Raw genomic sequence first — 55,910 nt, 5'->3', positions numbered from 1 at the left:
CGTCCTCCAGGCCCGCCTCCTCGACAAGGCGGCCGGCCTGCTGCACCCCGGCGGGCGCCTCGTCTACTGCACCTGCTCGCTGGAGCCCGAGGAGGGCGAGGCCCAGGCCGAGGCCTTCCTGGCCCGCCATCCGGACTTCCGGCGCGAGCCGGTCGCGCCCGGCGAGGTCGGCGGGGAGGCGGGCTTCGTCACGGCGCGCGGCGAGCTGCGCACCCTCCCCTGCCACTGGCCGGCCGGGGAGGACCGCGGCGGGCTCGACGGCTTCTTCGCCGTACGGTTGCGGCGCGGCCGGAATCCGGCCTAGGCCGGCGAAGCTGTTCACAAGGGCGGCCGCTCGGTTTGACGCCGCCGTCATCCTTCACCAATGGTTGATCGTGGGCCCGGATCGGGCCGGTCGCCCCGAGGCGACGCCAAGGAGGTTGCGTGCAGTGGGGGCCTGACCGCTGGCGGTTCTACCGGCTCGTCGGTCAGGAGGCCGGCCGCACCCTGCGGCGCGGCGCGGCGCGGCTCCGCTCGGGCCCCTCGGCCCTGTCGCGCCTGAAGCCGACCCGCCTCGTCATCGCCCCGCACGACCTGCGCACCAGCGACGCCACCCTGGCGGCCGACATCTATGCCGGCCTGTTCGTCTTCGCCGGACGGGCGCTGGCCACGGGCGGGCGCTCGCCCTTTGACTTCGCGCCGCCCTCGCCCGAATGGGGCGAGGCGCTCTACGGCTTCGGCTGGCTGCGCCACCTGCGCGCCGCCGACAGCGCGCTCGCCCGCTCCAACGCCCGCGCCTTCGTGCAGGACTTCATGGCCGGCCGGGGCGACCGGGAGATCGCCAACCGCCCGCACGTGACGGCGCGGCGGCTGATCTCGCTGCTCGCCCAGTCGCCCCTCGTGCTGGAGGGCGCGGACCACGCCTTCTACCACGCCTTCCTGAAATCGCTCGGGCGCTGCGTGCGCACCCTCGACCGGGCGCTCGGCCGGGGCATCCCCCCGCGCGAGCGTCTGAGCGCGGCGGTAGCGCTCACCTATGCGGGCCTGTGCTGCGACGGGCTGGAGCCCGTGCTGCGCCGGGGCGTGCGGCTGCTCACCCGGGAGCTCTCCCGCCAGATCCTGCCGGACGGCGGCCACCGCAGCCGCAACCCGGCCGTGGTCAAGGAGCTGCTCCTCGACCTGCTGCCCCTGCGCCAGAGCTTCCTGTCCCGCGACACCGCCCCGCCGGAGGCGCTGCTCAACGCGATCGACCGGATGCTGCCGCTGCTGCGGCTGCTGCGCCACGCCGACGCCTCGCTCGGCCACCACAACGGCATGGGGGCGACGGAGGCCGACCAGCTCGCGACGCTGCTGATCTACGACGGCGTGCTCGCCCAGCCGCTGATGCACGCGCCGCATACGGGCTACGCGCGGCTCGAAGGCGGCGCCACGCTGGTGGTCGCGGATGTCGGCCCGGCGCCGAGCCCCGCCTACTCGACCCTGGCGGGGGCGGGCTGCCTCTCGTTCGAACTCTCCAGCGGGGCGCAGCGCCTGGTGGTGAATTGCGGCATGCCGGCGAGCGGGGAGGAGATGCGGCAATTGTCGCGCACCAGCGCGGCTTATTCCACCGCCGTGCTCGCCGACGCCTCCTCCTGCCGCTTCCTCAACCCGCCCGGGCCCGGCATCGCGCATCCCCTGGCCGCGTGGCTCAAGGGGCGGATCGGCCCGGTCATCGTGCGCGGCCCGGCCGAGGTGCCGGTGGAGCGCGGGCAGGAGAGCGGCACCCAGGTGCTGGCCGCCCGCCACGACGGCTACGCGCCGACCCTCGGCCTCATCCACGAGCGCCGCTGGCGCCTCTCGGCGGACGGCGCCCTGCTCCAGGGCGACGACGCCTTCGTGGGCGCCGAGCGGCCCGGACGCGCCGGGACGCACGGGCGCGCCGAGCCGGACCCGGTCGAGGCGGCGATCCGCTTCCACCTTCACCCCTCCCTGCGGGTCGGCCGCGAGGGCCGGGCGGTGCGCCTCGCGGCCCCCGGCGAGGCGTGGCTGTTCGAGGCGGACGGCATCGACCCGGTGATCGAGGAGAGCGTGTTCTTCGCCGCCTCCAATGGGGCGCGGCGCACCGAGCAGATCGTGCTTCACCTCACGGTCCAGGACGGCACCCGCGTGGCGTGGCGCTTCCGGAAACTCTGAAGCCATCTCACGATTTTGCAGTGCAGCATCTGGCCCCGCAGGGTGGATTCTGCTACCGGGCGCCGCATCTCTTCCACCAGCCCTCCGCGACGCCCGGGGGCTGGCCCCGTTGCCAGGATCCGTAGCCCATGGCGAGCGACCTCATCCCCGTCACCCGCGCGCTGCTCTCGGTCTCCGACAAGAGCGGGCTGATCGACTTCGCCCGGGCGCTGGCGGAGCGGGGCGTCGCCCTGGTCTCGACGGGGGGCACGCACCGGGCGCTCAGCGAGGCGGGGCTCGCCGTCACGGAGGTCTCGGACCTCACCGGCTACCCGGAGATGATGGACGGGCGGGTCAAGACCCTGCATCCGGGCGTGCACGGGGGCCTGCTCGCCGTGCGCGACAACCCCGAGCATCAGGCGGCGATGCTCGCCCACGGCATCCAGCCGATCGATCTCCTGGTGGTGAACCTCTATCCGTTCGAGGCGACGCTCGCGGCCGGCCGCCCGCCCGCGGAGTGCATCGAGAACATCGACATCGGCGGCCCCGCGATGATCCGGGCCGCCGCCAAGAACCACGAGGACGTGGCGGTGGTGGTCGACGTGGCGGATTACGCCGCCGTGCTGGCCGACCTCGACGCCACGGGCGGCGCGGTCACCCGCGCGACCCGCCGCCGCCTCGCCCGCAAGGCCTTCGCGCGCACCGCCTCCTACGACGCGGCGATCGCCGCGTGGCTGGGCGAGACCGGCCCCGCCGAGGAGGCCGCGCCCGTGTTCCAGGCGCTCGGCGGCACCCTCGGCCAGGGCCTGCGCTACGGCGAGAACCCGCACCAGCAGGCCGCCTTCTACCGCACCGCCGGCGCGGCCCGGCCCGGCGTCGCCACCGCCCGGCAGCTCCAGGGCAAGGAACTCTCCTACAACAACCTCAACGACACGGATGCGGCCTTCGAGTGCGTGTCCGAGTTCGATCCCGGTCGCACCGCCGCGGTGGTCATCGTCAAGCACGCCAACCCGTGCGGCGTGGCCGAGGGCGCCTCGCTGCTCGCCGCCTACGAGCGGGCGCTGGCCTGCGACCCGGTCTCGGCCTTCGGCGGCATCGTGGCGCTCAACCGGCCCCTCGACGCGCAGGCCGCGCGGCGCATCGTCGAGATCTTCACCGAGGTCATCATCGCGCCCGCGGCGAGCGAGGAGGCGACCGCGATCGTGGCCGCCAAGAAGAACCTGCGCCTGCTCGTCACCGGCGGTCTCGCCGATCCGCGCCAGCCCGGCACGCTCTGGCGGAGCGTGGCGGGGGGCTTCCTGGTGCAGAGCCGGGACGCCGCGGTGGTGGACGACATGCCGCTGCGGGTCGTGACGCGGCGCGCGCCGAGCGAGCGGGAGATGACCGATCTGCGCTTCGCCTTCCGGGTCGCCAAGCACGTGAAGTCGAACGCCATCGTGTACGCGAAGGACGGCGCCACCGTCGGGATCGGGGCCGGGCAGATGTCGCGGGTCGATTCCTCCCGCATCGCCGCCTGGAAGGCCGCCGAGGCCGCCAAGGCGGCGGGCCTGCCCGAGAGCCTCGCCCGCGGCGCGGTGGTGGCCTCGGACGCCTTCTTCCCCTTCGCGGACGGCCTTCTCGCCGCCGCCGAGGCGGGGGCGACCGCGGTGATCCAGCCCGGCGGCTCGATGCGGGACGACGAGGTGATCCGCGCCGCCGACGAGGCCGGCCTCGCGATGGTGTTCACCGGACACCGCCACTTCCGGCACTGAGACCGGGCTCCGTGCCCGGCTCCGGCGGGGGCGGCGGGGCGGGACGCCCCGGCTCACCGCCGAGGGAGAGCGCATGACCGACCCCGCGCGGAACAAGGCGGCCGTGATCGCCTTCTACGAGCTGATGTTCAACGAGTGCCGGCCGCGCGAGGCGATCGAGCGCTACGCGGGCGACGACTACATCCAGCACAACCCGCACGTGGCGACCGGCAAGGACGGCTTCATCGCCTATTTCGAGCGCATGGCGCGGGAATGGCCGGGCAAGCGGGTCGAGATCAAGCGGGCGATCGCCGAAGGCGACTTGGTCGTGCTGCACTGCCTCCAGCACTGGCCCGGCGACCACGATTACGCGGCGATGGACATCTTCCGGCTCGATGCCGAGGGCCGGATCGTCGAACATTGGGACGTGCTGCAGGTCATGCCCGGGTCGTCGGCCAATCCGAACGGGATGTTCTGAGCATCGCCGGCCGCACCGGGTCCCGGCCGCAGGCGGCCTTCCCGGGCTTCGGACACGTCGTCATCCGAGCGTCTCGCCGCGGCGCGGCGATCCACGCCGGTCTCGACGGCGGGTCTCAGCGCCGCCAGTCCACCGGCGGGCGGGTGCGGCGCTCGACCAGGGGGCGGCCGACCTTGCGCTCGACGATCACCGTGCGGGGACCGCGCAGGCCGTTGCCGGAGCTGATGATGCGCTCGGGCGCGCGCTCCGAGCGCGGCCTGGCGGCCTGGAGCACGTGCGGGCGCACCTCGTCCGGCGGCAGGCCGATCAGCCCGGCGGCGATCTCCACCTGCTGCTCGAGGTCGTCGGCGAGATCCTGGGCCGCCGCCACGGCCTCGGCCACCGTCGGCGGCTCGCGGCGCACCCGAATGGGCGGCAGGGGGCGGTTCTTGTCGATCGGCTTCTTCACGGGACGGCTCATCATCATCACCGGAGAATAGCGCAAACGCGGCCCTTGTTGCAGTGCAGCACGGCGAATTTCAGCCATGCTCGGCAGCGCGGTCCGCCCTGGCGGCACGGCCGGTTCGGTCTACGCGCTGCTGCCACTTCGGAAATTCGCTTCGGTGAGCGTCCCGGCCGGCCGCGCGGTACTGACCCCGGGCATGTTGTCGCAGGTTTGCGCGACCTGCGCATCCCCGAGGGAGGCGCGCCGCCCTTGTCCGGCCCGGATCGCCAGGCAAGACTCCGGGCCGTGACGCTTCCCCCCGCCCTCCCCCGGGACCCGCGCCTGACGCCGGCCCGCCCCGATCTCGCCGACGAGCGCCTGCGCGGCCTCGTCGAGGCCGCCCGCTACGTCCCCGGCACGCCGCAGCGCGTGACGGCGATGCTCGCGCCCCTGCGCCGCGCCCCGCGCGCGGACGCCGCCCTCGACACCGAGGCCCTGTGCGGCGACCCCGTCACCGTCTACGAGGTCGCGGACGGCTGGGCCTTCGTGCAGCTCGGCCTGGACGGCTATGTCGGCTACCTGCCGGCGGCCGCGCTCGGCCCGCCCGATCCCGCCCCGACCCACCGGGTGACGGCGTTGCGCAGCTTCGTCTTCCCGGCCCCGGACCTGAAGCGCCCGCCGCTGGGGCATCTCAGCCTCGGCGCGCGGGTGAGCGTCGTCGCGACCGAGGCCGGCTACGCGCTGCTCGCGGGCGGTGGGGCCGTGTGGGCGGCGCATCTGTCCGCGCCCGATGCGCGCGCGGCGGATATCGCCGGCACGGCGGAGCGGCTCGTCGGCACGCCCTACCTGTGGGGCGGCCGGTCGAGCCTCGGCCTCGACTGCTCCGGCCTCGTCCAGCTCGTCCTCGGGGAAGCGGGCCTCGCGGCCCCGCGCGACGCCGACATGCAGGAGCGCGGCCTCGGCACACACCTCCCTGTCGATCCCGCCGGCCTGCGGCGGGGCGACCTCGTGTTCTGGCGCGGCCATGTCGGGCTGATGCTGGACGGCGAGCGCCTGATCCACGCCAACGGCCACCACATGGCGGTGGCGGTCGAGCCCCTCTCGGTCGCCACCGCCCGGATCGCCGCCGCCGGATCGGGGCCCGTGACCGCGCTGAAGCGCCTCGCCTGAGCGGACGGCGCGCCGAGCCGGCTCCAGGGGCCTGCGCCGCGGCCGGGGGCGCCCTGCTGCCGGTGCAAGGCTCGGCGCTTGATTCCGGGGCGGCGCGGCCGCACCCCTGCGGGCTCGTCCCGCCCCGATGCTCCCCGCACCGATGACATCCACAGCCGCGCCCTTCACCCGCGCCGGGATCCTCCGGGGCGTGCGCCTCAGCCTGCCGATCTGGCCGAGCATCGCGGTGTTCGGCGCCGCCTACGGGGCGGCGGCGGCGCAGCGCGGGCTCTCCCTGGCGGAGGCGACCGCGATGAGCGCCTTCGTGTATGCGGGGGCCTCGCAGATGGTGACGCTGGAGGTCTGGGGCCGCCCCTGGACGCTGAGCGCGCTTCTGGCGGCCATGACCGTCACGGCGCTCATCAACGCCCGCATGATCCTGATGGGCGCGACGATCCAGCCCTGGATGCGCGGCTCGCCGCCCTGGCGCACGGCGCTCAGCCTGTTCGTGCTGGTCGATGCGAGCTGGCTCATCGGCGTGCGCCACCGGGCGGAGGGCGGCAACGATCTCGGCGTGCTGGTCGGGGCCGGCGCCGGCCTGTGGCCGCTCTGGGTGCTGTCGACCGCCGGCGGGCACTTCGCCGGCGCGCTCGTGTCCGAGCCGCGCGTCTACGCTCTCGACATGATCATGCCGGTGTTCTTCGCCGCCATGCTGGCTCCGCTCTGGCGCGGCGTCCGCCCGGCCCTGCCGTGGCTGGTCTCGGGAGCGGTGGCGCTCGTGGTGCAGCACGTCGTGCCGGGCTACGGCTTCATCGCGGCGGGCGCCCTCGCGGGGCTGGTCACCGGCGCGCTGGTCGATGACGGGGCGGCGCGGTGAGCCCGGGGGCGAGCGCGGACTGGCTCGCCGGCCCGGCCGGCTCCGCCGTGGCGATCCTGGCGCTCGCCCTCGTCACCTATCTGTGCCGCGCCTCCGGCGTGGTGCTGATGAGCCGCGTGCGGCTCACCCCCCGGGTCGAGCGGGCGCTGCGGGCGCTGCCGGGCTCCATCGTCGTCGCCACCGCGCTGCCGACCGGGCTCTCGGCCGGCCTGCCCGGCCTTGCGGGCCTTGCGGCCGCCGCCGCCGTGATGGCGCTGACCCGCTTCGAACTCGCCGCCGTCGCGGCGGGGCTCGCCACCGTAGCGCTCGGCCGGGCTCTCGGCCTGTGAGGCCCCGCAAGGGGCTGGCCACCGTGGCGCTCGGCCGGGCCTCGGCCTGTGAGGCCCGCATCGGGGCTGGCCACCGTGGCGCCCGGCCGGGCCCCGGGCCCGCGCGTCGCGATCACCAGGGCAGCGTCTCGCCCCGGTAGTCGAGGTAGACGCAGCCCTTCTGCCCGAGCCGGCGCTCCAGCACCTCCGCCATGCCCGCGGCGCTCGTCGCCACGTCGATATCCGCCTCCGGCCCGCCCATGTCGGTGCGCACCCAGCCCGGATGCAGCAGCACGACGCCGAACGGGGCGTCGCGGTGGCGGACCTCGAAGCTGCGCGCGAGCGTGTTGAGGCCGGCCTTGCTCGCCCGGTAGCTCTCCCAGCCGCCGCTCTCGTTGGCGCCGACGCTGCCGAGGATCGAACTCATCAGCACCACGAGGCCGCCCGGCGCCACGCGCGGCACCAGCGCCTCGGCGGCGCGGATCGGGCTGATCGCGTTCGTCTCGAAGACCTTGAGGGCGCTGGCGCGGCTGCCCTGCGGCACCGGCACGTGCGCCTCCGTGGCGACGCCCGCGACGATGAACACCACGTCGAAGCGCCTGCCCGCGAGGGTCTCGGCGAGCCGGGCCACCGCCGCATCGTCGTCGATGTCGACCCGCTCGATCCGCGGCGCCGGCTCGAGGCCGTCGAGACCCGGGGCCGGCCCCCGCGCGGTCGCGGTCACGTCCCAGCCGCGGGCCATGAGGGCCTGCACCACACCGAGGCCGAGCCCCCGCGACGCGCCGACGATCAGCGCCGATCTGTTCTCATGTCCCATGACGGCGGTCCTCCGTGCCTTGCCGGCAGGGAGATAGGGCGGCCCCGAAGGCCGTCCGGCCGCCCCCGCCTAATCGGCGTCCCGGTCGCCCTCGCCCGCCTCCAGACCGGGACCGTCGAGGTCGTCGTCGGCCTCCTGCACGTCGAGGCCCGAGGCGCCCGCGAGGTTGCGGGCGGCGCGGCGCAGGAGCTTGCGCAGGCGGCGGCGCTCCTTGCCCTCGAACCCGTCGAGCATCTCGGCCTCGACCTCGTCCCAGATCCGGTCGATGGCCGCCGCCTTGGCCAGACCCGCCTCGGTGAGGCGCACCCGCACGATCCGCCCGTCGCCGGCCTCGGCCTGACGCTCGACGAAGCCGAGGGCGGCGAGCCGCGTCACGGTCTTGGAGGCGGTGGGCGGCCGCACCCGCAGCGTCGCGGCGAGATCGCCCATCGTCATGGTGCCGGCGGCGGCCAGCGCCTGCACCACCTGCTCCTGGCCGGCGAAGAGGCCGAGGGCGGCGAGCCGGTCGCCGATCCGGCCGCGATGCATGCGGGCGGCCTGCACCAGCGCCCAGCCGACGCTCTTGGCGCCGGGCGGGCGCAGGCGCTTGGCCGCCTTGCGGGGCCGCTCCTCGGCCTCCGGGGGCAGTGCCGGCTCGACCGCTGCCATCGCGAAACGTTCCTCTCTCCGGCCGCGCGACCCCGCGGCCCTCGGGGCACGACGTCATCCTACAGGCCCTCTGCCGTCGCGCCGTGACGGACACATGACAGCCTGCGCCCCATGCACAGGGCAACCGCGCCCTGCGGCGTAGGCGCAGGCCACCGATCCGGCGTAGATCTCGGACCTCTCCCACCGGAGCCAGACCCCGATGCCGGCCCGCCCCTGGCAGGATCTCACCAGCGCCGAGATGCGCGCCCGTCCGATGGAGCGCGCCGTCGCGGTGCTCCCGGTGGCGGCCGTGGAGCAGCACGGGCCGCACCTGCCACTCGGCACCGACGCGATCATCGCCGAGGGCTATCTCGCCCGCGCGGCGGCGCTGGTGCCCGACGACCTCGACGTGCTGCTCCTGCCCGTGCAGGCGGTGGGCAAGTCCGACGAGCACCTGAGCTTTCCCGGGACCCTGACGCTCACCGGGGAGACGGCCCTGCGGGCCTGGGTCGAGATCGGCACCGCCGTGCACCGGGCCGGCTGCCGCAAGCTCGTCCTCGTCACCTCCCACGGCGGCAACAGCGCCCTCATCGATCTCGTGGCGCTCGAGCTGCGCCGCGCCTGCGGCCTTCTGGCGGTCACCACCGCCTGGAGCCGGTTCGGCTACCCGCCCGGCCTCTTCCCGGAGGACGAGGTGCGCCACGGCATCCACGGCGGCGGGATCGAGACCGCCCTGATGCTGGCGCTCCGCCCCGACCTCGTGCGGCGCGAGGCGGTGCGGGACTTCGTGCCCCGCACCCGGGCGATGGCGCGGGACTTCACGCATCTCAGCGCGGGCCGTCCGGCCGCCTTCGCGTGGCTCGCCGAGGATCTCAACCCGGAGGGCGCCATCGGCAACGCGGCGCTCGCCACCGCGCAGGCCGGGTGGACCGCCCTCGACCACGGCGCGCGCGCCTTCGTGGCGCTCCTGCGCGACGTCGACCGCTTCAGCCTCTGAGCCCCCTGCGCCGACGGACCGGTTGGGCGGCAACGCAGCGGCAGGAGCCCCGCCAGACCGGCGCCTGCCGTTCCGCTGCGCGCCACCCTCGCGGGAGCCGGAGCGGCACACTATATCGACGCCATTCCCGCCGACCCGATCCGGCCATCCAGCCCCACGAATGAGTCGCCGCATGTCGGACAAGATCCCCGTCACCGTGCTCACCGGCTACCTCGGTGCCGGCAAGACCACCCTCCTCAACCGCATCCTCACCGAGCCGCACGGCAAGCGCTACGCCGTGATCGTCAACGAGTTCGGCGAGATCGGCATCGACAACGACCTCGTGGTCGGGGCCGACGAGGAAGTGTTCGAGATGAACAACGGCTGCATCTGCTGCACCGTGCGCGGCGACCTGATCCGCATCATGGACGGCCTGATGAAGCGGAAGGGCAAGTTCGACGCGATCATCGTCGAGACGACCGGCCTCGCCGACCCCGCCCCCGTGGCCCAGACCTTCTTCGTCGACCAGGACGTGGGCGAGGCCGCCCGCCTCGACGCGGTGGTGACGGTGGCGGATGCCAAGTGGCTGTCCGACCGTCTGAAGGACGCCCCCGAGGCCAAGAACCAGATCGCCTTCGCGGACGTGATCCTGCTCAACAAGGCCGACCTCGTGGACGAGGCGGGCCTCGCCGCGGTCGAGCGGCAGATCCGGGCGATCAATCCCTCGGCCGTCATCCACCGCACCGTGCAATGCGCCGTGCCCCTCGACGCGGTGCTCGACCGCAAGGCCTTCGACCTCGACCGGATCATGACCGTGGAGCCCGAATTCCTGGAGGAGGGCCACCACCATCACCATGCCGAGGAGATCCGGTCGATCTCGGCGCGGCTGCCGGGGGCGGTCGACCCGAACAAGTTCATGCCCTGGATCTCGGACCTCACCCAGGTGCAGGGCCCCGACATCCTGCGCTGCAAGGGCATCGTCAGCTTCCCCGACGAGCCGCGCCGCTTCGTCTTCCAGGGCGTGCACATGATCCTCGACGGCGACCTCCAGGACGAGTGGAAGCCGGGGGACCCGCGCGAGTCGCGCGTCGTCTTCATCGGCCGCAACCTCGATGCGGACACGATCCGCCGGGGCTTCGAGGCCACGCGGGCCTGACCGCCCGCCCCGTCAGCGCACCGTGACCTGATCCTTGATCCGCTCGAACACCGCCCGGCTCAGGACGCGCTTCGAGAGCAGATCCTGCGGCGCGGCGTAGGGGCGCCCGGCGATGATCGCCTTGCCGATCAGCCCGCCGCCGCGCAGGCCGTTCAGCTCGGCGAGCGACGCGGTGTTGAGGTCCACCGCCCCGGCGGGCGCCCGGGGCGCCTCGGCGGGCGGCTCCGGCGGCAGCGTGGCGGCCGGCGGCGAGAAGACCGGCGGCGGGAACACCGGCGGGGCGGGCGGCGGCGCCTCGGCGGCTGGAGGCGGCGGAGGGATGGCCGGGGGGCGTGAGGGTGCGGGGCCGGTCCCCGCATCGGCCGCGCGGGCGGGCTGTTCCGCGGTGGGCGGGGGAGGCTCGGGCGGACGCGGCGCGGGCGCCGCCGCCGGCGGCGCCGCGGAGGGGACCACCGGCGGCCGGGGACCCGGCATCAGCAGGTGCCACAGGCCGGCGAGGCCCGCGGCCAGGACCACGATGATGAGCGCGCGCGTGATGGCTGATCCGGTCAGCATGCGGGACGGGTTCCGGCCGTGAAGTGCGGCGAGCCTCAGGACGACCGTGTCATTTTAGTGACGAGCGGAGCATGACGTTCGGGCAGGCCGCGGCCGGGTTTCCGGCCGGCCTCAGGGACTTGGCCTCAGGGACTTGGCCTCAGGGACTTGGCCTCAGGGATTTGGCGGCGGCGCATCGAGGTGGCGGCCCTCGTGGCCGAGATGCAGGTAGCTGGGATTGAACAGCACCGCCCGCTGCAGCGCTTCGAGCCTGTGGATCGTCAGCTCCCGCCCGCCGAGCGAGATCAGCCCGGCGCTGCGCAGGTCCTGCAGGGTGCGGTTCACGTGCACCACCGAGAGGCCGATCGTGTCGGCGATCTCCGCCTGGGTGAGCGGCAGGTCGCAGACGCCGCCCCGTGTCAGGCCGAGGAGCCGCTGCCGCACGAACAGCTCGCACAGGAGATGCCCGAGCCGCTCGAAGGCGGTGCGCTGCCCGACATTGACGGTCCATTCCCGCTGGATCGACACGGACGTGAGCGCATCCCAGCACAAGGCCTGCGTCAGGCGCGGGTAGGTGGCGAAGAGGTGCCCCACGCTCTCCACGGCGATCTCCGCCAGGGTGACGGTGGTGATGGCCCCGACCGAGTGGTCCATCTCCCGCAGGACCGGCGCGCTGAAGTCGCAGACGTCGCCCGGCAGCAGGTAGGCGATGATCTGGCGCCGGCCATCCTCCAGGGTCTTGTAGCGGCAGGCCCAGCCCTCCAGCACCACGTTGATGACACTCGGCGCATCCCCCTCGCGGATGATGTCGTCGCGCGAGCGCACCCGCCGCGTCCGCACCTGCGTGAGCGCGTCGAGCGCGTCCTTCTCCTCGGCGGACAGGCGCGCGTAGTGCTCGAGCTTCATGATCAGAAACTGGGACAATGGGACGCCGATCTCACAACCAGGCGTAAGTGTGGACGCAAGCCTCACCCCTGCGACTTAACCCATGTTAATGATCGCTCCGCGCCGCGCCAGCAGTCCCGCGCTTTTCGCGGCGGGCGGACCTGGGCTGCATCGGACCCTTCCGCCGGTGTGGCCCCACCACCACAACGCATCCGGAACCGGAAGCTCGGCCGCACGCGGGGGATTGTGATCCGCGTCCGGATCGGCAGGGTTGCGCCGGGAGAGACGACGTGCAGCCCCGGAGGGAGCGATGACGTCCCAGACCCGACCCGGCCGATGGCTGCAAGCCGTCCCGGTCCAGCCCGCGCTTCGGTGTCCGGAAGCGTCTCCGTGCGGCGGCGAGCACCTCGTCGGCGCCCTCGCCCCCGGCCTGCAGGCGGTCTTCGATCCCTGCCTGTCGGAGGCCCTGCCGTCCGACCTCGCGGACAGCCTCGCCGATCTCCTGGCGCGGCTCGACCGGGAGGCTCAAGCCCCGACCTCCGCCTCAACCCGCGTGCGCTAGAGTTCCATGACCGAACCCGCCTCCGAACAGACCCGCGTGCTCACCTTCCCCCAGGTCGTCCCCGCCGCCCCCGCGGACGAGGGCACGGTCTCGATGATCGAGGTGCTGCAGGAGCAGCTCCGCCTCGCCCGCGAGGGCAAGCTGCGCTCGGTCGCGGTCGTGTCGGTCTCCGCGGATGGCGGCTCGATCGGGACGCAATGGTCCTGCACCCACGGCGACATTTCAAGCCTGATCGGCAAGCTCACGGTGCTCGCCCACGACATGATGGCGGCCCGCAAGTAGGCCGCCCGACCCGGCGTCCTTCCGGGACGCCGGGATCCGCTCCCGACAGCTTTCGCCGGCCCGGCCACCAGGGCGGCGCCGGGACGGGTGCAGCACAAGACCTCTCGGCAGGCTCGCCGGGCGGTCGCGCCCGGACGGTGTGACGAGGTGTCGGCGGTCAGCCCTTGCGCAGCCGCTTGGCGTTGGCCCGCACCTTCCGCCGGTAGCCCTTCACCACCTGCAGGGGCGTGCCGCCCGTGGCCGTGAGCTGCGCCGCGCGGGCCGCGGCCTCGACCTTCTCCGACACCATGCGGCGCGCCTCCTTCCGGGCGGCCGGGCCGCCGCGGGAGAGTTTCGCCACCCGCAGGCCGATCACCATGTTGGCCTCGGCGGCGAGGCGGGCCGCCTCCATCGAGAGGCGCAGCCAGGATCCGATCATCCCCATCTCCCGATCAGCGCCGGCGAACGGCCGCGCCGGACCCTGAGGTCAAGCGGCGGATGGCGCGTTCGTTCCGGCCCGGTCACGGAATGGCGCCCTGCGGCAGCACGAAGCCGCCCGGCGTGTGGGTCGGCTCGGGCTTGGGCTGCGGCTTGGGCTGCGGCCTGTCCTGAGATCTCGGCTTGGCGGGCCTCTCCGCCCCGGGCTCCGCATTCGCGCCGGCGGCCGGTCCGGCCGGCTTGGCCGCCGGCCGCTTCGGCTCGGCCACCTTCGGGGCGTCTCCGCAGGCCTGGAAGCGCAGTTCGGCCAGCACCGCCGTGCTGTCGTCGGCCCGGATGCGCAGGAGTGCCGGCAGGCCGTCCGCGGTCTCCCCCCAGCGGATCCGTGCACCGCCGCTCTGCGCTTCGAGGCTCGCGGGCGCCGGGCCGCGGCGCAGGTTGTCGTGGTCGGGGCCGTAGGCGGTCGCGGCCTTGCCGCGGATGACCACCTGCAGCACCTCCAGCACCTCCGGCGACAGGGGGCGCAGGGGATTGTCGCGGGTCAGGACGCCCCGGCGCGTCACCCAGAGGCTGAACTTGGTCCCGGCCGCGAACTGCGCCGCCTGCCGGCCGCAGGCGACGGCGGGCGCCTCCTGGGCGCCGGCGGCCCCGGCGGCGAGGAGGAGGGCGAACCCGGCTCCGGCCCCCATCCCTCTCGCCATCCTCATCGCTCCCGCCTCATCGCGCCCGGACCCTTCATCGCGTCCCCTCGTCGCGATGCTCGCCGGGATCGTGCTCGATCACCTGGGGCGGGGTCCGGCGGGGCAGGGAGGGAGGCGGGGCACCCTGATCCGGCGCGGACCCCTCCGGGCCGGCCTCCAGCACGGTCGCGGTCCGGTCGACGGGGCTCGCGGGCCGCGGCCCGCCGACGTCGTAGAGTTCCTCCCCGCGCTCCTCCAGGGCGTATTCGTGCGGCAGGCGCAGCGGCGGGCGCTGGCTCAAGGCGCGGGCGATCAACAGGCCGATGCCCACGAAGAGAATCGCTGCCGCGGCAACCAGGATCCCGACCATCTCCACCCAACCCGGCCGTCGCCCCCCCGGCATCGGCCGGTCGGGGTCGCGTCGGCGCCTCGATCGTGACGCGCGGGGCGCATCCTCCGATTGACCCCCTGCCGCCGCAAAAGGCAAGCGCCGGCCGGGACGCGCTCTGCTGCGGGCCCGCCGGGGCTGTCGTTCCGCATGACGAATCGTCACGGCGGCATGCTAGGGGGGCGGCGCGGACCATCGGGCGATCCCGTCCGGCATCGGCGTGCCGCCCGAGCGGAACGGTCCTTGCGTGGGCTTGCGAGCCCCGCTTCCCGCGGATTGCAGGCGTGTGACGAGATGCCGATGTACAGGCCCGACGAGAGCCCCGACCCGCACCGCAGCCCGGAGACCCTGGAGGACGACCTCAGGGGCCTCGTGGAGCAGGCGCGCCAGCAGGCGAGCGAGGACCCGTTCCGCAACCCCGTCCTGACCATCGCGCTGGCGATCAGCCGCCGCATGGACCGGGGCGAGGTGACGGAAGCCGATCTCGACGGGCTGTTCGGCAGCCTGCGGCTGCAGGCGCTGGAGGAGCGGGCGGCCCGCCTGCGCGGCTATGTCGGCCTGGACGAGGGAGCGGGCGACGACCTCGATGCCGCGGTGCCGCTGGTGATCGGCGACACGCATTCGGGCGAGGCGGATTTCGAGGCCGCCCGGGCGCGGCTGGAGCGCCCGCGCTTCGCGGCGGTCTTCACCGCCCACCCGACCTTCGGCATGCCCAAGGCCGTGGCCCATGCCCTGGCGGAGGCCGCCTCGCTGCCGCGGGCCGAGGAGCGCCGCGGGCGGCTCGCGGACGTCGCCGGCCTGTCCTCCCGGCCCGATCCGGTCATCACGCTCAACGACGAATTCGCGCAGGCGCGCCACGCCGTCCAGCACGGCCGGGCGGCCCTCGACGCGCTCAACGCGGCGCTGCTGCGCGCCGCCCGCGCGCGCTGGCCCGACCGCTGGAGCGAACTCGTGCCCCAGCCCGTGGTGATCGCCTCCTGGGTCGGCTGCGACACCGACGGACGCACCGACATCGGCTGGTGGGACACCCTGCGCTACCGGCTCGAATCGAAATGCGCGCAGCTCGACCGGGTGCTGGCGCAGCTGCCCGACGATCCCGCCGCCGCCCCGGTCCGGCGTCTCGCCGAGAGCGCGCGCGACGCCGTGGAGCGCCAGCTCGCGGTAGCCCCCAAGCTCGGCGACCAGCCGGGCCTCGACGTGGTCCACCGCTTCGCCCTGGCGTTGATCATCGAGCGCGAGCGCGCCCAGACCGAGGCCGGGCCGCTGCTGGCCGCCCTCGACGCGGCGGTGGCGGGGGCGGCCGACGACGAGGCGCGCCTGTCGCTCTGCGTGCTGCGGGCGGGCTGCGCCGCGCACGGGCTCCAGAACGGCCTGCCGCATTTCCGGCTCAACGCGACGCAGGTCCACAATGCGGTGCGCCGGTCGCTCGACCGCGACGGCGACCCCATCGACCCGGCCCAGCGCCGCTCGCATCTGACCGCCATCAACACGCTCCTCGACCACGTCACGGCGGTGCCGGTGGATTTCGGGGCGCTCGCCGCCGAGCGGGCCTCGGCGGCGCGCCTGATGATGACGATCGCCCAGATCCTCAAGCACGTGGACGGCACCCACCCGGTGCGCTTCCTCATCGCCGAGACCGAGACCGGCTACACCCTGCTCGCCGCGCTCTGGCTCGCGGAGCATTTCGGCATCGGCGACAAGGTCGAGATCACCCCGCTGTTCGAGACCGCCTCGGCCCTGGAACAGGGCGTGCACGCGATCGAGGACGCGCTGCGCTCGCCGCACTGGCGGCGCTACCTCAAGCGCCTCGGCCGGCTGGTGGTGCAGTTCGGCTACTCCGATTCGGGCCGCTACGTCGGGCAGATCGCCGCCACCTTCTGGATCGAGCGCCTGCGCTTCCGCATCGGCGAGCTGATGGTCCAGAACGACCTCACGGATGTCGAACTCGTCATCTTCGACACCCACGGCGAATCGATCGGCCGGGGCGCCCATCCGGCGAGCCTGAAGGACCGCCTCGCCTATCTCGCCCCCGGCCACGCCCGGCGGCGCAACCGCGAGGCCAACCTCAAGGTCCGGCTCGAATCGAGCTTCCAGGGCAGCGACGGCTACCTGATGTTCGGCACCGCCCCGCTCGCCCGGGCGACCGTGCTGCGCATCGTCGAGCACGTCTTCGCGGCCGGCGAGCCGGCGCCCGACCCTATCTACGACGAGCCGGACTTCGCCACCGAGTTCTTCACCGGCGTGCGCCAGTCGATGGGCACGCTGGTGGACGATCCGGGCTACGCGGCCCTGCTCGGCACCTTCGGCCCGAGCCTCATCGACCGCACCGGCTCGCGCCCGGTCGCCCGGCAGTCGGATGCGGGCGGCCCCGCCGCCATCACGCATCCGCGCCAGATGCGGGCGATCCCCAACAACGCCATCCTGCAGCAGCTCGGCTACCTCGCGAATTCCCTGCACGGGATCGGGCTCGCCGCGGCCCGCGCGCCGGACCTGTTCCGCGACATGCGCGCGCAATCGGAGCGGTTCGGCCGCGCCTTCAGCCTCGCCCAGCACGCCGCCGGCCACAGCGACCTCGACGTGCTGCGCGCCTACATCGACACGCTCGACCCCGGCATGTGGCTGGAGCGGGCGCGGCGGGCCACGCGGGACGGGCGGCGCGAGGAGATCGTCGCCATCGCGGCGGCCCTCGACCGGCTCGACCTCGCGCCCCGCCTGCGCCGGCTGTTCGGGCGCCTCACGCACGACCATCTGATGCTGCAATCCGTGGCGCCCGATCTCGGCAGCATGTCGGTGCGGCTGACCCTGCTGCACGGCCTGCGCCTCGCGCTGGTCCACCGGATCTGGTTCCTGGCGGTCCACATCCCGGATTTCAGGCCCCAGGGCGGCGTCACCCGCGAATCCCTCCTGGAGCGCCTGCTGCGCCTCGACGTCGCCGCCTGCCTGACGATGCTGGAGGAGATCTTCCCGGTCACGCCGGACCCGACCCTCGGGCTCAATTTCGGCGAGCCGCCGGGGCCGCGCGGCGTCGGCACCTACGAGGCCGAGCACCGCACGCTGTTCGCGCCGATCGGCCGCCTGTTCGCGCAGGTGCGCGAGGTCAGCGGCATGATCCAGCACGAGGTGGGGGCCTTCGGCTGAACGCCGCCCCCCGGCGGAACCGGAGGAGGCGTTATCCCGTCATCCGCGGCACCGCGGCGACGAGCCTTTGCGTGTAGGGATGCGTCGGTGCCGCGAAGACCTCCGCGGGCGCACCCTCCTCCACGATCTCCCCCCCGGACATCACCGCCACCCGGTCGGCCACGGCCTCCACCACCGCGAGGTCGTGGCTGATGAACAGGTAGGTGAGGCCGTGCCGGGCCTTCAGGTCGGCGAGCAGGCGCAGCACCTGCGCCTGCACGGTAAGGTCGAGGGCGGAGACCGGCTCGTCGAGGACGATCACCCGCGCCCCCGCGGCGAGCGCCCGCGCGATGGCGATGCGCTGGGCCTGCCCGCCCGAGAACTCGTGCGGGAAGCGGTCGAGATGCTCCGCCTCCATCCCCACCGCCTGCATCAGCTCCCGGCTGCGCGCCTCGCGCGCGGCGGGGGCCACGCCCGCGAGGAAGCGCAAGGGGGCGGCGAGCGCCTGCCGGATGGTCTTGCGCGGGTTGAGGGAGGAGACCGGGTCCTGGAAGACGTACTGCACCGCGCGCCCGAGCGCCCGCGGCCCGGCCGCCGCCAGATCCGCGAGCGGGCGGCCCTCGATCCGGATCGTGCCCGAGGTCGGCCGGACGAGCCCGACGAGGCAACGCGCCAGGGTGGACTTGCCGCAGCCGGATTCCCCGACGATGCCGAGCGTCGTCCCGGCCTCCACGGTGAGCGACACGCCCTTGAGCGCCGCCACCGGCGGCCGCGCGCGGGCGAACAGGGCGCGCCGCGCCGGATAGGTCTTGACGAGGTCGCGCACCTCGACGGCGGTCACGGGCGGGCCTCCGGCACCGGGCGCGGCTCCGCCGAACGCCTCCGGCCGAGCACCGGCATGGCGGCGATCAGGCCGCGCGTGACGGGATGGCGGGGGGCCGCCAGCAGCGCCCGCGTCTCGCCCTCCTCCACAATCCGCCCGCCCTGCATCACCGCGACCCGGTCGCAGATCCGCCGGACCACCCCGACGTCGTGGCTGATGAACAGGATCGCGAGGTGCCGCTCGCGGCGCAGCCGGTCGAGCAGGTCGAGGATCTCGGCCTGCACGGTGACGTCGAGGGCGGTGGTGGGCTCGTCGGCGACGATCAGGTCGGGGTCGTTGGCGAGCGCCATCGCGATCGCGACCCGCTGGCGCTGCCCGCCCGAGAGCTCGTGCGGGTAGGCGAGCCCGATCGTTTCGGGCTCCGGCAGCATCACGGCGGCGAAGAGGTCGCGGGTGCGCGTGCGTGCCGCGCGGGCCGGCAGCACCCGGTGCACGCGGATCGCCTCCGCCACCTGATCGCCCACCCGCATGAGCGGATGCAGCGTGGTGAGCGGGTCCTGGAACACGTAGGCGATGCGCCGGCCCCGCAGGCGCCGCAGGCCTTCGGGCGGCAGCGCCAGGAGGTCGTCGTCCCGGAACGCGATGGTGCCGCCCCGGATCAGCCCGGGCGGCGAGGCGACGAGGCGGGTGACCGCATGCGCCGTCACCGACTTGCCCGAGCCCGATTCGCCGACGAGGCCCAGGCACTCGCCCGGCGCGACCGCGAGGCTCACGCCCCGGACCGCGTCGGCTGCGCCCTCCGGCCGCGCGAAGGCGACCGTGAGGTCGCGCACGGCGAGCCCCTCGGCCGGGGCGGCGGGCGCGAGCCCGGGCGCCACCCGCGTCGCCGCGCCCGGGCGTCCGGGCGTGCCGCCGCGCAGGCGCGGGTCGAGGGCGTCGCGCAGCCCGTCGCCGATCAGGTTGAGGCTCATCACGATGAGGAAGACCACGAGGCCCGGCACCGCCGCGACGGCGGGCGCGGTGATCAGCACCTTGCGCCCCTCCCCCAGCATCGCCCCGAGATCCGCCTGGGGCGGCTGCGAGCCGAGGCCGAGGAAGGACAGGCCCGCCGTCTCCAGGATCATCCAGCCGACCGTGGTCGAGGCCGTGATGACGATCACCGGCATGACGTTCGGCAGCACCTCGGTGAGGAGGATGCGGGTCTCGCCCATGCCGGAGAGCCGCGCGGCCTCCACGAAGTCGCGCCCGCGCAGCGCGGCCGCCGCGCCCCGCACGGTGCGGGCGAAGAACGGGATGTTGGCGACGACGACCGCGTAGAGCGCGTTGAGGAGCCCCGGCCCCAGCGCCGCCACCACCGCGAGCGCGAGCAGCAGGTAGGGGAAGGCCATCAGCACGTCGATGACGCGCATCAGGATCGTCTCGGTGCGCCCGCCGAGGAATCCCGCCGCCAAGCCGATGGCCGAGCCGACGAGCGCGGCCAGCAGCGCCGCCGCGAGGCCCACCGCGAGGCTCACCCGCGTGCCCCAGACCAGCCGCGCGAGGAGGTCGCGCCCGAGCGCGTCGGTGCCGAGCCACGCCCCCGGGGTGAAGGGCGGCAGCAGGCGGGCGGCCGGGGCGGTGGCGTTGGGGTCGGCGAGCGGCAGGAGGGGGGCCGCGAGCGCGACCGCGCCGACGACGGCCATCACCGCGAGCCCGCCCGCGGCGAGGCGGTTCTCGAGCAGGCGGGCGGCGAGCGCCCTCACGCGCCGATCCTCGGATCGAGCAGGCGCTGCAGGAGGTCGGCCGCGAGGTTGAACAGCACGTAGGCCGTCGCCACCACCAGCACCCCGCCCTGGACCAGCAGCACGTCGCGGGTGGCGATGGCGTTCACCAGCATCCGGCCGATGCCGGGCCACTGGAAGACGGTCTCGACGTAGACCGCGCCGCCGAGCACGAAGCCCGCCTGGATGCCGATCACCGGGATGACGGTCACGAGGGCCGCCTTGAGGGCGTGCGCGACGATGATCCGGCGCTCGGGCACGCCCTTGGCCCGGGCGGTGCGGACGAAGTCCTGCCGCAGCACCTCCAGCATGGCCGAGCGGGTGAGCCGCGCGATCACGCCCGCGGCCACGACCGCGAGCGTCACGGCGGGCAGGACGAGATGGGCGAGGAGATCGGACAGATCCTCGCCGCCGGTGATGGCGTACATCCCGCTCACCGGCAGCAGGCGCCAGCGCACCGAGACCAGCAGGATCAGCAGGAGGCCGAGCCAGAACGAGGGCATCGAGATGCCGACGAGCACCGCGAGCGTGGCGAGCCTGTCGGCGGTCCCGCCCTGGCGCACCGCCGCGACGATGCCGACGAGAAGCCCGATCAGGGCGGCGAGCACCAGGGCCGCCCCGGCCAGCACGAGCGTGGCGGCGAAGCGCTCCCCCACCTCGTCGAGCACCGGGCGGTTGAGGCTGTGCGAGCGCCCGAGATCGCCCGCGAGCACGTGGCCGAGCCACGCGGCGTACTGCACCGGCAGGCTGCGGTCGAGGCCGAGTTCGGCCCGCACCCGGGCGAGCGAATCCGGCGTGGCGTAGGGGCCGAGGATGGCGAGCGCCGGATCGCCCGGGATCAGCGCCATGATCAGGAAGACGATCAGGCTGAGGCCGATCAGCACCGGCACGAGGCCGGCGAGCCGGCCGAGGAGGTAGGCGCCCACCGGTCTAGCGCTTCGTCACGCCCGACAGGCGCAGGAAGAACGAGGGTTCGAGGGTCAGCCCCTGCACGGCGGCGGTGGTCACCGCGCTCTGCTTCCAGTGCGCCACGAAGGCGATCGGTGCGTCCGCGACCACGATGGCCTCGGCCTGCCGGTAGAGGTCGGCGCGGCGCGCCTGATCGGCGGTGCGGCGCGCCTCGGCGAGCAGCCGGTCGAGATCCGGGTTGGCATAGCCCCCCGCGTTGAAGCCGCCCTGGCCGGGCCGCGCGTCGCTGCGCAGCGCCAGGGAGGGCAGCATGTCGGGATCGTTGGTCATCCAGGCCATCTCGGCCATGTCCGCATCCTCGCCCAGGCCCCGGTTCACCCGGGCCAGATAGGCGTTCCACTCGTAGGTGGCGATGCGGGCGGTGAGGCCCACCGCCGCGAGGTCGGCCTGGATCGCCGTGCCCATCGCCACCGGATCGAGCATGCCCGAGCCGCCCTCCGCCACGAGGAAGCGCAGGGTCGCGCCCTCCGCCCCGGCCTCGCGCAGGAGCCGGCGCGCGCGCTGCGGATCGTGCGGGTAGCCCCGCTGCGACGGGTCGTACGCCCAGGCGAAGGCCGGCGCGATCAGGCCGTGGGCCGGCACGGCGGTGCCCTGGAGGACGTGCGCGGCGAGCGCCTGCCTGTCGATGGCGTAGTTCACCGCCTGCCGCACGCGCGGGTCGCGCAGGGGGCCGGCCTGCGTGTTGAGGATCAGGAACCAGAGATGCGGGCCGACCTGCTCGCGGACCGCGAAGTCCGGGCGGTCCCGGAACAGCGCCAGGGCGTCGGGCGGCATCTCGGCCATCACGTCGACGCCGCCCGCCAGCATCTCGGTCGCGCGGGTGTTGGGATCGGTGAGGGGCCGGAAGATCACGAGGCGGGGCTTGGCCGCCTCGCCCCAGTAGTCGGGGTTGCGCTCCAGCGTCACCTTCCGGCTGCTCTGCCAGCCGGCGAAGCGGAACGGCCCGGTGCCGACCGGGGCACGGGCGAAGGCCCCTCCCCTCTCCATGACGGCCCTGGGCGAGACGATGAGGCCGGTCGGGTAGGCGAGATTCGCCAGGAACGGCGCGTGGGGCTCCCGCAGGACGAAGCGGACCGTGCGCGGGTCGGGCGCCTCGACCCGTTCCACGACCCGGAACAGGAACGCGAGGGGAAAGGGTCCGGTCCGGGCGGCCGGATGGTCGCGGTCGAGGAGCCGCCCGAAATGGAACCGCACCGCCTCGGCATCGAAGGGCGTGCCGTCGTGGAAGCGCACGCCCTCCCGCAGCCGGAAGGTGTAGCGGCGGCCGTCCTCCGAGACGGTCCAGCTCTCGGCCAGGGCCGGCTCCACCTCCAGCGTGCCGGAGCGGTAGCGCACCAGCCCCTCGTAGAGGTTCACCAAGATGCGGGCGTCGTTGGTGGCGGTGCTGACGGCGGGGTCGAGGGAGGCGGGCTCCGCGGTCTGGCCGACGACCAGCACGTCGTCGGGGACGGGCGCGGCGGCGGCGCCGGTCAGCCACGCGGCGGTCAGGAGACCCGCGAACGCGGAGCGGAGTGGGATCACGGTCGGTCCTCGCGGCCCAGGGTGCCGCCTCGCGGCCAGAGTACAGCCTCGCGGCAAGGGTGCCGCCGCAGCGGCTAACGTGGGGGCAGCCGGTTTCGTTGCCTCCGGGACGTGCAGATCGCCCGCGCCGAGCCGAAGCGGAACTGGCGCGGAAGCCCCGGATGGGCTTCAATCGCTCAACCGTCCCCGTCCCGGCCAGGAAGCTTGGGCATAATGGCACGTACGTTGCCAAGGGGTGGGCGGCGCCGGCGCGGGCCGGCCGAAAGGGAGGAGCGAACGATGCGACGGGGCTGGGGACAGGATGGGCGGATGCGGGCGGCCGGCGCGCTGGCGGCGTTGATCGTCGGTGCGAGCGCCGGCGGGGCGCTGGCGCAGGAGAAGGTGCTGCGCATCGGCATGACGGCGGTGGACATCCCGCGCACGCTGGGCCAGCCCGACCAGGGCTTCGAGGGCAACCGCTTCACCGGCATCCCGATCTACGACGCGCTCACGCACTGGGACCTGTCGAAGGAGAACGAGCCCTCCGTCATCATCCCGGGGCTGGCCACCGAATGGGCGGTCACCGACGACAAGACCAAGTGGGTGTTCACGCTGCGCGACGGGGTGCGCTTCCACGACGGCTCGGCCCTCGACGCCGAGGCGGTGGTCTGGAACGTCCAGAAGGTGCTCGACAAGACGGCGCCGCACTACGACCCGAGCCAGGTCGGCGTCACCGCCTCGCGCATGCCGACGCTGCGCTCGGCGCGCGCCCTCGACAAGCTCAAGGTCGAGCTGACCACCTCGGAGCCGGACGCCTTCCTGCCCTACAACCTCACCAACCTGTTCATGGCCTCGCCCGCGCATTGGGCGGCCAAGCTGCAGGCGGTGCCCGCCGGCGTCACCGACCCGGCCGAGCGCGCCAAGCAGGCCTGGTCGGCCTTCGCGGCCGATCCGTCCGGCAGCGGCCCGTTCCGGGTGACCCGCCTCGTCCCGCGCGAGCGGCTCGAACTCGCCGCCAACACCGCCTACTGGGACGAGAAGCGCCGGCCCAAGATCCCCAAGGTGGTGCTGGTGCCCCTGCCCGAGGCGAATGCCCGCACGGCCGCCCTGCTCTCCGGCCAGGTCGACTGGATCGAGGCCCCCGCGCCCGACGCCGTGCAGCAGATCAAGGGCCGCGGCTTCAAGATCTACCAGAACCCGCAGCCGCACGTCTGGCCCTGGCAGCTGTCCTTCGTGGAGGGCTCGCCCTGGCGCGACAAGCGGGTGCGCCACGCCGCCAACCTCTGCATCAACCGGGCGGAGCTGAAGGAATTCCTCGGCGGCCTGATGGCCGAGCCGAAGGGCACGGTGCCCCCCGGCCATCCCTGGTGGGGCAACCCGAGCTTCGACATCCGCTACGACCCGGCCGCGGCCCAGAAGCTGATGAAGGAGGCGGGCTCTTCGGCCCAGAAGCCGCTGCCCGTGAAGGTGCAGATCTCGGCCTCGGGCTCGGGGCAGATGCAGCCCCTGCCGATGAACGAGTTCGTGCAGCAGAGCCTCAAGGAGTGCTACTTCGACGTCTCCTTCGACGTCATCGAATGGAACACCCTGTTCACGAACTGGCGCCAGGGCGCCAAAGACCCGACGGCGCGCGGGGCGCAGGCGGTGAACGTGTCCTTCGCCACGATGGACCCGTTCTTCGCGATGGTGCGGTTTACCTCGACCAAGACCTTCCCGCCGGTCTCGAACAACTGGGGCTTCTTCGGCAACGACGAGTTCGACGGGCTGATCGCCGCCGCGCGCAACACCTTCGAGGCCGGCGCGCGCGATCAGGCGCTCGCCAAGCTCCACGCCCGCATCGTCGAGGAGGCGCCCTTCGTCTGGATCGCCCACGACGTGGGTCCGCGCGCGATGTCGCCGAAGGTCAAGGGCGTGGTCCAGCCCCGCAGCTGGTTCATCGACATCGCCACGATGTCGATGGAGTGAGGAGCCGGCGGCGGGCGCTATGCCCGCCGCCGTAACCGTCCCGCGGGTCCGGGCGAAGGGGACCGCGTGAGGCGCATCGTCCGTGACGTGCCCGGAGGCGTGGGAGCCATGCGGATCACCTTTCACGGCGGCGCGCAGGGCCCCTGGGCGGTGACGCGGCTCGTGGCCGTGGCGGGCGAGGGGCTGGCGCCCGTCGCGCGGCTGCGGGTCGATGCGGGAGCCGCCGAGGAGGCGCCCGACAGCGTCTGGCGCCTCGCCGGCGTCGTCGGCCATGCCCGCTACGCCACCCGGGCCGAGATCGACACGCTCGCGGCGATGCAGCCGCCGCTGGCGCGCCCGGAGGCGACCTGCGCGGCCCTGATCCCGATCCGCAAGTCGCCCGCATGGTGGGCGCTGGCCCAGGACGAGCGCCGCGCGATCTTCGAGGAGACCTCCCATCACACGGCGATCGGCCTGCGCGCCCTGCCGGCCGTCGCGCGCCGGCTCCATCATGGCCGCGACCTCGGCGAGCCGTTCGATTTCCTCACGTGGTTCGAGTTCGCCCCCGCCCAGGCCGACGCGTTCGAGGCCCTCGTCGCCGCCCTCCGGGCGACCCGCGAGTGGGACTTCGTGGAGCGCGAGGTCGACATCCGGCTCGTCCGCGACGCGCCCGTGGACGGCTGAGGGCCGGACGATGACCGCGCCGCCCGACCCGAACGACGAGGAGCTGCTGCCCCGGCTTCGGGCGCGGGAGGAGGCGGCCTTCCGCCTGCTCGTGCGGCGCCACCACGTGCGGCTCGTCGCGGTGGCGCGCGGCCTCTCCCTGCCGCAGGAGGCCGCCGAGGAAGTGGTGCAGGAGGCCTGGATCGCCGCGATGCGCAACCTCGACGGGTTCGAGGGGCGCTCGTCCCTGCGCACGTGGCTCACCGGCATCGTCGTCCTGATGGCCCGCAAGGCCGCCGCCGCGCGCCGACGCACCCGCACCTTCTCGGATCTGGCCGGACCGGACGACGAGGAGGGCGGCGTCGACGCCGATGCCTTCCTGGCCGACGGGCATTGGCGCGAGCCGCCCTGGCACTGGTCCGAGGTGGACCTGGAGCGGGCGCTCGCGGGCCGTCAGGTCTGGGCGGCCGTGCAGGAGGCGATCGGCGCCCTGCCGCCGCTCCAGGCCTCGGTGATCCGCCAGCGCGACGTCGAGGGCCTGGGGGCGCGCGAGACCGAGGCGATGCTGGGCCTGAGCGAGGCGCGCCAGCGGGCGCTCCTCGACCGCGCCCGGTTCCGGATCCGCGCGACCTTCGAGCGCCTGACCCGGGAGGCGCCGGCGCGCGCGATGCCGTGAGCATGCCATGAGGAGAAGCGGATGAAGTGCCGGGAAGCGGCCGAGCACGCGAGCGCGCTCCTCGACCACGACCTCGACCTGACGCTGCGGGCGCGGCTGCGCCTCCACCTCGCGGCCTGCGCCCCCTGCCGGCGCTTCGCCGAGCAGGTGCGCGCCACGCGCGATCTCCTGCGCGGGGCGCCCGCGCCTGCGCCCGACCCGGGCCGGGAGGACGCGGTGGTAGCCGCACTCCTGCGCGGGAAGCCGGAGCCCGACGACGGGCCGTGAGGCCGCCCGGTGCCGCGCGTTCGGCGCGCGCGATCCGGGCCTGCGACGCCACAAAGCCTGAGGGCGGGATCGCACGGATGATGCGCCGGGGAGTCTCGTCAGCACCCCCGGCAGATCGCCGTCGCGATCAGCCGGCCGAGGGCGCGGCTGCGGCGGTCGAGGTCCGGGCGGGTGCCGCCGCGGGCGTCGAGCGCGGCGCCGTCGGGCTTGGTGGTGCCAAGCAGCGTCACGTGGCGGAACGGGCGGGGCATGGCCGGTGCGGCGGCGGTCTCGGCCGCGGCGGGCGCCGCGAGGGCGAGGAGGAGGGCGAGGGCGGGCACGGTGCGCATGGCGGGCTCCTTGCGGGGCTGGCGGGGGGGGTTCAGGCGAAGGCCACGGCCATCAGGCCGAAGAAGGCCGCGAGCGTGCCGAGCACGGGGGTGAGGGCGGCGAGGGGATTCTGGCGGGTCATCGGTCGTCTCCGGTTCGGGCGGCGCCGATCGCCGCCACCTGTCCGCTGAGTGCCGCGGCGCAGACCGATCCGCGTGCGCTTGCGCACGGCCGTGATAGGCTGGCCCGAGGAGGAGCCGCGATGACGAGGGGATCCGCGCCGGCCGGAGCGGGGGCACGCTGCGGGACGGGGGCGTTCGTCTACGCCGACCTCGTCCCGGTCACGGACTTCGCCCGCGTCCTCGACGACGGCGCCTACCGGGCGGTGCCGGACGGGTGGTGGCTCGCCGTCACCGACATCGTCGAATCCACCGCCGCCATCGCGGCCGGGCGCTACAAGGCCGTGAACTACGCGGGGGCGGCCGCCATCGCGGCCGTGCGCAACGCCCTCGGCGGGCAGGACCGGGCCTTCGTGTTCGGGGGCGACGGGGCGAGCATCCTCGTCGCGCCGCACGAGGCCGAGGCCGCCCGGGCGGCGCTCGCCGCCACCGTGGCGTGGGTCGGCGCCGAGATGAACCTGAGGCTGCGCGCCGCGCTCGTGCCCGTCGCGGCGCTGCGGCAGGCGGGCCACGACCTGCGCATCGCCCGCTACGCCCCCTCGCCGCACGTCGCCTACGCGATGGTCACCGGCGGCGGCCTCGCCTTCGCGGAGCGGGCGCTGAAGCGGGGCCTCTACGCGGTGGCGCCCGCGCCGGGGGCACGGCCCGACCTCACCGGCCTCACCTGCCGCTTCGCTCCCGCGCGGGCGCGCCACGGGCTGATCCTGTCGGTGCTGGTGGTGGGGGCCGAGGGCGCCGACCCGGCCGCGATCCGCGGCGTGATCGGCGACGTGCTCCGCCTCGTGGCCGCCGCGCCGGCGATGGGCCGGCCGCTGCCCGACGAGGGCCCGCCCCTGTACTGGCCGTCGGACGGGATCGCGCTCGAAGTCGCGGCCTCCCGGAGCGCGGGGCAGCCGCGCCTCGTGCGCCGCCTCGCCGTCCTGGCGCGCACGCTCGCCGCCTCCCTGATCTTCCGCTTCGGCCTGCGGGTCGGCGGCTTCGAGCCCGCGCGCTACCGGCGCGAACTCGTCGCCAATGCCGATTTCCAGAAGTACGACGACGGGCTGCGCATGACCCTCGACTGCGACGAGGCCCTCGCGGCGGCGATCGAGGGGCGGCTCGCCGCCGCGGAAGCGGCGGGCCTCGTGCGCTTCGGCCTGCACCGCCAGTCCGCCGCGCTGACGACCTGCATCACGGTGGTGCCGAGCGAGAGCGACCACGTCCACTTCATCGACGGGAATGGCGGCGGCTACGCCCGGGCGGCCCAGAACCTCAAGGCCAAGGCCGGGGCCGGGATGGCGGCCTGAGGGCGGACATGCGGAGCGTCGTTCAGCCCGAGATCCCCTTCCTCACCGCCCTCGACGCGGCGACCGCCGCGGCGCTGCGGGCGCGCCTCGAACCGATCGCGGTGGCGGGCGGGCAGGTGCTGTTCCGGCAAGGCGACCCGGCCGACGCGCTCTACGCCCTGGTGTCGGGGACGATTGGCATCTCGGCGCGCGATGCGGCGAGCGGCGAGGAGCGCCCCGTCGCCCGCGTGCGCCCCCCCGAGACAGTGGGCGAGATGGCGCTGCTCTCGGGCGAGCCGCGCTCGGCCACCGCGACCGCCCTGCGCGACGCCTTCCTGCTGCGCCTCTCCAAGACGGCCTTCGACGACCTCGTGGCCCGGCATCCGGCGACGATGCTCTACTTCGCGCGGCTCCTCGCGGAGCGGTTGCGCACGGTCTCGGCCCACACGCCCCTCGCCGTCGCGCCGATGACCTTCGCGGTGATCGGCGTCACCGGGGACGTGGACCCGGCGGCCTTCGCGGCCCGGCTCGCCGCCGCCCTCCCCGGGCGCACGGGCTGCCTCGCCGCATGGCCCGACGAGGCGGACGAGACGTGGTTCCACGCCTACGAGACGGCCCACGACCACGTCGTCTACGCGGCCGAGGCGCCGGGTCCGGGCTGGCCGAACCTGTGCCTGCGCCGGGCCGACCACGTGCTGCTGCTCGCCGCCCCCGGCCGGCCGGCGCGGGGCGCCCTCGACGGCCGCATCGCCATGCCGGTGCCGGGCTGGACGCGCCAGGACCTCGTGATGCTGCAGCCGCGCGACGCCCTCCGCCCGGCGCCGCTCGACCCGACCCTGGCCGGGCTGCCGGTGGCGATGCGTCTCCAGGCGCGGGCGGGCAGCGCCGCGGACCTCGCACGGGTGGCGCGCCTCGCGGGCGGGCGGGCGCGGGCGCTGGTGCTCGGCGGGGGCGGCGCGCGGGGCTTTGCCCATCTCGGCGTGATGAGGGCGCTCGAAGAGGCCGGGCTCGCGGTCGATCTCGTGGCCGGAACCAGCATGGGGGCCGTCACGGGAGCCAGCCTCGCGATGGGCTGGAGCCTGCCCGAGATCCAGGCCCACACCGTCTCGGCCTTCGTGGAGAGTTCGCCGCTCAACGACTACACGCTGCCGCTCGCGGCCCTCACCCGCGGCACCAAGGTGGACCGGCGCCTCGCGCAGCATTTCGGCGATGCGCGGATCGAGGATCTCTGGCTGCCCTATTTCTGCGTCTCCTCGAACCTCACCACCGGGGCCGCGATGGTGCACGAGCGCGGCCTCCTCGCGCCGGCCCTGCGCGCCAGCATCGCCATCCCGGGCCTGCTGCCGCCCGTGCTCGCCCCGGAGGGCGTGCTGGTGGATGGCGGGATCATGAACAACCTGCCGGCCGACCTGATGGCCGCCCGCGGGCGCGGCGCGGTGCTCGCCGTCGACGTCGCGAGCGACCTTGCCCTCGACACGATGCCCCGGCGCAGCCTCCGTTCGCGCCTGTTGCGCCGGGCGCTCGGCGTGCCCTGCGCCATGCCGGGCATCGCCCAGATCCTGCTGCGCTCCGCCACCCTGTCGAGCGACGCCTCGGCGGCCATGGCCCGCGCCCGCGCCACCGCGGTGCTGCGCCCGCCGCTCGCCGGCATCGATCTGAGGGCGTGGCGCAGCTACGCGGCCGTGGCCGAGATCGGCTACCGCCATGCCCGCGCGCGCATCGAGGCGGGCGCGCTCGACGCCTGGGCGGCCGGGATCGCGGTGGCGGGGCAGGACCGGTCCGGCATGGCCCCCGTCGCCGGCTGACCCACCGGCGGCGAATCGCGCGCGGGCGCACCGCGAGGCGGAGCCGTAACCGATCCTCCGGCCTGCGATCACGCTAGAGCATTTTGCGTCAACGGCTCGCCCAGAGAGCCAAAACGAGCCTTTCGAGCCGACAACCATCGATCTTTGAGCTGTTTTGCTTCAGTATAGGCCAAGCAATAGCCACATGGCCTAAGTCGGAATCGAAACTGCGACATCCAAATGTTATGCTATCCGTACTAGATGTTGCGACGACCACAACGATCGATTCCTTGATGCCAATGAGACGCGCTCACACCCGTTCCAATCTGATTAAGCCGGTCGTCATCTCGTCGGACGAGTCGATCGACGACGTCAAAGGCACGCTGGTGGACGTCGACGCGCAGGGCGCGCGCATCATCGTGCCGCTCGGCTTCCGGTTTCCCGACACCGTCTATCTCAAGTTGAAGGCCGGCGGACTGCGCTGGGCCTCGACGGTAGTCTGGCAGCGGCCCGGCGTGATCGGGGTTGAGTTCCACTGATCCGTCACCCGCCCGGCTGCATCCTGTCGCGGGGCGCGGCCCCCTCGGTGCAGGGCCGGCGCGCCGGACTGCGAACTGAAATCATTCGGAATTGAGACACTAGCGCGCAGCGGACGCGTTTGCATGCCGGACGGCCCGGCGCCAGAGTGCCGCCCCGATCGAGGGGCCGGCCACGGGCTCCGCCGGAGATGGTCCCGCATGCCCCGCACATCCGCCCGCCCGGCGTTCCTCCTCGCCGCGCTGTTCCTGGCGACGGCGGCCCGCGCGGAGCCCGCGCCCCCGGCGCGGGCGGTGCTCGACACCTACGCCACCCTGGCCCAGGCCATGACCGAGGACGCGGTCGCCGGCGCGCGCGACCTCGACCGGGCGGTGGCGGCGCTGCTCGCCGCGCCCTCGCCCGAGACCCTGAAGGCCGCGCGCGAGGCCTGGATCCGCGCCCGCATCCCCTACATGCAGACCGAGGGCTACCGCTTCGGCAACAAGGCGGTCGACGCCCTGGAGGGCAAGGTCAATGCCTGGCCCCTCGACGAGGGGCTGATCGACTACGTCGACACCGCGAAGTACGGCGAGGCCTCGGACGAGAACCCGCTGTTCCGGGCCAACGTCGTCGCCAACCCGCGCCTGCGCATCGGGCGCCGGCAGGTCGACGCCACCACCATCGACGCGGACCTGCTGGAGACGCTGCACGAGGCGCAGGGGATCGAGGCCAACGTCGCCACGGGCTATCACGCGGTGGAGTTCCTGCTCTGGGGGCAGGATCTCAACGGCACCGGGCCGGGGGCCGGCAACCGGCCGGCCAGCGACTACGCCGCGGATGCGGCCTGTACCCACGGCCATTGCGACCGCCGCCGCGCCTACCTGAAGGCCGCAAGCGCGCTCCTCGTGCGCGACCTCCAGGCGATGGCCGATCTCTGGGGGCCGAACGGACAGGCGCGCGAGGAGCTCGCGCGCAAGGGCGAGACGGCGGGGCTCGCCACCATCCTCACCGGCCTCGGCTCCCTGTCGTACGGGGAGATGGCGGGCGAGCGGATGAAGCTCGGCCTCACCCTGCACGATCCGGAGGAGGAGCAGGATTGCTTCTCCGACAACACCCACAACGCGCACTGGTACGATCAGGTCGGCATCACCGCCATCGCCACGGGCCGCTACCTGCGCACGGACGGGCGGGTGGTCGAGGGGCCCTCATTGATGGCCTACGCCGCCGCCAAGGCCCCGGAGGAGGCGCGCCGGCTCGACGCCGCGCTCAAGGCCGCCTCGGAGCGGATCCGGGCGATCAAGGACCGGGCCGATTCCGGCATCGAGGCCTACGACCAGATGATCGGCGAGGGCAACGCCGAGGGGAACCGGATCATCCAGGCGGCGATCGACGCCCTCGTGGCCCAGACCCGCGCGATCGAGGCCCTGGTGAGCCGGCTCGGCCTCGCGGTCTCGGTGGAGGGCTCCGACAGCCTCGACAACCCGGGCGCCGTGGGGAAGAAGCGCTGACCGCCTCCCTCACCCGCCGCGGGCTCCTCGCCGCCGGGATCGGGGCGGCGGGCACGGCCCTGCTCCGGCCCGGCCGGGCGGCCGACGACCCGCTGGCGCTCCCCTTAGGCCCCGCGGACGGCCCGTCCCGCACGCAGGTGCTCACCCTTACGGCCCGCGAGCGGCCCGCGGCGATCCTCGGCCCGGGGCGGCCGGAGAGCCGGGTCTGGTCCTTCACCGAGGCGGGGCAGCCCCTGTTTCCGGTCCTGCGCGCGCGGGTCGGGGACCGGCTGCGCGCCACCCTCGACAACCGTCTGCCCGTCCACACCTCGATCCACTGGCACGGGGTGCGGGTGCCGAACGGCATGGACGGCGTGCCCTACCTGACGCAGCCCCCGGTGCGTCCCGGCGAGACCTTCGCGTACGATCTCGCGCTGCCCGATCCGGGCACCTACTTCCTGCATCCGCATTGCGATGAATCGGGGCAGGCGGGCCGCGGCCTGATGGCGGTGCTGGTCGTGGAGGGCGACGCGCCCGCGGACTACGCCGATGCCGACCTCGTGGTGGCGATCAAGGATTGGCGGCTCGCCGCGGAGGGCGGCTTCCTGCCCTTCGAGACCCGCGAGGGCGCGGGCCGGGCCGGGACCTTCGGCACCGTGCGGGGCGTGAACGGCACGGCCGGGCCGATGCGGGCCGCGGTGCCCCCGGGCGGGGACGTGCGCCTGCGCCTGCTCAACCTCGACGGCACCCGGATCGTGCAGGTCGGCGTGGAGGGCGGCGCGGCGGCCCTGATCGCCACTGACGGCCAGCCCCTCGGCCCCCTCCCTCTCGACGGTGACGTCGATTCCTGGCGCCTCGGCCCGGCCATGCGCGCCGACCTGCTCGTGCGCGCCCCCGCCCGGCCGGGGGAGATCCTGCGGGTCGTCGATTACGGCTCGGCCGAGCCCTGGACCATCGCCGAACTGACGGCCTCAGGCGCGCCCGCGGCCCGGGGAGCCTTCGCGCCCGCCCCCCTCTACGCCTCGCGCGTGCCGCGGGTCGCCGATCCGGCGGCGGCCGAGCGCCGGACCTTCCGGTTCGGCGCCTCCTCGGGCGGCTCGCTCGCGGACGCGATCCCGCCGGGCGACCCCCTGGCCAGGGTGCTCCTCGACAGCCTCTGCGTGCGCGACACCAGCCTGTGGGCGATCAACGCCAAGTCCTGGCCGCACGGCCCCGGCGCGGTGCTGCCCCCGCCCCTCGACAGCCTGGAGGCGGGCCGGCCCTACCTGTTCGAGTGGATCAACCTCACGCCCCACCCGCACCCGATCCACCTGCACGGCCACACCTTCGAGGTGATCTCCGCCTCGCGCCAAGCCCTGCCGCGCCACCTCGCCGACACCGTGATCCTCAACCCGCGCGAACGGGTCGAGGTCGCCTTCGTGGCGGCGCCGGGCGATTGGATGCTCCACTGCCACATCCTCGAACACCTCGAATACGGGATGATGGGCTATCTCAGGGTCGCCGCGTGAGGCGCCGCCTCGCCCTGGCGGCGGCGCTGACCGCCATGGCGGCGGCGCAAACGGCCGCTCCTGCGGCCCAGGCGGGCGATCTCGACGCGCTGATCGGGCGGGCGCTGTTCCGGCGGGCCTGGATTCCCGGCACCGCCTCGGCCACGGCCAATGACGGGCTCGGGCCGCTCTACAACGCGCGGGCCTGCAGCGCCTGCCACCAGGGGCTCGACGGGCGGCCCGTGGCGGTCGCCCCGGACGGGCGGGTGACGGGCGAGAACCTGGTCCTGCGCCTGTCCGACGCCGCGGGCGCCCCCGATCCGGCCTATGGCCGCCAGATCCAGACCGCGGGCGTGCCGGGCGTCGATCCCGAGGGGACGGTGCGGCGGGACGGAAACGGCCGCTACCACCTCGCCGATTCCGCCTACGGCCCCCCGGCCGCGGGCGTGCGGGTGGGCGCCCGCGCCGCGCCGCCGCTGCGCGGCCTCGGGCGCCTCGCCGCGGTGCCGGAGGCCGCCATTCTGGCGCTCGCCGCGTCCCAGGCCGGCGGCGGGCTGCGCGGGCGCGCCCACCGGCCGGAGGGCCCGGAGGGTCCGGTCGGCCGCTTCGGCGCCAAGGCCACGGCGGCGACGCTGGAGGCGCAGGTGGCGACCGCCTTCGCCCTCGATCTCGGCCTCTCGACGGCGGAGCGCCCGGCCCCGGGCGGCGACTGCACGCGCATCCAGGCCGCCTGCCTCGCAGCCGTTCGCGGCGACGCGCGCCCGGAGATCGGCGCGGCCCTCGTGCGCCACATCGCGCGCTACCTCGCCTCGCTGGAGCCCCCGCCCGCGCCGGCCCCGGACCCGGCCGGCGAGCGCCTCTTCGCCGAGGCCGGCTGTGCCGCCTGCCACCGGCCGGCCCTGCCCTCGCCCGACGGGCCCGTGCGCGCCTTCACCGACCTTCTCCTGCACGATCTCGGCCCCGACCTCGACGGGGGCGCGACGGAGCCCGGCATCGCCCCGACCGAGTGGCGCACCGCGCCCCTCTGGGGCCTGGCGCGGCGCCTCGCGCTCGGCGCCGGGCTCCTGCACGATGCCCGTGCGGCCGGCGTGGCGCAGGCCGTGCGCCTGCACGGCGGCGAGGCTGCGGCGAGCCGCCGCCGCGCCGAGGCGCTGCCGGAGGCGGAGCGGGCGCGGCTCTTCGCCTATGTCGGGTCGCTGTAGATGGCGACCGTTCCGCGCTTCCGCCGCGCGCCGGTCCCGACCGGGGCGCGGGCGAGCCTCGCCCGATCCGTCATCGGGCACGCAAGATACTGACTCATGGACCACAGCATGATCCGCAGATCTGAGAGCGCCCGCACCTCCGCGGCGCCGAGCGTGCGCGGCCGGCCGACCCGCCGCTGGCTCCTCGGCCTCGCCGCGGCGGCGCTCGTCGCGCACCGCGCCCGCGCCGCCGCGCCCGACCACCGGGCCACGGCCCTGCGGCTCGCGCGCGAGGTCGCGGTTCCCCGCTACCATGTCCTCGCCGAAGCGACTGCCGCCCAGGACGCCGCGTGGCGCGCCTTCGCGGCCGGGGCTCGGGCGGATGCGGCGGGGCTCGACGCGGCCTTCCAGGCCGCCGCGGATGCCTGGGCGGGCATCGAGATGGTGCGCTACGGCCCCGTGGACGAGGATTCCCGCTACGAGCGCATGGCCCACTGGCCGGAGCGCCGCGGGGCGATCGGCAAGGCGCTCGCCGACCTCCTCGCCGCCTCCGACGCACTCACCCCGGAGCGGCTGCGGCGGGCGAGCGCCGCCGCGCAGGGCCTCTCGGCCCTCGAACGCCTGCTCTACGGCGAGGATCCGGAGAGCACCGCAGCGCTGCGGCGCGACCTCGCGGGGCCGGCGGGCGACCGGCGCCGGGCGCTCGGCGCGGCGATCGCGCAGGGCCTCGCGCGCAATGCCGCGGCGACGCTGGCGGGCTGGACCGGACCGGAGGGCCTGACGGCCCGGCTGGAGGGCGGAAGCCCGGAGGCGGCGCGCGAGGCGGTGACGCGGCTCGCCACCGACCACCTCGCCTTCCTGGAGGCGATCGCCGACGCGAAGATCGGCACGGTGCTCGGCCGCAGCGCGGACGAGGCCCGGCCCCTGGCGGCGGAGGGCTGGCGGGCCGGCCGGTCGCTGCGGGCGATCCGGGTCAATCTCGACGCCGCCGACGCCTTCACCCGCACGGCCCTGGCGCAGGACGCCGCGGCGCTGGCTTCCGTGCTGGCCGGCCTCGACACGCCCCGCGCCGTCGCGGGCCGGCTCGCGGCCGGCACCGCGTCGCTGGGCGATCTCGCGTCCGATCCGCAGCAGCGGGTGCGCGTCCTGCTCCTGCGCGACGCGGTCCGCTCCGCCTCCGCGGTGTCCGAGCCGATCCTGTCCGAGGCGCTCGGCGTCACGGTGGGCTTCAACAGCCGCGACGGAGATTGAAGCTGCTCGACCGCCGCTCCTTCCTGGCCGCCCTCGCGGCCGCCCTCGCGGGTCCCGGCCGCGCCGCGGCGGGCGGTCCCGTCTACCTCTCCGCCTGCCTCGACCCGGGCGGACGGGAGGGCGACTCGGTGGCGGCCTTCGACGGCGACGGGCGCCTCCTCTACGCGACGCGGCTGCCCGCCCGCGGCCACGGCGCGGCGGCGCGGCCGGGCCACGGCGAGGTGGTGGTGTTCGCCCGCCGGCCCGGCAACTGGGCGGCCGTGGTGGAGCGCACGACCGGCAGGGTGCTGCGCCTGATCACCACGCCGCCCGACCGCCACTTCTTCGGCCACGGCACCTTCTCGCCCAACGGCCGGCTCCTCTACGCCACCGAGAACCGCGCGGGCGCCGACGATCCCGGCGCGGGCGAGGGCGTGCTCGGGATCTACGACGCCGCCGCGGCCTATGCCCGGGTGGACGAGCGCCCGACCCATGGCCTCGGCCCCCACGATCTCGCCCTGCTGCCGGGCGGGCCGATCCTGATCGCCAACGGCGGCACGCGCACCCAGCCCGGCACCGGCCGCGAGATCCTGAACCCCGACGCGATGGCGCCGAGCCTCGTCCTGCTCGATCCGGCGAGCGGCCGCGCGCTCCTCAAGGCCGATCTCGGTCCTGCCCTGCGGGGCCTGAGCATCCGCCACCTCGCGGTGGCGGGCGACGGCGAGGCGGTCTTCGCCTGCCAGTGGGAGGGCGCCCCGGAGGACGGTCCGCTCCTCGTCGGCGTGCTGCCGCGGGGTGGTCCGCCGCGCCTGCTGCCGATGCCGGAGGACGACCTCGCGGCGCTCGACAACTACGTCGGCTCGGTGGCGCTGTGCGGCGCGGAGCGGGTCATCGCGGCGACCTCGCCGCGGGGCAACACGGTGGCGTTCTTCGAGCGGGGCAGCGGACGCTATCTCGGCCGGCGGCGCATGCCGGACGTCTGCGGGGTCGCGCCCGCCGCTCCGGCCGCCGGCGCGGCCGCGGGCCTGTTCGTGGTCACCTCCGGGCATGCCGGGGTCGCCACCCTGGGCGCCGCCGACGGGCAGGCCCTGCGCCGCCTCGGCGGCAGCGACCTCGCGGCCCGGGCCTGGGACAACCACGTCCGGGTGCTGGGCTAGACGAAGGACGCGCCCGCCGCGTCAGTGCGGCGCTGCAACGCTCCGCCCGCTCGGTGGTTCTGGTGTGGGGTGCCGCCGGACCCCGGGAACACGAGGGCCGAGAGTGTCGGACGCAGCCACGAGGATGGACCACGTGCCGGTGCAGGCCGCGCGGCCGGAGGCGGAAGCGGAGCTGTTCGTGCCCGGCCGCAACTGCTGGCGCGTCGCGCGGGCCGGCCGCGCCGCGGTGCTGATCGACGCCGCCGCCTATTTCGCGGCGCTGGAGAGCGCGCTGCGGCAGGCCCGGCACAGCATCACCATCATCGGCTGGGACTTCGACGGCCGCATCCGCCTGCGCGAGGACGCGCCGGAGGAGGAATCCCCGCCGCTCGGCCCGTTCCTGCGCCTGCTCGTGGAGGCGCGGCCCGATCTCCACCTGCGCATCCTCCTGTGGAGCATCGGCACCGTGCACGGCCCGGGGGCGGCGCTGCCGATGCTGTTCGGCGCCGAGTGGATGAAGCACCCGCGCATCGCCGTGAAGCTCGACACGCGCCACCCGATCTACGCCGCCCATCACCAGAAGATCGTCTGCATCGACGATGCCCTCGCCTTCGCGGGCGGGATCGACCTCACGGTGGGGCGCTGGGACACCCCCGACCACTGGCCCGACGATCCGCGCCGGATCGATCCCGACGGCGAGCCCTACGGGCCGGTCCACGACACCCAGATGGCGGTGGACGGCGAGGCCGCCCGCGCGATCGGCGAACTGGCGCGCGAGCGCTGGCGGGCCGCCACCGGCGAGGCCCTGCCGCCCCTGGGCGGGGCGGCGCCGCTCTGGCCCGCGGGGCTCGCGGCCGACTTCACCGACATCCCGGTTGCCATCGCCCGCACCATGCCGGCGCTCGCCGACCAGGAGAGCGTGGAGGAGGCGGCGGCGCTCACCGCCGACATGCTGCGGCGCGCCCGGCACACGGTCTTCATCGAGGCCCAGTACCTCACGGCGGCCTACGTCGCCGACATCCTGGCCGAGCAGCTGGAGCGGCCGGGCGGCCCGGAGATCCTCGTGGTGCTCACGCGCCGCTCGCACAGCCTGCCCGAGCGCGTGGCGATGGGCTCGCCGCGCGACCGCATCATCCGCCGCCTGCGCGCCGCCGACCGCGAGGGCCGCCTCTTCATCGGCTATCCGGGCTGCGAGGGCCGGGACGGCGAGTGCCAGGTGCTGGTGCACTCCAAGCTCATCGTCGTGGACGACACGGCGCTGCGGGTCGGCTCCTCGAACCTCAACAACCGCTCGGTCGCGCTCGACACGGAATGCGACTTGGCCGTGGAGGGCACCGATGCGGCGACGCGCGCGACCATCACGGCCCTGCGCGACCGGCTCGTCGCCGAGCACCTCGCCCTCCCGCCCGAACGGGTGACGGAGGCGATCGCCCGGGAGGGCTCGCTCCTCGGGGCGCTGCGGCGCCTCAACCGCGGCCCGCGCTCCCTGCGCCCCTTCGACGTGCCGGAGGAAGACAGCCTCATTGACCCCCTGCTCGGGGCCGACCTGCTCGACCCGGAGCGGCCGTTCGGGAGCTGACCCGCCGTCCGGACGATCCCGTCCGGACGGCGGGTCAGAGGTCGTCGCGGGGCGTGGCGCTCAGCTCCGCCCAGTCCAGTTCCTCCTCGAGGCAGGCATAGGCGTCGTCGCCGATCGCGCCGCGCTGGCGCAGGTCATGGATCGCGCCGCGCGCGGCCCGGATCGCCCGGCGGCGCGGCGCGTCCGCCGGCAGGGCGGCGGGCGCCCTCCCCTCCCGGTCCCGGTCGGCCTCGCGCAGCGCGGCCTCGAACTCGTCGCGCAACGCCGCCGTGTGCGGCGAGCGGTCTCCCGCGAGGCTGTCGAGGGCGGCGCGGTAGGCCGCGGCCCGGGCGACGCCCGCCTCGCGCCCGACGACGTCGTCGCCGCGCAGGGAGAACCACGCCAGGAGCGGCCGCAGGCTCAGGCCCTGCAGCACCAGCGTGCCGAGGACGACGCAGAAGGCGGTGAGCACCGCGAGGTCCCGGTGCGGAAAATCCTGCGGCAGCGCGAGGGCGAGCGCCGCCGTGACGACGCCGCGCATGCCGCACCACGCGACCACGGTGGCGGCCGGCAGGCTCGCGGGCGCCGGCCCCCGCAGCATCCCGAGGCGGCGCGCCAGCCGCGCCGCGCCGTTGGCGCCCATCACCCAGGCGAGGCGCACCAGCACGGCGGTCAGGACCACGAGGGAGGCGACGAGGGCGGCCTGCTCGCCCTCGTGCGCCGCCAGCTCGTCGAGGATCGGCCCGATCTGGCTGCCGATCAGCACGAAGGCGAGCACGTTGAGGATGAAGACCGCGGTCTCCCACACGGCGTTCGAGGGCACGCGCAGGCGGGCGGGCGTCATCGTGGCCGAGAGGCGCGCCAGCGTGATGCCGAAGGTGACGACCGTGAGGACGCTCGACAGGCCGATCCGCTCCGCCAGCAGCCAGACGCCGAAGGTCGAGACGAACTGGAGCACGATGGTGCTCGGCGCATCGGTGACGCGGCGCAGGAGCTGGGCGTAGAGCCATGCCAGCGCCGGGCCGGCGATGAGGCTGCCCACCACGCCGACGAGGAAGGCCGGGAGCACGTCGCCGGCCGAGACGCTGCCGCCTACCGCCGCCGCAACGGCGAACCGGTAGATCAGGAACGACGAGGCGTCGTTGAACAGGCTCTCGCCCTTGAGGATGGTGACCAGGCGGTGCGGTAGCGAGACGTGACGCAGCACCGAGAGGGCCGCCACCGCGTCCGGCGGCGCCACGATGGCGCCGAGCGCGATGCAGGCGGCGAGCGGCATGTCCGGCACCAGCCAGCGCACCACCAGGGCCACCGCCGCCGTGGTGAGGCCGACCGCGCCGATCACGAGGCCGGCGATCGGCAGCCAGTTCACCCGCATGTCGCGCAGCGAGGTGTCGAATCCGGCATCGAGCAGCACCGGCGCGAGGAACAGCGCCAGCACGAGATCGGGATCGAGCCGCAGTTCCGGCACGCCCGGCACGAAGGCGAGTCCGACCCCCCCGAGGGCGAGCAATGCCGGAAACGGGGCTCTCAGCCGCCGTGCCAGGGCCGCCAGCAGCACGGCGGCCATCAGGACGCCGACGATCCATTCGAAGACGAGCATGGGCTCCCGGGAACAGCATGGGCTCGGCCGCAGCGGCGAGCGCTTCGGCGAAGACTGCTGAAGCCGGAGACAGATAGGGCAGCCCGCGCCCTTATACACCCTGCGGGTATGAGCGAGGCTCACGCCTCCGGCGGCAGCTCCGCCGTCAGGGCCGCGATCTCGCCGGGGCGCAGGATGTGGCCGTCCGCCATGATGATCCAGATCCGGCGCTCGCGCGGGGCCGCCCGGGCCGTCCGCACCGCCTCGCGCAGCGTCACGGTCCCGCGATCCTGCGGCTCGTCACCCTCGGCCTCGGGCCAGACCACGACCTGCGCCGGTTCATTCCAGTCCGTCATGCGGGCAAGACATCACGGCATTGCGGCAGGGGAACGGCACGATGTGCCGTCCCAAGTCACGAAGCCGTGTGGCCCGCCTCAAGTCTGGGGGTTCAAGCCTGGAGCTTGGCCATCACGGCGTCCGAGACCGCGAAGTTCACGAACACGTTCTGGACGTCGTCCTGGTCCTCGATCATCTCGACGAGACGGACCAGCTTCTCGGCGGTCTCGTCGTCGACCTCGACGGTGTTCTGCGGGCGCCAGACCAGGGCCGTGCGGCGGGGCTCGCCGAAACGGGCCTCCAGCGCCTTGGCGACCTCGCCGAGCGCCCCCTGCTCGCAGGTGACCTCATGGCCGCTCTCGTCCGACCGCACGTCGTCGGCCCCCGCCTCGATGGCGGCCTCCAGCATCGTGTCGGCATCCGCCACGCCCGCCTCGAAGGCGACGAGGCCGACATGGTCGAACATGAAGGACACCGCCCCGGTCTCCGCGAGGCTGCCCCCGGCCTTGGTGAAGGCCGAGCGGACGTCGGAGGCGGTGCGGTTGCGGTTGTCGGTCTGCGCCTCGACGATCAGGGCCGCGCCGCCCGGGCCGTAGCCCTCGTAGCGGATCTCCTCGTAGGTTTCGGCGTCGCCGCCGGCCGCCTTCTTGATCGCCCGCTCGATGTTGTCCTTGGGCATGTTCTCGGCGCGGGCGGCGAGGACCGCCGCGCGCAGGCGCGGGTTCATGGCCGGATCGGGGGTGCCGAGCTTGGCCGCGACCGTGATCTCGCGCGCGAGCTTGCCGAAGACCTTCGAGCGGACCGCATCGACGCGGCCCTTGCGGTGCATGATGTTCTTGAACTGCGAATGACCGGCCATGGAACTCCCCGGGGCGATGATGCGCGGGCGGAGATCCCCGCCGGGGAGGACCTCGACGCCGCCGCGATGAGACAGAGGCGGGTTATAGAGGCGGGGGCCGCCGCAGCACAATCAGCCGTGCGGGCGCGGGGCCGGCCCGGCGCGCCGGCGGCTCGGGCGGCATCGCCGAGCCTTCTCTGCAAGGCCTGTATTACCCTGGCGCATGGGTAGACGTCGGCTCGGTCGATCTCTGCCGCAGGCGTCTCCGATCGTATCGCAACCAAACCGATCCGATACTCTCGTGTAAAACTGTCGCATTCCGCGAAATAAACATTGACGCGATGGCCCGCTGAACGCATGGGGCTGTCACTCTGTGAACCGGAGCACCCGATGCAGGACCAAGACCAAGAAATCGAACTGATCGAACGCGCCACCGACATCGTCGCGGCCTACGTTTCGAACAACTCCGTGCCGCTGGCCGATCTGCCCGGCCTGATCGGCGCCGTGCACACGTCGCTGGTGCGGCTCCGGGCACCCGTGGCGGCCGAGCCGGAGAAGCCGGTTCCCCTGATGCCGATCAAGAAGACGGTGACGCCGGACTACCTCATCAGCCTGGAGGACGGCCGGCAGTACAAGTCGCTCAAGCGCCACCTCTCGACGCGCGGCCTCACCCCCGAGCAGTACCGCCAGAAGTGGGGTCTGCCGCACGATTACCCGATGGTGGCGGCCAACTACGCCGCCCAGCGCTCGGAACTCGCGAAGAACAGCGGGCTCGGCCGGCGCCGCAGCGCCTGAGCCGGGATCAGGCCCGCCCGGCCGCACGGCCGGAGCGGGGCGTGGACAGCAAGAAAGGCCCCGGACGGCGACGTCCGGGGCCTTTCTTCATGTCGTGGGATGCCGGTGAGCGGTGGCGTCAGTGCGCCACCAGCCCCGATGCATCGTCCTCGGTGCGGTTCTGGGTCGAGGCCGGCAGGGTCTCGTCCCATTCGATCGCCTCGGGGAGGCGCACCAGCGCCTTCTCCAGCACCTGGTCCATCCGCGAGACCGGGATGATCTCGAGACCGTTCTTCACGCTCGCCGGGATGTCGGCGAGGTCCTTGGCGTTCTCCTCGGGGATCAGCACCGTCTTGATGCCGCCGCGCAGCGCCGCCAGGAGTTTTTCCTTGAGGCCGCCGATCGGCAGCACCCGGCCCCGCAGCGTCACCTCGCCGGTCATGGCGATGTCGCGACGCACCGGGATGCCGGCGATGACCGAGACGATGGCGGTCGCCATGGCGATGCCGGCGGACGGCCCGTCCTTCGGGGTTGCCCCCTCCGGCACGTGGACGTGGATGTCCCGGCGCTCGAACAGCGGCGGCTCGACGCCGAAGTCGACGGCCCGCGAGCGGACGTAGGAGGCGGCCGCGGAGATCGACTCCTTCATCACGTCGCGCAGGTTGCCGGTGACCGTCATCTTGCCCTTGCCGGGCATCATGACGCCCTCGATCGTGAGCAGCTCGCCCCCGACCTCGGTCCAGGCCAGACCCGTGACCACCCCGACCTGATCGTCCGCCTCGACCTCGCCGTAGCGGAAGCGCGCCGGGCCGAGATAGGTGTCGAGGTTGTCGGCCGTGATCGTCACGCTCTTCACCTTGGAGATCAGGATCTCCTTCACCGCCTTGCGGATCAGGTTGGAGATCTCGCGCTCCAGGTTCCGCACGCCCGCCTCGCGGGTGTAGCGGCGGATCAGGAGCAGCAGGCCGTCCTCGGCGATCGACCACTCGGCCGCCGCGAGCCCGTGCTTCTTGAGCGCGTTCGGGATCAGGTGGCGCCGCGCGATCTCGACCTTCTCCTCCTCGGTGTAGCCGGCGATGCGGATCACCTCCATCCGGTCGAGCAGGGCCGGCGGGATGTTGAGGGTGTTGGCCGTCGTCACGAACATCACGTGCGAGAGGTCGTAGTCGACCTCCAGGTAATGGTCGTTGAAGGTCGCGTTCTGCTCCGGATCCAGCACCTCGAGCAGCGCCGCGGACGGGTCGCCGCGGAAATCCATGCCCATCTTGTCGATCTCATCGAGCAGGATGAGCGGGTTCGAGGTCTTGGCCTTGCGCATCGACTGCACGATCTTGCCGGGCATCGAGCCGATATAGGTGCGCCGGTGACCGCGGATCTCGGCCTCGTCGCGCACGCCGCCGAGCGACATGCGCACGAACTCGCGGCCCGTGGCCTTGGCGATCGACTTGCCGAGCGAGGTCTTGCCGACGCCGGGGGGACCGACGAGGCAGAGGATCGGGCCGGTGAGCTTGTTCGCGCGCTGCTGCACCGCGAGGTACTCGACGATGCGCTCCTTGACCTTGTCGAGACCGAAATGGTCGGAATCGAGCAGGCTCTGGGCGCCGAGCAGGTCCTTCTTGATGCGCGAGCGCTTGCCCCACGGGATGCCGAGCATCCAGTCGAGGTAGTTGCGCACCACCGTCGCCTCGGCCGACATCGGCGACATCTGGCGCAGCTTCTTCAGCTCCGCCATCGCCTTGTCGCGGGCCTCCTTCGACAGATTGGTCTTCTCGATCTTGTCCTCGAGTTCGGCGAGTTCGTCGCGGCCGTCCTCGTCGCCGAGCTCCTTCTGAATGGCCTTCATCTGCTCATTCAGGTAGTACTCGCGCTGGGTCTTCTCCATCTGCCGCTTGACGCGGGTGCGGATGCGCTTCTCGACCTGCAGCACCGAGATCTCGCTCTCCATCAGCGAGAGCACGCGCTCCAGCCGCTCGGCGACGGTCGGGATCTCGAGGATCGCCTGCTTGTCGGAGATCTTGACCGCGAGGTGCGAGGCGACCGTGTCGGCGAGCTTGGAGGGCTCCTCGATCTGGACCACCGCCGAGACCACCTCGGGCGAGATCTTCTTGTTCAGCTTGACGTAGTTCTCGAACTCCGAGATCACCGAGCGCGCGAGCGCCTGCGCCTCGATGCGGTCGCCAAGGTCGTTGGGGAGCGTCTCGGCTTCCGCCGCGTAGAACTCGTCGGAGCGCACGAAGGTGCGGATCTTGGCGCGGCCCGCGCCCTCCACCAGCACCTTGACGGTGCCGTCGGGGAGCTTCAGGAGCTGGAGCACCGAGGCGAGGGTGCCGATGGTGTAGATCGCGTCGGTGGCCGGGTCGTCGTCGGTGGCATTGACCTGGGTGGCGAGCAGGATGTGGCGATCGGCCTTGACCGCCTCCTCCAGCGCGCGGATCGACTTCTCGCGCCCGACGAACAGCGGCACGATCATGTGCGGGAAGACCACGATGTCGCGCAGCGGCAGAACCGCGTAGGTCCCGGTGGAGCCGGGGACGACGGGCTGGCGCGATTTCGGCTGGGTCATTGACTGACTTCCTTGATGGGGGCGCCCTTGACGTTCCGCACCTTCGAGGATGAACAGGCGGAACGAGGGTCCGACCGGGCCGCGGGGGTCGGAGGGAGAGGCGGCCGGGCCGCGGCACCGCACCTCCGAGTGAGCGTGCGGCCGCCGCGTGAGGGTGAGGTGGTCCCTGCTGGCGCTTCTTTCAAGCGTCGTGCCACCCCGGCCGCAAGAGTTGAAACACTGGGTCGAGACGCGAAGGGCCGCCGCTGTCGCGGCGGCCCCGGAAGCCGTCAGGCGCTGACGCTCGCGGGCGGAGCGTCCTTGTTGCGGTCGCCGTGGATGTAGAGGGGCCGCGCCTTGCCGTCGACCACCTCCGGGCCGATGACCACCTGCTCCACCGAGTCGAGCCCGGGCAGGTCGTACATCGTCTCCAGCAGGATGCTCTCCAGGATGGAGCGCAGGCCGCGGGCGCCGGTCTTGCGTTCGATCGCCTTGCGGGCGACGAGGGTGAGCGCCTCCTCCTGGAAGGTGAGGTCGACGTTCTCCATCTCGAACAGGCGCTGGTACTGCTTGACGAGCGCGTTCTTGGGCTCCTGCAGGATCCGCTTGAGCGCGACCTCGTCGAGATCCTCGAGGGTGGCGAGCACCGGCAGGCGGCCGACGAATTCGGGGATGAGCCCGAACTTCAGCAGGTCCTCCGGCTCGACGTTGCGGAAGATCTCGCCGGTGCGCCGGTCGTCCGGAGCCTGGACGGTGGCGCCGAAGCCGATGGACGTGCCCTTGCCGCGGGCCGAGATGATCCGCTCCAGCCCCGCGAAGGCGCCACCGCAGATGAACAGGATGTTCGTGGTGTCGACCTGCAGGAATTCCTGCTGCGGGTGCTTGCGCCCGCCCTGGGGCGGCACGCTCGCGACCGTGCCCTCCATGATCTTGAGGAGCGCCTGCTGCACGCCCTCGCCCGAGACGTCCCGGGTGATCGACGGGTTGTCGGACTTGCGCGAGATCTTGTCGATCTCGTCGATGTAGACGATGCCGCGCTGCGCCCGCTCCACGTTGTAGTCGGAGGCCTGGAGCAGCTTCAGGATGATGTTCTCGACGTCCTCGCCGACGTAGCCGGCCTCGGTGAGCGTCGTGGCGTCGGCCATCGTGAAGGGCACGTCGAGGATGCGCGCGAGCGTCTGGGCCAGCAGCGTCTTGCCCGACCCGGTCGGGCCGATCAGCAGGATGTTCGACTTCGCCAGCTCGACGTCGTTGTGCTTGGTCGCATGCGCCAGGCGCTTGTAGTGGTTATGCACAGCAACCGACAGGACCTTCTTTGCAAAGTCCTGCCCGATGACGTAATCATCGAGGACCCGCCGAATTTCCTTGGGGGTTGGTACGCCGTCCCGCGACTTCACCAGCGAGGACTTCGATTCCTCGCGAATGATGTCCATGCACAGCTCGACGCACTCATCGCAGATGAAGACGGTCGGGCCCGCGATCAGCTTGCGGACCTCATGCTGGCTCTTGCCGCAGAACGAGCAGTACAGCGTGCTCTTCGAGTCGTTGCCGCCAGCCTTGCTCATATGGGTCTCCAAGTCCCCGACGGGCCGTCGCCCCGAGGGCGAGGGCCGCGTCCCTCTAGATAGTGGCACCCGGCTAAAGAAACAGTCACCGCCTTCGCCTACGCGGCCGGGTGCCCGACGCAGAATCGTGATGCAAACACGCAGCCACCTCCGGATCAATCCCACGAAAGCGACACGGCCTCGCCAAAAGGCCGCATCGGCTCCGGGGGTTGGTTAATCCCGAGGGGACCGGCGGCGTTCCGGCTCAGGCGGCGGGCGCCTCGGCCCGCTTCTGCAGCACCTCGTCGATCAGGCCCCACTCCTTGGCCGCGTCGGCGGTCATGAAGTTGTCGCGCTCCAGGCCCTGCTCGATGGTGTCGTAGTCGCGGCCGGTGTGCTTGACGTAGATCTCGTTGAGGCGCCGCTTCAGGGCCTCGATCTCGCGGGCGTGGATGAGGATGTCGGTGGCTTGGCCCTGGAAGCCGCCGGAGGGCTGGTGCACCATGATCCGGGCGTTCGGCAGGGCGAAGCGATGGCCGGCCTCGCCGGCGGCGAGCAGGAGCGAGCCCATCGAGGCCGCCTGGCCGACGCAGAGCGTGGCCACGGGGCAGCGGATGAACTGCATCGTGTCGTAGATCGACAGGCCGGAGGTGACCACGCCGCCCGGCGAGTTGATGTAGAAGGAGATCTCCTTCTTCGGGTTCTCGGCTTCGAGGAACAGCAACTGCGCCACGATCAGCGAGGCGGAGTAGTCCTCGACCGGCCCGGTCAGGAAGATGATGCGTTCGCGCAACAGGCGCGAGTAAATGTCGAAGGCGCGCTCGCCGCGGCTCGACTGCTCGACCACCATGGGCACGAGCGCGCTGTTGTAGTAGTCGACGGGATCTCTCATCGGGGTGGCCCTGCGAGTGGGAAACCCGGCCGCGCCGCTGCGGCCGGGGTGTCGGCGAATCGGGAGCGCCTCGGCCCGCCCGGTCCGCCGCCCGTGCGAGGGCCGCGGGCCGGATCAGGCCGCGCCAGTCTCGTTCTTCGCGGTCTCCTCGGACGAGGGCTCGGCGGCCGGGGCCGCATCCTCCTCGTCGTCGGCGAACAGCGCCTCCTTCGAGACGGGCTCCTCGACGAGTTTGACCTGCCCGAGGACGTGGTCAACCACCTTCTCCTCGAACAGCGGCGCCCGCAGCTCGGCCATCGCCTGGGGGTTCTTGCGGTAGAAGTCGTAGACCTCCCGCTCCTGCCCCGGGAACTGGCGCAGCCGGGCGATGAGCGCCTGATTCACCTCATCGTCCGAGACCTTGATATCGGCGCTCTCGCCGGCCTGCGCAAGGACGAGTCCGAGGCGCACCCGGCGCTCGGCGATGCGGCGGTACTCCGCCTGCGCCTGCTCCTCGGTGGTGCCCTCGTCCTCGAAGGTCTTGCCGCGGCTCTTGAGGTCGCTCTCGACCTGCGCCCAGACGGCGGCGAATTCCTGGTGCACGAGGCTCGGGGGCAGCTCGAAGGCGTAGCGCGCATCGAGCGCGTCGAGCAGCGCCTTCTTCACCCGGCGGCGGGACTGCGCTTCGAGCTCCTGCGAGAGCGAGCCGCGCACCGCCTCCTTGAGGGCGTCGAGGCTGTCGAGCCCGAACGCCTTGGCGAGCTCGTCGTCGATCTTGGTCTCGGCCGGGGCCTTCACGGCCTTCACGGTCACGTCGAAGACGGCTTCCTTGCCGGCGAGGTTCGCGGCCGGGTAGGCCTCCGGGAAGGTCACCGTGACGGCGCGGGCCTCGCCGGCCTTGGCACCGACGAGCTGGTCCTCGAAGCCCGGGATGAAGGTGTTGGAGCCGAGGTCGAGGTTGGCGTCCTCGGCGCTGCCGCCCTCGAACGCCTCGCCGTCGATGCGGCCGACGAAGTCGATCACCACGCGGTCGCCGCTCTGCGCCGCCTCGCCCTCGGGCCGGTCCTCGAAGGAGCGGTTCTGCTCGGCCATGCGGGTGATGGCGGTCTCCACCTCCTCGTCCGAGGCCGTGGCGACGGGCTTCGTCAGGCTGACGTCCGACAGGTCGACGAGGTCGAAGGTCGGCATCACCTCCAGGGCGACCGTGAAGGCGAGGTCGGCCTTGGCGTCGAGCGCCTTCTCGATCTCGGCCTTGTCCTCCGGCATCTCGATCCGGGGCTCGAGGGCGAGCTTGAGCTTGTTGTCCTCGACGATCTTCTGGTTGGCCTCGGTGACGGCGTTCTGCACCACGTCGGCCATGATCGACCGGCCGTAGACCCGGCGCAGGTGCGCCACCGGCACCTTGCCGGGGCGGAAGCCCTTCAGCTGGACCTTGTCCTTGATCCCGGCCAGTTCGTTCGTGAGCCGGTCTTCGAGTTCGGCCGCGGCGAGCACCACCTGGAATTCGCGCTTGAGCCCCTCGGACTTGGTCTCGGTCACCTGCATCGTCGTCGTTCCGCCCTTGAATCCTGCGGACCGCCTGCGGACCCGGACGGCGAGAGGAGCCGTCACGGCGGGAACCGTCAGTCAGGCGGGCCGGCCCTGATGTGAGAAGCCATTCCGTCGTGTCGCCCCGCGGCGCGGGACGTGTCCTGCGCGCGGGGCTGAAGGGAACTGGTGCGGGCGGAGGGGCTCGAACCCCCACGACTCATCGTCACTGGAACCTAAATCCAGCGCGTCTACCAATTCCGCCACGCCCGCAACGCGCGCGCCCGGGGTCGCCGCGGCGCTCGGGCGGCGCTCTATAGCATGGTCCGGCGGACGCGCAGCAAGAATTTTGGGCGCGCGGCCGGGCGCTCGCGCGGGGGCGGGCGGACCGCTATCAAGGCGGTCGACCCACACAGGCCGACCCGTCAGCGAGGTGCCATGCCGTCGACCCCGCCCACCCGCCGCGCGCTCCTCGCGGGGGCCGCCCTCGCCCTGATGCCGGCCGCCCGGCCGCCCGGCGCCCGGGCGCAGACGCCGCCCCCGCCCGAGCCGCGCGTGCTGACGGCGGGCCCGGCGGCCGCGCGCCTGCGGCCGGAGCCCGCCCCCGAGACCCCGGTCTGGTCCTTCGACGGCAGGAGCGCGCCGCCGGTCCTGCGGGTCAGGTTCGGCGAGCCGGTGCGGCTGCGCCTCGACAACCGGACCGACAAGCCGCTCTCGCTGCACTGGCACGGGGTGCGCAACCGCAACGCCATGGACGGGGTCGGCGGCGTGACCCAGGCGCCGGTGCAGCCCGGCGCGAGCTTCCTCTACGAGTTCACGCCCCCGGATGCCGGCACCGCGCTGATCCGCCCGCTCGTGATCGGCGGGTCGAGCGAGCCCGGGGGCCGCGGCCTCGCGGGCCTGCTCGTGGTCGAGGAGGCGAAACCCCCGGTGGTCGATCGCGACGTGCCGCTGGTGCTGCAGGACTGGCGCCTGGAGCCGGACGGCAGCCTCGCGCCCTTCGGGCAGGTCGCCTTCGCGGCGAGTTCCGGCCGGCTCGGCAACGCCCTCACGGTGAACGGCCGGCCGGTGCCCGAGAGCATCGAGGCCGCGCCGGGCACGCGGCTGCGGCTGCGGCTCGCCAATGCCTGCAACGCCCGCGCGACCCGCATCCGCTTCGACGGGCTGAAGGTCTGGGTCGCGGCGGTGGACGGCCAGCCCACCGACACCTTCGAGCCGCTGCGCGCCACGCTGCCGTTCCCGCCCGGCACCCGCTACGACGTGCTCCTCGACGTGCCGGCCGAGGGCAGGGGCATGGTGACGGCCCTGATCGCGCAGGGCATCCCGCTCGCCGTGGTGGTGCCCAAGGGCGACCCGGTGCCGGCCCGGCCCCCGGTGGCGCCGATCGGCGAGAACCGGCTGCTGCCGCCCGAGATCAAGCTGCAGAACGCCGTGCGGCGCGAGCTGACCCTCGCGGGCGGGGCGAGCCTCGACAAGGCCAAGCCCGACGCGCCGCCGAGCTTCTCGGGCGATCCCACCCGGATCTGGACCGTCAACGGCGCCGCCGGGACGGCGGGAGCCGCCCCGCTGTTCTCGGTGAAGCGCGGCAGCGTGGTGGTGCTAGCGCTGACCAACCAGACCGCCTTCCCGCAATTCCTGCACCTGCACGGGCACGCCTTCCGGCTGCTGCACCCGCTCGACGACGGCTGGGAGCCCTACTGGCTCGACACGTTCCAGCTCCTCGAAGGGCGCACCGCCCGCATCGCCTTCCAGGCCGACAACCCGGGCCGCTGGCTCATCAGCGCCACCGCCCTGGAGCGCTTCGACACCGGCCTGTGGACCTCTTTCGAGGTGACCTGACGGCCCGCCGAAGGCGGGCACCCTCAGGCCGGCGCCTCGAACCCGGTCAGGCGGGCGAGCACGCCCGGCATCAGCTCGGGCAGGTCCTCGGCGATCAGCCCGGGGCCGTGGCGGCGCCCGGCCTCGCCGTGCAGCCAGACCGCCGCGGCGGCGGCCTCGAAGGCCGGCATGCCCTGGGCGAGGAGCCCGGCGACGAGGCCGCTCAGCACGTCGCCCGATCCCGCGGTGCCGAGCCAGGGCGCGCCGTTGTGGTTGACGACCGCCCGGCCGTCGGGCGCCGCCACCACCGTGTCGGCCCCCTTGAGGACCAGGACGGCGCCCAGGAAGGCGGCGGCGGCCCGCGTGCGCTCGAGCTTGGAGCCCTCCGGCACCGCCGCGACCCCGCCCAGCAGGCGCGCGAACTCGCCCGCGTGCGGGGTGAGCACCGCCTGCGCGCCGCCCTCGCGCAGATGGCCGGCGAGGTCGCCGGCGCGGCCGGCGAAGCTCGTGAGCGCATCGGCGTCGAGGACGAGGGCGCGGCCGGCCTCGGCGGCCACCCGCACGATCTCGCGCGTCGCCCCGCCGGTGCCGAGCCCCGGGCCGGCCGCGATGGCGTTCAGGCGCTCGTCCGCCAGCATGTCCTCGAGGTCGTCGGCCCCGGCGCACGGGCGCAGCATGATCGCCGTGAGGTGGGCGGCGTTCTCGGCCAGCGCCGTCGGGGGCGAAGCCACGGTGACGAGGCCCGCCCCGATCCGCAGCGCCCCGCGGGCGGCGAGCCGCGCCGCGCCGGTGCGCGTCGCCGGCCCCGACAGCACGAGCGCGTGCCCGCGCGTGTACTTGTGACTGGCGTCGGTGAGGCGCGGGAACGCCCCGCGCCACAGGGACGGCCCGTTGGCGAAGGCCTTCGCCCCAAGCCCCTCCACCACCGCATCCGGGATGCCGATGTCGGCGAGCGTGAGGCGCCCGCACAGGGACCGGCCGGGCAGGAGCAGGTGGCCGGGCTTGAGCCGCGCGAAGGTCACGGTCTCGCTCGCCTGCACGGCGGGGCCGCGCGGCACGCCGGTGTCACCGTCGAGGCCCGAGGGCACGTCGACCGCCAGGACCGGCACGCCGGCCCGGTTCAGCCGCTCGACGAGCGCGCGCGCCGCCCCCTCCAGCGGCCGCGCGAGTCCCGCCCCGAACAGCGCGTCGATCACGAGGGCGTAGCCCGCCGGGTCGGCCTCGACCGCGTCCGCCACCGGCCCGGTCCAGGCCGCGGCGGCCTGCGCGGCGTCGCCCGACAGCGCGTCGCGGGAGCCGAGCAGGGCGAGGTCGACCGCGCGCCCGGCCGCCGCGAGGTCGCGGGCCGCCACGAAGCCGTCGCCGCCGTTGTTGCCGGGGCCGCACAGCACGAGGATGCGGGCGCCCTCCCCTGCGAGATCCACGGCGCGCGCCGCCACGGCGGCGCCGGCCCGCTGCATCAGCGTGAAGCCGGGGATGCCCGCCGCGATCGCCCCCGCATCCGCCTCGCGCATCTGCGCCGTGGTGAGCAGCACGGTTCCATCCATGGGCGTCCTCCTGCGGGGGCATCCTTGCGGGCCTCCTCCGGCGAGCCGGAGGCGGGGCCGGGTTGCGGCAAAGGATTGCTTAACAAACGGGCAGAAACGGCCCAACTCACGGGCGACTCCACCGAAATCACCCCGGAAATCCCCGTGGCGGTCGGCGAAGCGCGATGGTAGGAATGCCGCCGGAACCGTTGCAGAACCAGGCCCGCCCGGCATGAAGAAGATCGAAGCGATCATCAAGCCCTTCAAGCTCGACGAGGTGAAGGAGGCCCTTCAGGAGGTCGGCCTCCAGGGCATCACCGTGATCGAGGCGAAGGGCTTCGGCCGCCAGAAGGGGCACACGGAACTCTACCGCGGCGCCGAGTACGTCGTGGATTTCCTGCCGAAGGTGAAGCTCGAGATCGTCCTGCCCGATCACTTGGTCGAGGGTGCGGTTGACGCAATCCGCAAATCCGCGCAGACGGGCCGCATCGGCGACGGCAAGATCTTCGTGTCGTCGATCGAAGAAGCCATCCGCATTCGCACGGGCGAGACGGGCGCCGACGCGATCTGACCTCGTGCCGTTCTGGCGTCTGCAGTAAGCGACAAGCGCGGCCGCGCGGGCGGACCGTGCGTTTTCGACGGCCCGTGTGCCGGTTCTAGGAAGGGGTCCAGAGAGAATGGCCAAGACCGCCTCGGAAGTCCTGAAGGAAATCAAGGACAACGACGTCAAGTACGTCGACTTCCGCTTCACCGATCCGCGCGGCAAGTGGCAGCACGTCACCTTCGACGTGTCGCTCGTCGACGAGGACATCTTCGCCGAAGGCACGATGTTCGACGGCTCCTCGATCGCCGGCTGGAAGGCGATCAACGAGTCCGACATGCTGCTGATGCCGGATCCGGCGACCGCCTGCATGGATCCGTTCTTCTCCGCCTCGACGATGTCGATCGTCTGCGACGTGCTGGAGCCCGGCACCGGCGAGCCCTACGGCCGCGACCCGCGCGGCATCGCCAAGAAGGCCGAGGCCTTCGTCAAGGCGAGCGGCATCGGCGACACCATCTTCGTCGGCCCCGAGGCCGAGTTCTTCGTCTTCGACGACGTGCGCTTCTCCGCCGACCCGTACAACACCGGCTTCAAGCTCGACTCGGTCGAGCTGCCGATCAACGGCCAGACCGAGTACGAGGGTGGCAACCTTGGCCACCGCGTCCAGATCAAGGGCGGCTACTTCCCGGTGCCGCCGCAGGATTCCGCCCAGGACATGCGCGGCGAGATGCTGGCCGCCATGCAGTCGATGGGCGTCAAGGTCGAGAAGCACCACCACGAGGTGGCCTCCGCGCAGCACGAACTCGGCATGAAGTTCGACACGCTGACGCTGATGGCCGACCAGATGCAGATCTACAAGTACTGCATCCACAACGTCGCCCAGAGCTACGGCAAGACCGCGACCTTCATGCCCAAGCCCGTCTACGGCGACAACGGCTCGGGCATGCACGTCCACCAGTCGATCTGGAAGGAAGGCAAGCCGCTGTTCGCCGGCAACAAGTACGCCGACCTCTCCCAGGAATGCCTCTGGTACATCGGCGGCATCATCAAGCATGCCAAGGCGCTCAACGCCTTCACCAACCCGTCCACCAACTCCTACAAGCGGCTGGTCCCGGGCTACGAGGCGCCGGTGCTGCTGGCCTACTCGGCCCGCAACCGCTCGGCCTCCTGCCGCATCCCGTGGACGACCTCGCCGAAGGCCAAGCGCGTCGAGGTGCGCTTCCCCGACCCGATGGCCAATCCCTACCTCGCCTTCGCGGCGATGCTGATGGCCGGCATCGACGGCATCGTGAACAAGATCGATCCCGGCCCGGCGATGGACAAGGATCTCTACGACCTGCCCCCGGCGGAGCTGAAGGAGATCCCGACCGTCTGCGGCTCGCTCCGCGAGGCCCTCAACAGCCTGGACGCGGACCGCGAGTTCCTGAAGGCCGGCGGCGTGTTCAACGACGACTTCATCGACTCGTTCATCGAGCTGAAGATGACCGAGGTGATGCGCTTCGAGATGACCCCGCACCCGATCGAGTTCGTGCACTACTACTCGCTCTGAGCCGGTCTCGGAGCCAAGCAAGACGGAGGGCCGGAGCGATCCGGCCCTTTTTGCATGGGCGCGGGCCTCCGCCCTGGCACCGCCCTTGCGCAGCGGCCGGGATGACCGACGCCCCCTCCCCTGCCGGCGCGCTCCGCGCCCTCCTCGCCACCCTGGTCAAGGCCGCCCTCATCCCCGACGAGACCCGCCGCGCGGAATTTCGCCGGGAGGCCGCGGACCTGCGCCGTCAGCTGGCCGGACAGGACCTCTCCGCCCTCAAGCCCGACGGGCTGTGGGGGCTCGCGGTGCGCGACGCCGAGGCGCCCGAGCTGCGCCCCGAGGAGACCCAGACCTCCCTCACCATGCCCCAGGCCTGCCCGGTCGCCCTCGACACCCTGCTCGGCCCGGATTTCGACTTCGAGGCGGTGGTGAAGCGCGTGCGGGACTCGGCCGCGACGGGCTGACGGCGCCGCCGGGCGGGCGCGGTTGCCCCGCGCCGGCGGGCCGCCCATATTCCGGGAGCGGGGTCATCCGCACGGCACGCGCAGCCGCCACGGCCGTCAGCCCCTTTCCGCCCCCTCCCTGAGTGTCCGTTGGCCAAGCACACGCATCCCAAACCGTCCAAGCACGGCGCCCTCCCCTCCCGCGAGGCCGTGCTCGCCTTCATCGACGAGGCGCCCGCCAAGGTCGGCAAGCGCGAGATCGCGCAGGCCTTCGGGCTCAAGGGGGCCGACAAGGTCGAGCTGAAGCGGATGCTGAAGGACCTCGCCGAGGAGGGCGTGGTCGAGAAGGACCGGGCGGGCCTGCGCAAGGCCGGGCGCCTGCCGCCGGTGCTCGTCGCCGACATCGACGGGCGCGACCGCGACGGCGAGTTGCTGGCGCGCCCGGCGCAGTGGGACGCGGAGGCCGGCCCGGCCCCGAAGATCCTCGTGATGATGCCGCGCGGGCGCCGCGCGGGCGGGCAGCCGGCCCCCGGCCTCGGCGACCGCGCGCTCCTGCGCGTCGAGCCCGACCGCGAGGCGCCGGGCCGCTACGTCGGCCGCGTCGTCAAGCTTCTGGGCCGCAACAAGGCCGAGACGCTCGGCGTCTACCGCGCCCTGGAGAAGGGCGGCGGCCGCGTGCTGCCGGTCGACAAGCGCGCGCAGGGGCGCGAGATTGCGATTCCCGCCGGCCAGGAAGGCGAGGCGCGCGACGGCGACCTCGTCAGCGTCACGCTCGCCCGCGAGGGCCGCCTCGGGCTGCCGCAGGGCCGGGTGAAGGAGCGGCTGGGCTCGGTCGCCTCCGAGAAGGCCGTCAGCCTGATCGCGCTCCACGCCCACGGCATCCCGCACGTCTTCCCCCGCGAGGTGCTCGACGAGGCCGAGCGGGCCGGACCCGCGACCCTCGACGGGCGCGAGGATTGGCGCGACCGGCCCCTCGTCACCATCGACCCGCCGGACGCCAAGGACCACGACGACGCCGTGATGGCCGAGCCGGACCTCGACCCGGCCAATGTCGGCGGCTTCGTGGTCACGGTGGCGATCGCGGACGTCGCCGCCTACGTGCGGCCCGGCAGCGCGCTCGACCGCGAGGCGCTGGTGCGCGGCAACTCGGTCTACTTCCCGGACCGGGTGGTGCCGATGCTGCCCGAACGCATCTCCAACGACCTCTGCTCGCTGCGCCCCGGCGAGGACCGCCCGGCGCTCGCCGTGCGGCTGGTGATCGGGGCGGACGGGCGCAAGGCGCGCCACAGCTTCCACCGCGTGATGATGCGCTCCTGCGCCAAGCTCGCCTACGGGCAGGCGCAGGCCGCCATCGACGGGCAGCCGGACGAGGTCACGAAGCCGCTCCTCGCCCCGGTGCTGCGCCCGCTCTGGGCGGCCTACCGCCTGCTCGCCAAGGCGCGCGACGCCCGCGGCCCCCTCGCCCTCGACCTGCCCGAGCGCAAGGTGATCCTGGATGCCGAGGGCCGTGTCGACCGGGTGGTGGTGCCCCAGCGGCTGGAGGCCCATCGCCTGATCGAGGAGTTCATGATCCAGGCCAACGTCGCCGCCGCCGAGACGCTGGAGGCGAAGGCGCAGGCCCTGATCTACCGGGTGCACGACGAGCCGTCGCTGGAGAAGATGCGGGCGCTCGGCGAGGTGCTGGCCTCCATCGGCATCAAGCTGCCGAAGGAGGGGGTGCTGCGCCCCTCGCTGTTCAACCGCATCCTCGGCCTCGTGGACGGCACCGAGCA

The 55,910-nt window shown here is 73.6% G+C and carries 52 protein-coding genes and 1 tRNA gene (2 of these 53 only partly in view); 31 read left to right on the top strand and 22 right to left on the bottom strand.

Going from position 1 to position 55,910, the window contains the following annotated elements; all coding sequences use genetic code 11:
* The 4 genes from MFF61_RS02220 to MFF61_RS02205 all read left to right on the top strand — a co-directional run.
* A protein-coding gene (locus MFF61_RS02220) for an RsmB/NOP family class I SAM-dependent RNA methyltransferase (RefSeq protein ID WP_238233480.1) crosses the window boundary here: on the top strand, window positions 1-304 show its 3' end. 1,049 nt of this gene lie to the left of the window's left edge; the window shows 304 of its 1,353 coding nt (coding positions 1,050-1,353); its start codon lies off the left edge, out of view; its stop codon occupies window positions 302-304.
* Between the two features lie 119 nt (window positions 305-423).
* Window positions 424-2,151, top strand: coding sequence for a heparinase II/III family protein (locus MFF61_RS02215; protein WP_238233479.1), 1,728 nt, complete (start codon window positions 424-426; stop codon window positions 2,149-2,151).
* A gap of 128 nt (window positions 2,152-2,279) precedes the next feature.
* Entirely contained in the window at window positions 2,280-3,881 is a 1,602-nt protein-coding gene (purH, locus tag MFF61_RS02210; RefSeq protein ID WP_238233478.1) for a bifunctional phosphoribosylaminoimidazolecarboxamide formyltransferase/IMP cyclohydrolase, read from the top strand.
* A gap of 73 nt (window positions 3,882-3,954) precedes the next feature.
* Complete coding sequence (locus tag MFF61_RS02205; RefSeq protein ID WP_238233477.1) at window positions 3,955-4,338, top strand: nuclear transport factor 2 family protein; 384 nt, start codon at window positions 3,955-3,957, stop codon at window positions 4,336-4,338.
* 115 nt (window positions 4,339-4,453) lie between these two features.
* On the opposite strand, the gene MFF61_RS02200 is transcribed toward MFF61_RS02205, so the two are convergent.
* Window positions 4,454-4,786 (bottom strand): hypothetical protein, encoded by a 333-nt coding sequence (locus MFF61_RS02200; protein ID WP_373324553.1) that lies wholly within the window; start codon window positions 4,784-4,786, stop codon window positions 4,454-4,456.
* A 282-nt stretch (window positions 4,787-5,068) separates the two neighbouring features.
* Here MFF61_RS02200 and MFF61_RS02195 point away from each other — a divergent pair, with 282 nt between their 5' ends.
* From MFF61_RS02195 to MFF61_RS02185, 3 genes are all read left to right on the top strand, one after another.
* The gene (locus tag MFF61_RS02195) at window positions 5,069-5,932 is read left to right on the top strand and encodes a C40 family peptidase (protein WP_238233476.1); all 864 of its coding nucleotides are present in this window, start codon (window positions 5,069-5,071) and stop codon (window positions 5,930-5,932) included.
* Between the two features lie 142 nt (window positions 5,933-6,074).
* The gene (locus tag MFF61_RS02190) at window positions 6,075-6,788 is read left to right on the top strand and encodes an AzlC family ABC transporter permease (protein WP_238233475.1); all 714 of its coding nucleotides are present in this window, start codon (window positions 6,075-6,077) and stop codon (window positions 6,786-6,788) included.
* Window positions 6,785-7,117, top strand: a complete 333-nt coding sequence (locus MFF61_RS02185) for an AzlD family protein (RefSeq protein WP_238233474.1) — start codon at window positions 6,785-6,787, stop codon at window positions 7,115-7,117. Before MFF61_RS02190 ends, MFF61_RS02185 begins: the two co-directional genes overlap by 4 nt.
* Window positions 7,118-7,229: 112 nt before the next feature.
* Here MFF61_RS02185 and MFF61_RS02180 read toward each other — a convergent pair whose 3' ends face one another.
* Together MFF61_RS02180 and MFF61_RS02175 are read right to left on the bottom strand one after the other, a co-directional pair.
* Window positions 7,230-7,913, bottom strand: a complete 684-nt coding sequence (locus tag MFF61_RS02180; protein WP_238233473.1) for an SDR family oxidoreductase — start codon at window positions 7,911-7,913, stop codon at window positions 7,230-7,232.
* 69 nt (window positions 7,914-7,982) lie between these two features.
* A complete protein-coding gene (locus MFF61_RS02175; protein WP_238233472.1) occupies window positions 7,983-8,561 on the bottom strand; it encodes a MarR family winged helix-turn-helix transcriptional regulator in 579 nt (192 codons plus the stop codon).
* Between the two features lie 199 nt (window positions 8,562-8,760).
* On the opposite strand from MFF61_RS02175, the gene MFF61_RS02170 reads away from it, so the two are divergent.
* Together MFF61_RS02170 and MFF61_RS02165 are read left to right on the top strand one after the other, a co-directional pair.
* Window positions 8,761-9,537 carry a creatininase family protein gene (locus MFF61_RS02170; RefSeq protein WP_238233471.1) on the top strand — a complete coding sequence of 259 codons (777 nt, stop codon included), beginning with the start codon at window positions 8,761-8,763 and terminating at the stop codon, window positions 9,535-9,537.
* A 172-nt stretch (window positions 9,538-9,709) separates the two neighbouring features.
* Entirely contained in the window at window positions 9,710-10,672 is a 963-nt protein-coding gene (locus tag MFF61_RS02165) for a CobW family GTP-binding protein (protein WP_238233470.1), read from the top strand.
* A 12-nt stretch (window positions 10,673-10,684) separates the two neighbouring features.
* On the opposite strand, the gene MFF61_RS02160 is transcribed toward MFF61_RS02165, so the two are convergent.
* Window positions 10,685-11,227, bottom strand: coding sequence for a helix-hairpin-helix domain-containing protein (locus MFF61_RS02160; RefSeq protein WP_238233469.1), 543 nt, complete (start codon window positions 11,225-11,227; stop codon window positions 10,685-10,687).
* Window positions 11,228-11,380: 153 nt separating this feature from the next.
* Entirely contained in the window at window positions 11,381-12,130 is a 750-nt protein-coding gene (locus MFF61_RS02155; RefSeq protein ID WP_238233468.1) for a Crp/Fnr family transcriptional regulator, read from the bottom strand.
* A gap of 271 nt (window positions 12,131-12,401) precedes the next feature.
* On the opposite strand from MFF61_RS02155, the gene MFF61_RS02150 reads away from it, so the two are divergent.
* Window positions 12,402-12,653 carry a hypothetical protein gene (locus tag MFF61_RS02150; protein WP_238233467.1) on the top strand — a complete coding sequence of 84 codons (252 nt, stop codon included), beginning with the start codon at window positions 12,402-12,404 and terminating at the stop codon, window positions 12,651-12,653.
* A 6-nt stretch (window positions 12,654-12,659) separates the two neighbouring features.
* Window positions 12,660-12,935, top strand: coding sequence for a hypothetical protein (locus MFF61_RS02145; RefSeq protein ID WP_238233466.1), 276 nt, complete (start codon window positions 12,660-12,662; stop codon window positions 12,933-12,935).
* Window positions 12,936-13,092: 157 nt separating this feature from the next.
* Here MFF61_RS02145 and MFF61_RS02140 read toward each other — a convergent pair whose 3' ends face one another.
* The 3 genes from MFF61_RS02140 to MFF61_RS02130 form a co-directional block, all read right to left on the bottom strand.
* Window positions 13,093-13,353, bottom strand: coding sequence for a hypothetical protein (locus tag MFF61_RS02140; RefSeq protein ID WP_238233465.1), 261 nt, complete (start codon window positions 13,351-13,353; stop codon window positions 13,093-13,095).
* Between the two features lie 82 nt (window positions 13,354-13,435).
* Complete coding sequence (locus tag MFF61_RS02135; protein ID WP_238233464.1) at window positions 13,436-14,053, bottom strand: hypothetical protein; 618 nt, start codon at window positions 14,051-14,053, stop codon at window positions 13,436-13,438.
* A gap of 34 nt (window positions 14,054-14,087) precedes the next feature.
* The gene (locus MFF61_RS02130; RefSeq protein WP_238233463.1) at window positions 14,088-14,402 is read right to left on the bottom strand and encodes a hypothetical protein; all 315 of its coding nucleotides are present in this window, start codon (window positions 14,400-14,402) and stop codon (window positions 14,088-14,090) included.
* Between the two features lie 318 nt (window positions 14,403-14,720).
* Between MFF61_RS02130 and MFF61_RS02125 the strand changes: the two genes are divergently transcribed.
* Window positions 14,721-17,558: a phosphoenolpyruvate carboxylase gene (locus tag MFF61_RS02125; protein WP_238233462.1), complete on the top strand. Its 2,838-nt coding sequence runs from the start codon at window positions 14,721-14,723 to the stop codon at window positions 17,556-17,558.
* A gap of 31 nt (window positions 17,559-17,589) precedes the next feature.
* Here MFF61_RS02125 and MFF61_RS02120 read toward each other — a convergent pair whose 3' ends face one another.
* The 4 genes from MFF61_RS02120 to MFF61_RS02105 are packed head-to-tail and all read right to left on the bottom strand — an operon-like array spanning window position 17,590 to window position 22,610.
* A complete protein-coding gene (locus MFF61_RS02120; RefSeq protein WP_238233461.1) occupies window positions 17,590-18,378 on the bottom strand; it encodes an ATP-binding cassette domain-containing protein in 789 nt (262 codons plus the stop codon).
* Window positions 18,375-20,042, bottom strand: a complete 1,668-nt coding sequence (locus tag MFF61_RS02115; protein ID WP_238233553.1) for a dipeptide/oligopeptide/nickel ABC transporter permease/ATP-binding protein — start codon at window positions 20,040-20,042, stop codon at window positions 18,375-18,377. The genes MFF61_RS02120 and MFF61_RS02115 overlap by 4 nt, the downstream gene beginning before the upstream one ends.
* Before the next feature lie 56 nt (window positions 20,043-20,098).
* On the bottom strand, window positions 20,099-21,046 hold the full coding sequence (locus tag MFF61_RS02110) for an ABC transporter permease (protein ID WP_238233460.1): 948 nt from the start codon (window positions 21,044-21,046) through the stop codon (window positions 20,099-20,101).
* 4 nt (window positions 21,047-21,050) lie between these two features.
* A complete protein-coding gene (locus MFF61_RS02105) occupies window positions 21,051-22,610 on the bottom strand; it encodes an ABC transporter substrate-binding protein (protein WP_373324552.1) in 1,560 nt (519 codons plus the stop codon).
* A gap of 279 nt (window positions 22,611-22,889) precedes the next feature.
* Here MFF61_RS02105 and MFF61_RS02100 point away from each other — a divergent pair, with 279 nt between their 5' ends.
* From MFF61_RS02100 to MFF61_RS02085, 4 genes are all read left to right on the top strand, one after another.
* Window positions 22,890-24,554, top strand: a complete 1,665-nt coding sequence (locus MFF61_RS02100) for an ABC transporter substrate-binding protein (RefSeq protein ID WP_238233459.1) — start codon at window positions 22,890-22,892, stop codon at window positions 24,552-24,554.
* A 108-nt stretch (window positions 24,555-24,662) separates the two neighbouring features.
* Window positions 24,663-25,217, top strand: a complete 555-nt coding sequence (locus MFF61_RS02095) for a chlorite dismutase family protein (RefSeq protein ID WP_238233458.1) — start codon at window positions 24,663-24,665, stop codon at window positions 25,215-25,217.
* Window positions 25,218-25,227: 10 nt separating this feature from the next.
* The gene (locus tag MFF61_RS02090; protein ID WP_238233457.1) at window positions 25,228-25,872 is read left to right on the top strand and encodes an RNA polymerase sigma factor; all 645 of its coding nucleotides are present in this window, start codon (window positions 25,228-25,230) and stop codon (window positions 25,870-25,872) included.
* A 21-nt stretch (window positions 25,873-25,893) separates the two neighbouring features.
* Window positions 25,894-26,139, top strand: a complete 246-nt coding sequence (locus MFF61_RS02085; protein ID WP_238233456.1) for a zf-HC2 domain-containing protein — start codon at window positions 25,894-25,896, stop codon at window positions 26,137-26,139.
* Window positions 26,140-26,237: 98 nt separating this feature from the next.
* Here the strand turns inward: MFF61_RS02085 and MFF61_RS02080 are convergent, their stop codons facing one another.
* On the bottom strand, window positions 26,238-26,468 hold the full coding sequence (locus MFF61_RS02080; RefSeq protein ID WP_238233455.1) for a hypothetical protein: 231 nt from the start codon (window positions 26,466-26,468) through the stop codon (window positions 26,238-26,240).
* A 242-nt stretch (window positions 26,469-26,710) separates the two neighbouring features.
* On the opposite strand from MFF61_RS02080, the gene MFF61_RS02075 reads away from it, so the two are divergent.
* The 9 genes from MFF61_RS02075 (at window position 26,711) to MFF61_RS02035 (ending at window position 38,292) form a co-directional block, all read left to right on the top strand.
* Window positions 26,711-27,913 carry a DUF3095 domain-containing protein gene (locus tag MFF61_RS02075; RefSeq protein ID WP_238233454.1) on the top strand — a complete coding sequence of 401 codons (1,203 nt, stop codon included), beginning with the start codon at window positions 26,711-26,713 and terminating at the stop codon, window positions 27,911-27,913.
* 8 nt (window positions 27,914-27,921) lie between these two features.
* Window positions 27,922-29,697: a patatin-like phospholipase family protein gene (locus MFF61_RS02070; RefSeq protein ID WP_238233453.1), complete on the top strand. Its 1,776-nt coding sequence runs from the start codon at window positions 27,922-27,924 to the stop codon at window positions 29,695-29,697.
* A 278-nt stretch (window positions 29,698-29,975) separates the two neighbouring features.
* The gene (locus MFF61_RS02065) at window positions 29,976-30,215 is read left to right on the top strand and encodes a PilZ domain-containing protein (RefSeq protein ID WP_238233452.1); all 240 of its coding nucleotides are present in this window, start codon (window positions 29,976-29,978) and stop codon (window positions 30,213-30,215) included.
* A 198-nt stretch (window positions 30,216-30,413) separates the two neighbouring features.
* On the top strand, window positions 30,414-31,700 hold the full coding sequence (locus MFF61_RS02060; protein WP_238233451.1) for an imelysin family protein: 1,287 nt from the start codon (window positions 30,414-30,416) through the stop codon (window positions 31,698-31,700).
* Between the two features lie 137 nt (window positions 31,701-31,837).
* Window positions 31,838-33,187 carry a multicopper oxidase family protein gene (locus MFF61_RS02055; RefSeq protein ID WP_238233450.1) on the top strand — a complete coding sequence of 450 codons (1,350 nt, stop codon included), beginning with the start codon at window positions 31,838-31,840 and terminating at the stop codon, window positions 33,185-33,187.
* The gene (locus MFF61_RS02050; RefSeq protein ID WP_238233449.1) at window positions 33,184-34,368 is read left to right on the top strand and encodes a di-heme oxidoredictase family protein; all 1,185 of its coding nucleotides are present in this window, start codon (window positions 33,184-33,186) and stop codon (window positions 34,366-34,368) included. Before MFF61_RS02055 ends, MFF61_RS02050 begins: the two co-directional genes overlap by 4 nt.
* Window positions 34,369-34,476: 108 nt before the next feature.
* Window positions 34,477-35,598, top strand: a complete 1,122-nt coding sequence (locus MFF61_RS02045) for an imelysin family protein (protein ID WP_238233448.1) — start codon at window positions 34,477-34,479, stop codon at window positions 35,596-35,598.
* The gene (locus MFF61_RS02040; protein WP_238233447.1) at window positions 35,595-36,734 is read left to right on the top strand and encodes a DUF1513 domain-containing protein; all 1,140 of its coding nucleotides are present in this window, start codon (window positions 35,595-35,597) and stop codon (window positions 36,732-36,734) included. Before MFF61_RS02045 ends, MFF61_RS02040 begins: the two co-directional genes overlap by 4 nt.
* A gap of 103 nt (window positions 36,735-36,837) precedes the next feature.
* The gene (locus MFF61_RS02035; protein WP_238233446.1) at window positions 36,838-38,292 is read left to right on the top strand and encodes a phospholipase D-like domain-containing protein; all 1,455 of its coding nucleotides are present in this window, start codon (window positions 36,838-36,840) and stop codon (window positions 38,290-38,292) included.
* Window positions 38,293-38,326: 34 nt separating this feature from the next.
* Here the strand turns inward: MFF61_RS02035 and MFF61_RS02030 are convergent, their stop codons facing one another.
* The 3 genes from MFF61_RS02030 to MFF61_RS02020 form a co-directional block, all read right to left on the bottom strand.
* Window positions 38,327-39,871, bottom strand: coding sequence for a cation:proton antiporter (locus MFF61_RS02030; RefSeq protein WP_238233445.1), 1,545 nt, complete (start codon window positions 39,869-39,871; stop codon window positions 38,327-38,329).
* 119 nt (window positions 39,872-39,990) lie between these two features.
* Window positions 39,991-40,206, bottom strand: coding sequence for a hypothetical protein (locus MFF61_RS02025; protein WP_238233444.1), 216 nt, complete (start codon window positions 40,204-40,206; stop codon window positions 39,991-39,993).
* Between the two features lie 92 nt (window positions 40,207-40,298).
* The gene (locus MFF61_RS02020; RefSeq protein ID WP_238233443.1) at window positions 40,299-41,045 is read right to left on the bottom strand and encodes a YebC/PmpR family DNA-binding transcriptional regulator; all 747 of its coding nucleotides are present in this window, start codon (window positions 41,043-41,045) and stop codon (window positions 40,299-40,301) included.
* 369 nt (window positions 41,046-41,414) lie between these two features.
* Between MFF61_RS02020 and MFF61_RS02015 the strand changes: the two genes are divergently transcribed.
* Window positions 41,415-41,819, top strand: a complete 405-nt coding sequence (locus MFF61_RS02015) for a Ros/MucR family transcriptional regulator (protein WP_238233442.1) — start codon at window positions 41,415-41,417, stop codon at window positions 41,817-41,819.
* Window positions 41,820-41,937: 118 nt separating this feature from the next.
* On the opposite strand, the gene lon is transcribed toward MFF61_RS02015, so the two are convergent.
* From lon to MFF61_RS01990, 5 genes are all read right to left on the bottom strand, one after another.
* Window positions 41,938-44,361, bottom strand: a complete 2,424-nt coding sequence (gene lon, locus MFF61_RS02010) for an endopeptidase La (RefSeq protein ID WP_238233441.1) — start codon at window positions 44,359-44,361, stop codon at window positions 41,938-41,940.
* Window positions 44,362-44,630: 269 nt separating this feature from the next.
* Complete coding sequence (gene clpX, locus MFF61_RS02005) at window positions 44,631-45,905, bottom strand: ATP-dependent Clp protease ATP-binding subunit ClpX (RefSeq protein ID WP_238233440.1); 1,275 nt, start codon at window positions 45,903-45,905, stop codon at window positions 44,631-44,633.
* 244 nt (window positions 45,906-46,149) lie between these two features.
* Window positions 46,150-46,776, bottom strand: a complete 627-nt coding sequence (locus MFF61_RS02000) for an ATP-dependent Clp protease proteolytic subunit (RefSeq protein WP_238233439.1) — start codon at window positions 46,774-46,776, stop codon at window positions 46,150-46,152.
* Between the two features lie 114 nt (window positions 46,777-46,890).
* Complete coding sequence (tig, locus tag MFF61_RS01995; RefSeq protein ID WP_238233438.1) at window positions 46,891-48,300, bottom strand: trigger factor; 1,410 nt, start codon at window positions 48,298-48,300, stop codon at window positions 46,891-46,893.
* Window positions 48,301-48,469: 169 nt separating this feature from the next.
* Window positions 48,470-48,555: transfer RNA gene (locus MFF61_RS01990), tRNA-Leu, on the bottom strand.
* Window positions 48,556-48,720: 165 nt separating this feature from the next.
* On the opposite strand from MFF61_RS01990, the gene MFF61_RS01985 reads away from it, so the two are divergent.
* Entirely contained in the window at window positions 48,721-50,121 is a 1,401-nt protein-coding gene (locus tag MFF61_RS01985) for a multicopper oxidase family protein (RefSeq protein WP_238233437.1), read from the top strand.
* Between the two features lie 23 nt (window positions 50,122-50,144).
* Here the strand turns inward: MFF61_RS01985 and MFF61_RS01980 are convergent, their stop codons facing one another.
* Window positions 50,145-51,647, bottom strand: coding sequence for an NAD(P)H-hydrate dehydratase (locus MFF61_RS01980; protein WP_238233436.1), 1,503 nt, complete (start codon window positions 51,645-51,647; stop codon window positions 50,145-50,147).
* A gap of 211 nt (window positions 51,648-51,858) precedes the next feature.
* On the opposite strand from MFF61_RS01980, the gene MFF61_RS01975 reads away from it, so the two are divergent.
* The 4 genes from MFF61_RS01975 to rnr all read left to right on the top strand — a co-directional run.
* On the top strand, window positions 51,859-52,197 hold the full coding sequence (locus tag MFF61_RS01975; protein ID WP_015933704.1) for a P-II family nitrogen regulator: 339 nt from the start codon (window positions 51,859-51,861) through the stop codon (window positions 52,195-52,197).
* A gap of 106 nt (window positions 52,198-52,303) precedes the next feature.
* A complete protein-coding gene (gene glnA / locus MFF61_RS01970) occupies window positions 52,304-53,716 on the top strand; it encodes a type I glutamate--ammonia ligase (protein WP_238233435.1) in 1,413 nt (470 codons plus the stop codon).
* 101 nt (window positions 53,717-53,817) lie between these two features.
* Complete coding sequence (locus MFF61_RS01965) at window positions 53,818-54,159, top strand: hypothetical protein (protein WP_238233434.1); 342 nt, start codon at window positions 53,818-53,820, stop codon at window positions 54,157-54,159.
* 129 nt (window positions 54,160-54,288) lie between these two features.
* Window positions 54,289-55,910, top strand: partial view of a ribonuclease R gene (gene rnr / locus MFF61_RS01960; protein WP_238233433.1) — the 5' portion only. Its footprint extends 667 nt past the window's final position; the window shows 1,622 of its 2,289 coding nt (coding positions 1-1,622); its start codon is at window positions 54,289-54,291; its stop codon lies off the right edge, out of view.

Origin of the sequence: Methylobacterium isbiliense, assembly GCF_022179325.1 — a bacterium.
GTDB classification, from domain to species: domain Bacteria; phylum Pseudomonadota; class Alphaproteobacteria; order Rhizobiales; family Beijerinckiaceae; genus Methylobacterium; species Methylobacterium isbiliense.
The sequence above is the reverse complement of the archived record's forward strand: the minus strand, read 5'-3'. Positions and strand labels throughout refer to the sequence as shown.

Bases quoted from the DNA above. Each gene is read 5' to 3' on its own strand.
- purH (WP_238233478.1), top strand. From the start codon at position 2,280: ATGGCGAGCGACCTCATCCCCGTCACCCGCGCGCTGCTCTCGGTCTCC.
- MFF61_RS02205 (WP_238233477.1), top strand. From the start codon at position 3,955: ATGACCGACCCCGCGCGGAACAAGGCGGCCGTGATCGCCTTCTACGAG.
- MFF61_RS02190 (WP_238233475.1), top strand. From the start codon at position 6,075: ATGACATCCACAGCCGCGCCCTTCACCCGCGCCGGGATCCTCCGGGGC.
- MFF61_RS02180 (WP_238233473.1), bottom strand. From the start codon at position 7,913: ATGGGACATGAGAACAGATCGGCGCTGATCGTCGGCGCGTCGCGGGGG.
- MFF61_RS02175 (WP_238233472.1), bottom strand. From the start codon at position 8,561: ATGGCAGCGGTCGAGCCGGCACTGCCCCCGGAGGCCGAGGAGCGGCCC.
- MFF61_RS02170 (WP_238233471.1), top strand. From the start codon at position 8,761: ATGCCGGCCCGCCCCTGGCAGGATCTCACCAGCGCCGAGATGCGCGCC.
- MFF61_RS02165 (WP_238233470.1), top strand. From the start codon at position 9,710: ATGTCGGACAAGATCCCCGTCACCGTGCTCACCGGCTACCTCGGTGCC.
- MFF61_RS02160 (WP_238233469.1), bottom strand. From the start codon at position 11,227: ATGCTGACCGGATCAGCCATCACGCGCGCGCTCATCATCGTGGTCCTG.
- MFF61_RS02150 (WP_238233467.1), top strand. From the start codon at position 12,402: ATGACGTCCCAGACCCGACCCGGCCGATGGCTGCAAGCCGTCCCGGTC.
- MFF61_RS02145 (WP_238233466.1), top strand. From the start codon at position 12,660: ATGACCGAACCCGCCTCCGAACAGACCCGCGTGCTCACCTTCCCCCAG.
- MFF61_RS02140 (WP_238233465.1), bottom strand. From the start codon at position 13,353: ATGATCGGATCCTGGCTGCGCCTCTCGATGGAGGCGGCCCGCCTCGCC.
- MFF61_RS02135 (WP_238233464.1), bottom strand. From the start codon at position 14,053: ATGGCGAGAGGGATGGGGGCCGGAGCCGGGTTCGCCCTCCTCCTCGCC.
- MFF61_RS02130 (WP_238233463.1), bottom strand. From the start codon at position 14,402: ATGGTCGGGATCCTGGTTGCCGCGGCAGCGATTCTCTTCGTGGGCATC.
- MFF61_RS02125 (WP_238233462.1), top strand. From the start codon at position 14,721: ATGTACAGGCCCGACGAGAGCCCCGACCCGCACCGCAGCCCGGAGACC.
- MFF61_RS02115 (WP_238233553.1), bottom strand. From the start codon at position 20,042: ATGGCCGTCGTCGGCGCGGTCGCGCTCGCGGCCCCCCTCCTGCCGCTC.
- MFF61_RS02100 (WP_238233459.1), top strand. From the start codon at position 22,890: ATGCGACGGGGCTGGGGACAGGATGGGCGGATGCGGGCGGCCGGCGCG.
- MFF61_RS02095 (WP_238233458.1), top strand. From the start codon at position 24,663: ATGCGGATCACCTTTCACGGCGGCGCGCAGGGCCCCTGGGCGGTGACG.
- MFF61_RS02090 (WP_238233457.1), top strand. From the start codon at position 25,228: ATGACCGCGCCGCCCGACCCGAACGACGAGGAGCTGCTGCCCCGGCTT.
- MFF61_RS02085 (WP_238233456.1), top strand. From the start codon at position 25,894: ATGAAGTGCCGGGAAGCGGCCGAGCACGCGAGCGCGCTCCTCGACCAC.
- MFF61_RS02080 (WP_238233455.1), bottom strand. From the start codon at position 26,468: ATGCGCACCGTGCCCGCCCTCGCCCTCCTCCTCGCCCTCGCGGCGCCC.
- MFF61_RS02075 (WP_238233454.1), top strand. From the start codon at position 26,711: ATGACGAGGGGATCCGCGCCGGCCGGAGCGGGGGCACGCTGCGGGACG.
- MFF61_RS02070 (WP_238233453.1), top strand. From the start codon at position 27,922: ATGCGGAGCGTCGTTCAGCCCGAGATCCCCTTCCTCACCGCCCTCGAC.
- MFF61_RS02065 (WP_238233452.1), top strand. From the start codon at position 29,976: ATGAGACGCGCTCACACCCGTTCCAATCTGATTAAGCCGGTCGTCATC.
- MFF61_RS02060 (WP_238233451.1), top strand. From the start codon at position 30,414: ATGCCCCGCACATCCGCCCGCCCGGCGTTCCTCCTCGCCGCGCTGTTC.
- MFF61_RS02045 (WP_238233448.1), top strand. From the start codon at position 34,477: ATGATCCGCAGATCTGAGAGCGCCCGCACCTCCGCGGCGCCGAGCGTG.
- MFF61_RS02030 (WP_238233445.1), bottom strand. From the start codon at position 39,871: ATGCTCGTCTTCGAATGGATCGTCGGCGTCCTGATGGCCGCCGTGCTG.
- MFF61_RS02025 (WP_238233444.1), bottom strand. From the start codon at position 40,206: ATGACGGACTGGAATGAACCGGCGCAGGTCGTGGTCTGGCCCGAGGCC.
- MFF61_RS02020 (WP_238233443.1), bottom strand. From the start codon at position 41,045: ATGGCCGGTCATTCGCAGTTCAAGAACATCATGCACCGCAAGGGCCGC.
- MFF61_RS02015 (WP_238233442.1), top strand. From the start codon at position 41,415: ATGCAGGACCAAGACCAAGAAATCGAACTGATCGAACGCGCCACCGAC.
- lon (WP_238233441.1), bottom strand. From the start codon at position 44,361: ATGACCCAGCCGAAATCGCGCCAGCCCGTCGTCCCCGGCTCCACCGGG.
- clpX (WP_238233440.1), bottom strand. From the start codon at position 45,905: ATGAGCAAGGCTGGCGGCAACGACTCGAAGAGCACGCTGTACTGCTCG.
- MFF61_RS02000 (WP_238233439.1), bottom strand. From the start codon at position 46,776: ATGAGAGATCCCGTCGACTACTACAACAGCGCGCTCGTGCCCATGGTG.
- tig (WP_238233438.1), bottom strand. From the start codon at position 48,300: ATGCAGGTGACCGAGACCAAGTCCGAGGGGCTCAAGCGCGAATTCCAG.
- MFF61_RS01985 (WP_238233437.1), top strand. From the start codon at position 48,721: ATGCCGTCGACCCCGCCCACCCGCCGCGCGCTCCTCGCGGGGGCCGCC.
- MFF61_RS01980 (WP_238233436.1), bottom strand. From the start codon at position 51,647: ATGGATGGAACCGTGCTGCTCACCACGGCGCAGATGCGCGAGGCGGAT.
- MFF61_RS01975 (WP_015933704.1), top strand. From the start codon at position 51,859: ATGAAGAAGATCGAAGCGATCATCAAGCCCTTCAAGCTCGACGAGGTG.
- glnA (WP_238233435.1), top strand. From the start codon at position 52,304: ATGGCCAAGACCGCCTCGGAAGTCCTGAAGGAAATCAAGGACAACGAC.
- MFF61_RS01965 (WP_238233434.1), top strand. From the start codon at position 53,818: ATGACCGACGCCCCCTCCCCTGCCGGCGCGCTCCGCGCCCTCCTCGCC.